This is a genomic window from Alcanivorax sp. 1008 (assembly GCF_020667895.1).
Lineage (GTDB): Bacteria > Pseudomonadota > Gammaproteobacteria > Pseudomonadales > Alcanivoracaceae > PGZG01.
In genome coordinates this window covers 1-57491 of record NZ_JAFMPS010000004.1, presented here as the reverse complement: position 1 = coordinate 57491, position 57491 = coordinate 1, and the positions used below count along the sequence as shown (strand labels likewise).

The 57491-nt window shown below is 55.5% G+C and carries 55 protein-coding genes (1 of these 55 running past the window's edge); 28 read left to right on the top strand and 27 right to left on the bottom strand.

The genetic code is table 11. The features are described 5' to 3' along the window. The 10 genes from J1C54_RS06825 to urtE form a co-directional block, all read left to right on the top strand. Positions 1-295: the 3' end of an SCO family protein gene (locus J1C54_RS06825; RefSeq protein WP_229146037.1), read on the top strand. 296 nt of this gene lie to the left of the window's left edge; the window shows 295 of its 591 coding nt (coding positions 297-591); its start codon lies beyond the left edge, outside the window; its stop codon occupies positions 293-295. Next, the gene (locus J1C54_RS06820; protein WP_229146036.1) at positions 273-734 is read left to right on the top strand and encodes a copper chaperone PCu(A)C; all 462 of its coding nucleotides are present in this window, start codon (positions 273-275) and stop codon (positions 732-734) included. Before J1C54_RS06825 ends, J1C54_RS06820 begins: the two co-directional genes overlap by 23 nt. An 8-nt stretch (positions 735-742) precedes the next feature. Further along, the gene (locus J1C54_RS06815; protein WP_229146035.1) at positions 743-1684 is read left to right on the top strand and encodes an endonuclease/exonuclease/phosphatase family protein; all 942 of its coding nucleotides are present in this window, start codon (positions 743-745) and stop codon (positions 1682-1684) included. Positions 1685-1904: 220 nt separating this feature from the next. Continuing rightward, a complete protein-coding gene (uca, locus tag J1C54_RS06810) occupies positions 1905-5531 on the top strand; it encodes an urea carboxylase (RefSeq protein WP_229146034.1) in 3627 nt (1208 codons plus the stop codon). A gap of 18 nt (positions 5532-5549) precedes the next feature. Beyond that, positions 5550-6278, top strand: a complete 729-nt coding sequence (locus tag J1C54_RS06805; protein ID WP_229146033.1) for a GntR family transcriptional regulator — start codon at positions 5550-5552, stop codon at positions 6276-6278. Between the two features lie 113 nt (positions 6279-6391). Continuing rightward, positions 6392-7666: an urea ABC transporter substrate-binding protein gene (urtA, locus tag J1C54_RS06800; protein WP_370635624.1), complete on the top strand. Its 1275-nt coding sequence runs from the start codon at positions 6392-6394 to the stop codon at positions 7664-7666. Between the two features lie 81 nt (positions 7667-7747). Further along, complete coding sequence (gene urtB / locus J1C54_RS06795; protein WP_229146031.1) at positions 7748-9454, top strand: urea ABC transporter permease subunit UrtB; 1707 nt, start codon at positions 7748-7750, stop codon at positions 9452-9454. Continuing rightward, the gene (urtC, locus tag J1C54_RS06790; RefSeq protein ID WP_229146030.1) at positions 9451-10566 is read left to right on the top strand and encodes an urea ABC transporter permease subunit UrtC; all 1116 of its coding nucleotides are present in this window, start codon (positions 9451-9453) and stop codon (positions 10564-10566) included. Before urtB ends, urtC begins: the two co-directional genes overlap by 4 nt. Then, complete coding sequence (urtD, locus tag J1C54_RS06785; protein ID WP_229146029.1) at positions 10563-11402, top strand: urea ABC transporter ATP-binding protein UrtD; 840 nt, start codon at positions 10563-10565, stop codon at positions 11400-11402. The genes urtC and urtD overlap by 4 nt, the downstream gene beginning before the upstream one ends. A 17-nt stretch (positions 11403-11419) precedes the next feature. Then, the gene (gene urtE, locus J1C54_RS06780; RefSeq protein WP_229146205.1) at positions 11420-12115 is read left to right on the top strand and encodes an urea ABC transporter ATP-binding subunit UrtE; all 696 of its coding nucleotides are present in this window, start codon (positions 11420-11422) and stop codon (positions 12113-12115) included. A 203-nt stretch (positions 12116-12318) separates the two neighbouring features. On the opposite strand, the gene J1C54_RS06775 is transcribed toward urtE, so the two are convergent. The 3 genes from J1C54_RS06775 to J1C54_RS06765 all read right to left on the bottom strand — a co-directional run bounded on the left by J1C54_RS06775 (position 12319) and on the right by J1C54_RS06765 (position 14853). Further along, entirely contained in the window at positions 12319-13020 is a 702-nt protein-coding gene (locus J1C54_RS06775; protein ID WP_229146028.1) for a TorF family putative porin, read from the bottom strand. Positions 13021-13253: 233 nt separating this feature from the next. Further along, on the bottom strand, positions 13254-13724 hold the full coding sequence (locus J1C54_RS06770; protein ID WP_229146027.1) for a hypothetical protein: 471 nt from the start codon (positions 13722-13724) through the stop codon (positions 13254-13256). Positions 13725-13791: 67 nt separating this feature from the next. Further along, positions 13792-14853 (bottom strand): DUF2817 domain-containing protein, encoded by a 1062-nt coding sequence (locus tag J1C54_RS06765; protein WP_229146026.1) that lies wholly within the window; start codon positions 14851-14853, stop codon positions 13792-13794. Between the two features lie 180 nt (positions 14854-15033). Here J1C54_RS06765 and J1C54_RS06760 point away from each other — a divergent pair, with 180 nt between their 5' ends. From J1C54_RS06760 to J1C54_RS06750, 3 genes are all read left to right on the top strand, one after another. After that, on the top strand, positions 15034-15678 hold the full coding sequence (locus J1C54_RS06760) for a hypothetical protein (protein WP_229146025.1): 645 nt from the start codon (positions 15034-15036) through the stop codon (positions 15676-15678). Between the two features lie 161 nt (positions 15679-15839). Continuing rightward, positions 15840-17336, top strand: coding sequence for a PhoH family protein (locus J1C54_RS06755; protein ID WP_229146024.1), 1497 nt, complete (start codon positions 15840-15842; stop codon positions 17334-17336). Positions 17337-17422: 86 nt separating this feature from the next. After that, on the top strand, positions 17423-18073 hold the full coding sequence (locus J1C54_RS06750) for an OmpW family protein (RefSeq protein ID WP_229146023.1): 651 nt from the start codon (positions 17423-17425) through the stop codon (positions 18071-18073). On the opposite strand, the gene rhlB is transcribed toward J1C54_RS06750, so the two are convergent. The 6 genes from rhlB to J1C54_RS16640 all read right to left on the bottom strand — a co-directional run bounded on the left by rhlB (position 18074) and on the right by J1C54_RS16640 (position 24522). Further along, positions 18074-19351, bottom strand: a complete 1278-nt coding sequence (gene rhlB / locus J1C54_RS06745) for an ATP-dependent RNA helicase RhlB (protein WP_229146022.1) — start codon at positions 19349-19351, stop codon at positions 18074-18076. 111 nt (positions 19352-19462) lie between these two features. Further along, on the bottom strand, positions 19463-20305 hold the full coding sequence (locus J1C54_RS06740) for an SDR family oxidoreductase (protein WP_229146021.1): 843 nt from the start codon (positions 20303-20305) through the stop codon (positions 19463-19465). 77 nt (positions 20306-20382) lie between these two features. Continuing rightward, positions 20383-21138, bottom strand: coding sequence for a 1-acyl-sn-glycerol-3-phosphate acyltransferase (locus J1C54_RS06735; protein WP_229146020.1), 756 nt, complete (start codon positions 21136-21138; stop codon positions 20383-20385). Between the two features lie 22 nt (positions 21139-21160). Further along, positions 21161-21949 carry an START domain-containing protein gene (locus J1C54_RS06730; RefSeq protein ID WP_229146019.1) on the bottom strand — a complete coding sequence of 263 codons (789 nt, stop codon included), beginning with the start codon at positions 21947-21949 and terminating at the stop codon, positions 21161-21163. A 123-nt stretch (positions 21950-22072) separates the two neighbouring features. Continuing rightward, positions 22073-23794 (bottom strand): bifunctional diguanylate cyclase/phosphodiesterase, encoded by a 1722-nt coding sequence (locus J1C54_RS06725; RefSeq protein ID WP_229146018.1) that lies wholly within the window; start codon positions 23792-23794, stop codon positions 22073-22075. A gap of 149 nt (positions 23795-23943) precedes the next feature. After that, the gene (locus J1C54_RS16640) at positions 23944-24522 is read right to left on the bottom strand and encodes a cold-shock protein (protein WP_304504402.1); all 579 of its coding nucleotides are present in this window, start codon (positions 24520-24522) and stop codon (positions 23944-23946) included. A gap of 155 nt (positions 24523-24677) precedes the next feature. Between J1C54_RS16640 and J1C54_RS06715 the strand changes: the two genes are divergently transcribed. After that, on the top strand, positions 24678-25733 hold the full coding sequence (locus J1C54_RS06715; protein ID WP_229146017.1) for a GNAT family N-acetyltransferase: 1056 nt from the start codon (positions 24678-24680) through the stop codon (positions 25731-25733). Positions 25734-25748: 15 nt separating this feature from the next. Here J1C54_RS06715 and J1C54_RS06710 read toward each other — a convergent pair whose 3' ends face one another. The 7 genes from J1C54_RS06710 to J1C54_RS06680 all read right to left on the bottom strand — a co-directional run bounded on the left by J1C54_RS06710 (position 25749) and on the right by J1C54_RS06680 (position 32219). After that, positions 25749-26117: a hypothetical protein gene (locus J1C54_RS06710; RefSeq protein WP_229146016.1), complete on the bottom strand. Its 369-nt coding sequence runs from the start codon at positions 26115-26117 to the stop codon at positions 25749-25751. Between the two features lie 123 nt (positions 26118-26240). Next, complete coding sequence (locus J1C54_RS06705) at positions 26241-28178, bottom strand: M48 family metallopeptidase (RefSeq protein ID WP_229146015.1); 1938 nt, start codon at positions 28176-28178, stop codon at positions 26241-26243. Positions 28179-28201: 23 nt separating this feature from the next. Beyond that, complete coding sequence (locus tag J1C54_RS06700) at positions 28202-28789, bottom strand: LemA family protein (RefSeq protein ID WP_229146014.1); 588 nt, start codon at positions 28787-28789, stop codon at positions 28202-28204. A gap of 122 nt (positions 28790-28911) precedes the next feature. Further along, complete coding sequence (gene cyoE, locus J1C54_RS06695) at positions 28912-29817, bottom strand: heme o synthase (protein ID WP_229146013.1); 906 nt, start codon at positions 29815-29817, stop codon at positions 28912-28914. Next, positions 29814-30854, bottom strand: coding sequence for a heme A synthase (locus J1C54_RS06690; RefSeq protein ID WP_229146012.1), 1041 nt, complete (start codon positions 30852-30854; stop codon positions 29814-29816). The genes cyoE and J1C54_RS06690 overlap by 4 nt, the downstream gene beginning before the upstream one ends. A gap of 7 nt (positions 30855-30861) precedes the next feature. Next, positions 30862-31473 (bottom strand): hypothetical protein, encoded by a 612-nt coding sequence (locus J1C54_RS06685; protein ID WP_229146011.1) that lies wholly within the window; start codon positions 31471-31473, stop codon positions 30862-30864. Continuing rightward, entirely contained in the window at positions 31470-32219 is a 750-nt protein-coding gene (locus tag J1C54_RS06680) for an SURF1 family protein (RefSeq protein WP_229146010.1), read from the bottom strand. The genes J1C54_RS06685 and J1C54_RS06680 overlap by 4 nt, the downstream gene beginning before the upstream one ends. 154 nt (positions 32220-32373) lie before the next feature. Here J1C54_RS06680 and J1C54_RS06675 point away from each other — a divergent pair, with 154 nt between their 5' ends. Next, positions 32374-32628, top strand: a complete 255-nt coding sequence (locus J1C54_RS06675; protein WP_229146009.1) for a twin transmembrane helix small protein — start codon at positions 32374-32376, stop codon at positions 32626-32628. Positions 32629-32643: 15 nt separating this feature from the next. Next, entirely contained in the window at positions 32644-33405 is a 762-nt protein-coding gene (locus J1C54_RS06670; RefSeq protein WP_229146008.1) for an ABC transporter substrate-binding protein, read from the top strand. A gap of 30 nt (positions 33406-33435) precedes the next feature. On the opposite strand, the gene J1C54_RS06665 is transcribed toward J1C54_RS06670, so the two are convergent. Next, positions 33436-33765 (bottom strand): DUF1820 family protein, encoded by a 330-nt coding sequence (locus J1C54_RS06665; RefSeq protein ID WP_229146007.1) that lies wholly within the window; start codon positions 33763-33765, stop codon positions 33436-33438. A gap of 404 nt (positions 33766-34169) precedes the next feature. On the opposite strand from J1C54_RS06665, the gene coxB reads away from it, so the two are divergent. The 4 genes from coxB to J1C54_RS06645 are packed head-to-tail and all read left to right on the top strand — an operon-like array spanning position 34170 to position 38521. Then, entirely contained in the window at positions 34170-35372 is a 1203-nt protein-coding gene (coxB, locus tag J1C54_RS06660; RefSeq protein ID WP_229146006.1) for a cytochrome c oxidase subunit II, read from the top strand. 14 nt (positions 35373-35386) lie between these two features. Beyond that, entirely contained in the window at positions 35387-36994 is a 1608-nt protein-coding gene (gene ctaD / locus J1C54_RS06655; RefSeq protein WP_229146005.1) for a cytochrome c oxidase subunit I, read from the top strand. A 27-nt stretch (positions 36995-37021) separates the two neighbouring features. Continuing rightward, a complete protein-coding gene (locus J1C54_RS06650; RefSeq protein WP_229146004.1) occupies positions 37022-37591 on the top strand; it encodes a cytochrome c oxidase assembly protein in 570 nt (189 codons plus the stop codon). A 30-nt stretch (positions 37592-37621) separates the two neighbouring features. Beyond that, complete coding sequence (locus J1C54_RS06645; RefSeq protein ID WP_229146003.1) at positions 37622-38521, top strand: cytochrome c oxidase subunit 3; 900 nt, start codon at positions 37622-37624, stop codon at positions 38519-38521. Between the two features lie 40 nt (positions 38522-38561). Here J1C54_RS06645 and J1C54_RS06640 read toward each other — a convergent pair whose 3' ends face one another. The 6 genes from J1C54_RS06640 to J1C54_RS06615 all read right to left on the bottom strand — a co-directional run bounded on the left by J1C54_RS06640 (position 38562) and on the right by J1C54_RS06615 (position 44319). Next, on the bottom strand, positions 38562-38756 hold the full coding sequence (locus tag J1C54_RS06640) for a hypothetical protein (protein WP_229146002.1): 195 nt from the start codon (positions 38754-38756) through the stop codon (positions 38562-38564). A gap of 86 nt (positions 38757-38842) precedes the next feature. Next, on the bottom strand, positions 38843-41695 hold the full coding sequence (rapA, locus tag J1C54_RS06635) for an RNA polymerase-associated protein RapA (RefSeq protein ID WP_229146001.1): 2853 nt from the start codon (positions 41693-41695) through the stop codon (positions 38843-38845). Between the two features lie 96 nt (positions 41696-41791). Next, complete coding sequence (locus tag J1C54_RS06630; RefSeq protein ID WP_229146000.1) at positions 41792-42559, bottom strand: dienelactone hydrolase family protein; 768 nt, start codon at positions 42557-42559, stop codon at positions 41792-41794. Beyond that, a complete protein-coding gene (locus tag J1C54_RS06625; protein ID WP_229145999.1) occupies positions 42556-42903 on the bottom strand; it encodes a hypothetical protein in 348 nt (115 codons plus the stop codon). The genes J1C54_RS06630 and J1C54_RS06625 overlap by 4 nt, the downstream gene beginning before the upstream one ends. A gap of 93 nt (positions 42904-42996) precedes the next feature. Beyond that, the gene (locus J1C54_RS06620) at positions 42997-43533 is read right to left on the bottom strand and encodes a glutathione peroxidase (RefSeq protein WP_229145998.1); all 537 of its coding nucleotides are present in this window, start codon (positions 43531-43533) and stop codon (positions 42997-42999) included. 129 nt (positions 43534-43662) lie between these two features. After that, entirely contained in the window at positions 43663-44319 is a 657-nt protein-coding gene (locus J1C54_RS06615; protein WP_229145997.1) for a peroxiredoxin, read from the bottom strand. A gap of 262 nt (positions 44320-44581) precedes the next feature. Between J1C54_RS06615 and J1C54_RS06610 the strand changes: the two genes are divergently transcribed. Next, entirely contained in the window at positions 44582-45763 is a 1182-nt protein-coding gene (locus J1C54_RS06610; protein ID WP_229145996.1) for a hypothetical protein, read from the top strand. A 126-nt stretch (positions 45764-45889) separates the two neighbouring features. After that, positions 45890-46579 carry a hypothetical protein gene (locus J1C54_RS06605; RefSeq protein WP_229145995.1) on the top strand — a complete coding sequence of 230 codons (690 nt, stop codon included), beginning with the start codon at positions 45890-45892 and terminating at the stop codon, positions 46577-46579. 19 nt (positions 46580-46598) lie between these two features. On the opposite strand, the gene J1C54_RS06600 is transcribed toward J1C54_RS06605, so the two are convergent. Both J1C54_RS06600 and J1C54_RS06595 read right to left on the bottom strand, forming a co-directional pair. Then, positions 46599-47330 (bottom strand): Crp/Fnr family transcriptional regulator, encoded by a 732-nt coding sequence (locus J1C54_RS06600; protein ID WP_229145994.1) that lies wholly within the window; start codon positions 47328-47330, stop codon positions 46599-46601. A 28-nt stretch (positions 47331-47358) separates the two neighbouring features. Beyond that, complete coding sequence (locus tag J1C54_RS06595) at positions 47359-48096, bottom strand: Crp/Fnr family transcriptional regulator (RefSeq protein WP_229145993.1); 738 nt, start codon at positions 48094-48096, stop codon at positions 47359-47361. A gap of 104 nt (positions 48097-48200) precedes the next feature. Here J1C54_RS06595 and J1C54_RS06590 point away from each other — a divergent pair, with 104 nt between their 5' ends. Then, positions 48201-49325 (top strand): glycosyl hydrolase, encoded by a 1125-nt coding sequence (locus J1C54_RS06590; protein WP_229145992.1) that lies wholly within the window; start codon positions 48201-48203, stop codon positions 49323-49325. A 19-nt stretch (positions 49326-49344) separates the two neighbouring features. On the opposite strand, the gene J1C54_RS06585 is transcribed toward J1C54_RS06590, so the two are convergent. Further along, positions 49345-50040 carry a TetR/AcrR family transcriptional regulator gene (locus J1C54_RS06585; protein ID WP_229145991.1) on the bottom strand — a complete coding sequence of 232 codons (696 nt, stop codon included), beginning with the start codon at positions 50038-50040 and terminating at the stop codon, positions 49345-49347. 76 nt (positions 50041-50116) lie between these two features. On the opposite strand from J1C54_RS06585, the gene J1C54_RS06580 reads away from it, so the two are divergent. Together J1C54_RS06580 and J1C54_RS06575 are read left to right on the top strand one after the other, a co-directional pair. Next, a complete protein-coding gene (locus J1C54_RS06580; protein WP_229145990.1) occupies positions 50117-51574 on the top strand; it encodes an NAD(P)/FAD-dependent oxidoreductase in 1458 nt (485 codons plus the stop codon). Between the two features lie 9 nt (positions 51575-51583). Continuing rightward, on the top strand, positions 51584-52405 hold the full coding sequence (locus J1C54_RS06575; protein ID WP_229145989.1) for an SDR family oxidoreductase: 822 nt from the start codon (positions 51584-51586) through the stop codon (positions 52403-52405). On the opposite strand, the gene J1C54_RS06570 is transcribed toward J1C54_RS06575, so the two are convergent. Further along, positions 52402-53577, bottom strand: a complete 1176-nt coding sequence (locus J1C54_RS06570) for a helix-turn-helix transcriptional regulator (RefSeq protein WP_229145988.1) — start codon at positions 53575-53577, stop codon at positions 52402-52404. The genes J1C54_RS06575 and J1C54_RS06570 overlap by 4 nt on opposite strands. Positions 53578-53691: 114 nt before the next feature. Between J1C54_RS06570 and J1C54_RS06565 the strand changes: the two genes are divergently transcribed. The 3 genes from J1C54_RS06565 (at position 53692) to J1C54_RS06555 (ending at position 57482) form a co-directional block, all read left to right on the top strand. Next, positions 53692-54462, top strand: a complete 771-nt coding sequence (locus J1C54_RS06565) for an alpha/beta fold hydrolase (RefSeq protein WP_229145987.1) — start codon at positions 53692-53694, stop codon at positions 54460-54462. A 145-nt stretch (positions 54463-54607) separates the two neighbouring features. Further along, the gene (locus J1C54_RS06560; RefSeq protein ID WP_229145986.1) at positions 54608-56785 is read left to right on the top strand and encodes a thrombospondin type 3 repeat-containing protein; all 2178 of its coding nucleotides are present in this window, start codon (positions 54608-54610) and stop codon (positions 56783-56785) included. 40 nt (positions 56786-56825) lie between these two features. Continuing rightward, complete coding sequence (locus tag J1C54_RS06555) at positions 56826-57482, top strand: hypothetical protein (protein ID WP_229145985.1); 657 nt, start codon at positions 56826-56828, stop codon at positions 57480-57482. Positions 57483-57491: the final 9 nt, after the last annotated feature.

Sequence of the window (57491 nt, the reverse complement as noted above, 5' to 3'; positions counted from 1 at the left end):
GTTTGTCAGCTTTGATCCTCAGCGCGATACCCCGGCCTATCTCAAGGAGTATCTGGCTTTTTTTGATCCGGGGGTGATTGGCCTGACCGGGTCTGCTGAGCAAGTGGCCAGCATGGCCCGTGGTTATGGGGTAGTCTATCTGCAGGAAGATACGCAGCCCGGGCGGGAGCAGGACTACCTGTTTTCACATAGCGATTTTGTCTACCTGCTCGACCAGCAGGGGCGGGTTCGCAAGTTGTTTAAATCTGATTTCGATGGTGAGGAGTTGATCAATGACGTTCGTAGCTTGCTTTAAAAGGACACTGGTTGCCGTTGCTCTGATTATTGCCCCTCAGGCCTATGCCGAGCTGGTTATTGAGGATGCCTGGGTGCGCGCGGTGCCACCTAATTCGCGTACCACTGCGGCCTATTTTACGGTGCGGAATACTGGCGCGGAGGAGCAGACTATTGCTGCTGTGCGATCTGACTCGGCCAGGGAGGCAGAAATCCATGACTGGGTTGAAGCCGGCGGCCGCAAACAGATGGTGCGTCAGGATCAGGTGGTAGTTCCGGCAGGCGGTCAGGTTGTGCTTCAGAGTGGTGGCTTGCATATGATGATGTTTCGCCTTGATCCGGTGCCGGCACCGGGCGACAAGGTGCTGCTATGCATAGACACGGAAGCAGCCGTAGAGGGACAGCCAGCGGGAGAGTCAGCGACTGAGGTTTGCGCTGAGGCAACGGTCCGTCACCCCTGAGTATTTGCATGATCTGGACAAGGGTGCTGGTACTGGCTATGGCCATGCTGGCACCCGCGCTTCCTGCGCAGTGTCCCGTTCCAGAGCACATCGTGGCCGTCAGCGCAGCGGCCGAAAGGGAAATCAGTATTGCCACTCAGAATATGTGGCGCTTTTCCAGCAAAGAAATGTCCCCAGTACAGAGCCAGCAGCGCATCAAGGCCTGGTCGAGACACATCCAGAGTGTGCTGCGCTATCCCCACGTCATCGCATTGCAGGAAGTTGACTCCCTGTCACTGCTGGAAGCATTGGCGCAGCGAATTGTGGATGATGGTGGTCCTGCCTATCAGTCACTGCTTGTGGAAGGCAATGATGTCTCCGGCATCGATGTTGCAGTGATGTATCGATCGCCGATGGAAGTGGCACAGGTGAAGCCATTTTTTTCCACGCAAAGGGACGGCAGCTCCTGGTTGTTCAGTCGGCCGCCGTTGCAGGTGGAGTTCAGTAAGCCTTTCCCCTTTGCTCTGCTGGCCTTGCACCTGCGTAGCGGCCACGGTCTTGATGATGTCCATCGGGGACCACGGGTCAGGCAGAAGCGTGAAGCTCAGGCGCGTATGGTGCGAGGCTGGGCACAGGCACGGGTGGCTGAGGGAAGGCCGTTGATGCTGATCGGGGATCTCAATAGTGCGCCCGGCAGTGATGACTATGCGGTGCCGCTGGGTATTCTGGATCAGCCACCACTCTGGTCGGTTTGGCAGGCAGTTACGCAGGAGCAGAGATTTTCCTATATCTACCGCTGTCAGCCCCAGGCTATCGATCATATTTTGCTGTCGCCCAAACTACGTAGTCGCTTGGTGCGTGCAGAAGTCAGTCGCGGCAATGCCGGCCGCTATGGGCTACTGAATGGCAGCCGGGGAACTGCTGAAGTGGTATCGGATCATGATGCTTTGCTGGTCTATCTAAGTTACTGAGCTTGCGTTGTGACGAAGCATCATTGCTGTGTTTTGCTTCCTGATGGTGCGAGCGGCCTCCCGGGCTGTGAGCGGAAGCTGGCCAATCCTGCCTGACTCAAATTAAGAAAACTCCTTGATAAACATGCCTTTTGGGTGCCCGGCCCATTGCTAGTGTCAGGTTGGCACGTCGCTTGCGTTCATTGTGCTCAGTCTTGTGTACAAGAAGGTGTGCAGCATCGTGCTAACTAAAGTCCTGATCGCCAATCGCGGCGAAATCGCCGTCCGTATCATTCGTACTCTGCGACGTCTCGGCATTGCCAGTGTGGCGGTGTACTCAGACGCCGATCGCAACAGCATGCACGTTCGTGAGGCGGATGAGTCCGTTCATATCGGAGGCTCTGCCGCTGCCGAAAGCTATCTGCAGGACGAGGCGATTATAGATGCGGCAAGGAAAACCGGCTCTCAGGCCATTATTCCGGGCTATGGCTTCCTGTCAGAGAATGCAGAATTTGCCGAGGCCTGCGCCCAAGCGGGAATCGTATTTGTGGGCCCGACAGCAACCCAGTTACGTCAGTTTGGCCTCAAGCATGAGGCACGAGCTCTGGCCGAACAGGCGGGGGTGCCCCTGACACCGGGTACCGGACTGTTGAAAGATATCAATGAGGCAGTGCAGGCGGCAGCGGAAATTGGCTACCCGGTGATGCTGAAGAGCACAGCTGGAGGTGGTGGAATTGGTTTGTCCCGCTGCGACGATGAGCCCGCCCTGCGCGCTGCATTTGAATCCGTGCAACGTCTTGGGCAGAACTTCTTTAGTGATGGTGGCGTTTTTATTGAGCGCTTTATTGATCACGCTCGGCACATTGAAGTGCAAATATTTGGAGATGGGAGTGGCAATGTAATTGCGCTTGGGGAGCGCGATTGTTCTATTCAGCGCCGCAACCAGAAAGTTGTTGAGGAGACACCCGCCCCCGGCCTGCCAGCTTCAACCCGTGAGCAGTTGATGGAAGCCGCCGTCAGTCTGGGTGCCTCTGTTAACTACCAGTCTGCCGGCACAGTCGAGTTTATCTATGATGGTGCACGCGATGAATTCTACTTCCTCGAAGTAAATACCAGACTACAGGTTGAGCACGGTATCACCGAAGCGGTGACCGGCGTTGATCTGGTGGAATGGATGCTTCTGACCGCAGCAGGCACGGCGCCGGATATCGCTGCAATGTCTATCATTCCGAAGGGGGCCTCCATTGAGGTGCGCCTTTATGCGGAGGACCCGGTTCGTAACTTCCAGCCATCACCTGGCACGCTGACTGAGGTGAGTTTTCCGGAAAATATTCGTGTTGATGGATGGGTGGATACCGGTACAGAGGTAAGTGCCTATTACGACCCTATGCTGGCCAAGCTTATTGTTTATGGGGCTGACCGTGACGCTGCTATCGCCGCAATGCGCGATGCATTAGACAGTACGCGCATCTGTGGTATCGCCAGCAATCTGGATTACCTGCGTTGCATCATTGCTTCGAAGGAATTTATCAGTGGTGATGTATCGACACGCTATCTGGATAGCTTCGCCTACGCGCCTCAGGCCATGGAGGTGCTAAGCCCTGGAACCTATACGACCATTCAGGACTATCCGGGCCGCACCGGCTACTGGCACATCGGTGTTCCGCCGTCCGGGCCGATGGATGATTATGCATTTCGTCTGGCGAATCGGATCGTAGGAAATGATGCGGCCGCCGCCGCCCTGGAATGCACAATTATTGGTCCGTCGTTACGCTTCCATAGCGATGCATTAATTGCACTGACTGGAGCGCAAAGTCAGGCCCTGCTGGATGGCGAGCCTGTGCCATTCTGGCAGCCGGTGACTGTGCTGGCGGGCCAAGTCCTGAATGTGGGCAAAGCTTCTTCAGGTTGTCGCACCTATCTTGCGGTACGAAACGGTATAGATGTCCCAGAGTATCTTGGTAGCAAAGCTACCTTCGCACTGGGACAGTTTGGCGGCCACGCCGGCCGGCCTTTGCGTAATGGCGATCTGCTTGAGATATGTCAGTTCCGTCCGGGCTGTCCGACGCCTGAACCCGCCTATGATCCGGCTCCCGCTCCACAGGCTTTGCTGCCGGAGTATTCATCTGATTGGGATATTGCTGTGCTCTATGGTCCGCACGGCGCACCGGATTTCTTTACCGCTGAATCAATCGATGAGTTCTTTGCTGCTTCCTGGGAAGTGCACTACAACTCAAACCGACTTGGTATTCGCTTGAGCGGGCCGAAGCCAACCTGGACACGCAGTGATGGTGGTGAGGCGGGTTTGCACCCATCCAATATCCATGATTGTGAATACGCTATTGGCAGTATCAATTTCACCGGCGATATGCCCGTCATCCTGACCAGAGATGGCCCAAGTCTCGGTGGCTTTGTCTGTCCGGTAACCATCTGTAAGGCAGAGTTATGGAAAGTTGGCCAGGTCAAGCCGGGGGACAGAATCCGGTTTAGACGTATTGGCTTTGATGAGGCCGCTGCTTTGGAGATTGCCCAGGACAGCGCAATCGAATCTTTGCAGGATATTGCCGCTGCGCCCCAAAGTGATGTGGCGGCAGTTCAGGAAAACACGGTCTCCGAAACCGTGCTTGCCGAGCTGCCAGCGAAGCCGGGATGCCCATCCGTAGCCTATCGTCAGGCCGGCGATCGCTATGTGCTGATCGAATATGGAGAGAATATTCTCGATCTGACCCTGCGCTTTCGGGTTCACGCCTTAATGCAAGCGCTTGAGGCAAATCCGGTTAATGGGATTATCGAGCTTTCCCCAGGGGTCCGTTCACTGCAGGTGAACTACGACAGCCGAGTAATTTCCCAGAAAGTCCTGATTGAAACCTTGCTCAATATCGAGCAAGCGCTGCCTCCGGTTGGTGACATGAAGGTGGCAACCCGGATTATTCGTCTGCCGCTGGCCTTTGAAGACAGTGCCACGTTGGAGGCAGTATCTCGTTATCGTCAGTCGGTTCGAGATAAGGCACCGTGGCTGCCCAATAATGTGGAGTTTATTCGTCGCATTAATGGTCTTGATAGCGTTCAACAGGTAAGCGACATCATCTATGACGCTAGCTATATGGTGCTCGGTTTAGGCGATGTATATCTAGGAGCCCCCTGTGCAGTTCCAGTGGATCCCCGTCATCGGTTACTGACTTCCAAATACAATCCTGCGCGCACCTTTACCGCTGAAGGAACAGTTGGCATCGGTGGAGTATATATGTGCATCTACGGGATGGACTCTCCCGGCGGCTATCAGCTTGTAGGCCGCACATTGCCCATCTGGAACAAGTTCCTGAAAAACGAAACCTTTGTTGATGGCAAGCCGTGGCTGCTGAGATTTTTTGATCAGGTCCGTTTCTATCCAGTTTCTGAAGAAGAGTTGACCGGAATGCGGGAAGCATTTCGTGAGGGAGCTCTGCAGATCGATATCGTCGAGGAGGAGTTTGATCTTGGCGCCTATCAGAAATTTCTCGATGACATTGCGCCTCAGCTGGAAGTCTTTAAGGAAAAGCAGAAGGCCGCCTTTGATGAGGAAGTCGCACTTTGGAACGAGACAGGTGCTCATGAGCAGAGCAGCCAGGAGGCATCTGTCGGTGTTGCCGAGGTTGCAGAAGGTTGTGAGTTGGTCTCCGCTGATATCAGCGGAAATATCTGGAAGCTCCTTGTTGAGCCAGGCGACAAAGTGGCTGCCGGTGATACGTTGGTCATTATTGAGGCAATGAAGATGGAGTTTGCCGTTTATGCACCAGCAGATGGCATCGTTCATGGCGTTCACTGTGCAGAAGGGCGAATTATCCAGGCCGGTGATGCGCTGGTAGTAATTGACGCCAGTTCGGTGTGAAGGCAGGGGCTCCGGACCATGGTTGAGATCTCGAGGAAACAGTCTGAGAGAAGATCCCGGTCCACCGGTCGAGCCGCGAATCTGGCTGAGCGTATTTACCTGCAGATCAAGAACGACATCTTCGATTTTCGCTTCCTGCCCGGAGATCGATTTACAGAAACGGAAGTGGCCGACCGAATGGGAGTAAGCAGAACGCCGGTCAGGGAAGCTCTTTTTAGGCTGCAGCGAGAGAACTACGTTGATGTCTTGTACCGAAACGGATGGCAGGTAAGGCCGTTTAATTTTGAATATTTTGAAGACCTTTATGACGTACGGACCGTTCTGGAGTGTGCAGCGGTCAAGCGAATTTGCGATAGAGATGAGGTTCCTGCTCAGCTAAATGTTCTGAAAGAAGTGTGGCTTGTCCCCGAGGATGAAATGACAACCGATGTCGGCACGCTTTCTGCATTGGATGAGCAGTTCCACGAAATGCTGGTTGAGGCTGCTGGCAATGGTGAGATGGTACGGATACATCGAAGTGTCAGCGAAAGAATACGGATCATTAGAAGGCTGGACTTTACCAGGAAGGCGCGCATTGATGCGACTTACTCGGAGCATGCAAAAATCCTCCGTGCAGTTATCCAGCGTCGTGCGGATCAGGCCCAGATGATGCTAAAGGCACATATCGAAGCAAGCAGGAATGAGGTGAGGAAGATCACGCTGCATATGTTGCATAGCGCAAGAATTGAAGCTGGCACCGATAAGTAGTTAAGGGTCAGCTCTACAGAGTTCGTCGGTCGGGCGGGCGGTTAGTGTCGGAAGGTATCAGGCATTGCAACTCATTAACTATCAGGAGATACATCATGAGTATTCGATCCAGGATGGCCAGGTTCGCAGCAGCATGTATTGCGGCTGGCTCAATTACGGGTATCACAGCAGCGCATGCTGCCGACACCATCAAAGTGGGTGTTCTTCATTCCCTGTCAGGCACCATGGCGATCAGTGAAACCACTCTGAAAGACACAGTGTTAATGATGGTTGAAGAGCAGAACAAGAAAGGTGGTTTGCTTGGCAAGAAGCTTGAGGCCGTGGTGGTCGATCCGGCCTCTAACTGGCCCTTGTTTGCTGAGAAGGCTCGTGAACTGCTTTCCGTCCATGACGTAGATGTGGTTTTCGGGTGCTGGACATCCGTTTCCCGTAAATCCGTTCTACCGGTCTTTGAGGAGCTCAACGGTCTGTTGTTCTACCCGGTTCAGTACGAGGGCGAGGAATCATCACGTAACGTATTTTATACCGGGGCGGCACCGAATCAGCAGGCAATTCCGGCCGTCGACTATCTGATGAATGAAGTGGGTGTTAAGCGCTGGGTGCTGGCGGGTACCGATTACGTCTATCCGCGTACCACCAACAAGATTCTTGAGGCCTATCTGAAGAGCAAGGGCGTTAAGGATGCGGACATCATGATCAATTACACCCCGTTTGGTCACTCTGACTGGCAGGGAATTGTTTCCGACATCAAGAAGTTTGGCTCCGCCGGTAAGAAGACTGCTGTTGTCTCAACCATTAACGGCGATGCGAACGTTCCATTCTACAAGGAGCTGGGCAACCAGAAGATCTCCGCAGAAGACATTCCTGTTGTTGCGTTCTCCGTCGGTGAGGAGGAGCTATCCGGTATTGATACCGCTCCCCTGGTTGGCCACCTGGCTGCATGGAACTACTTCCAGAGTGTAGATGTTCCAGTAAACAACGAGTTTATCGAAAGCTGGAAGACCTTCATCAAGAACCCTGATCGGGTGACTAATGACCCGATGGAAGCAACTGTAATCGGCTTTAACCTTTGGGCTCAGGCAGTAGAAAAATCCAAGACAACGGACGTAGACACCATCATCGACGCTCTGCCGGGTCTGGAGACACCGAACTTGACCGGTGGTACTGCAAAAATGCTGCCTAATCACCACCTGACCAAGCCTGTGCTTATTGGCGAGATCCGTGATGACGGTCAAGTCGATGTGGTATGGCAGACCGAGTCTGAAGTTCCGGGTGATGCATGGACTGACTTCCTGCCGGAAAGTGCGGTGCTGGAGGCGGACTGGGTAAACCTCAAGTGCGGTAACTACAACACCAAAACCAAGAAGTGTTCTGGTCAGAACTACTGATCTGTCCTGCTTATATGACAGCGGCCGCCCTTTTGCGGCCGCCTGTCAGTGCGGGGAAACCATGGCGTCAGGAGATTGAGTGTGCGGCAACTACTAGAGGAAGTTTCGGCTAAGGTGTGCCGATTACTGATGTTGCTCAGTATGCTGTTTGTCGGTGTTGTTGCCTGCCAATCCTTGCATGCCAGCACACAGGACTATGAATCCTCCAGTGACGCTGAAGAGGTGGCAATAGAGGCTTTAGCGCCTGCTGATGAAAATGAGAGCTTTAATAACGCTCTGTCTGAGTTGGCGACTGCCAGTTTTTCAAAGAAGCAGACCATCACTAGTGAGCTGGTGGCCAAACGATATCCGGGTAGTCGTAGTGTTCTTGTAGCGCTTCTGGAAAACCAGCTTTATGCCGACAAGCTATCAGGGAAGGTGCTAATTCTCGCCGAGAAGGATGGAGAGAAGGTCTATTACGATGCGATCTCCGGCGAACTGATTTCGGACAGTGTTTTAGACACTAAGCGCATTACTACCAATAACTCTCTGCGTAAGAAGTTGCGCGGAGATATAGCCATATTTGATTTGAATAGCGATGACCGCAATGTGCGCCTTGCGGCAGTTCAGCAGCTGCGTGAAGTGGTAGATCAGAATGTCGCGGTCATGCTGAGAGAACAGCGCTCTATCGAGCAGGATGATGATGTTGCTGAGGAAATCAGGGTCACGCTCGCCATATTCGATCTTGGCAGCGAGGACCCAGCGGTACGTCTGGCAGCGGTAGATGAGCTGGATGGTGAGCTTGGCAACGACGTATTTAATCAGATCTCCGCACTTCTGCAGAGTGAAGAGAACAGGGAGGTTATCAAGGCTGCGGAGGCGGCAATCAAGCGAATTGAGGGGAAGCGGGATTTCTATTCCCTGCTGGAGACTGCGTTCTTTGGGCTAAGTTTTGGCTCAGTGCTGGTTTTGGCCGCCATTGGTCTTGCCATTACCTTCGGGGTTATGGGTGTCATCAATATGGCTCATGGTGAGCTCATTATGTTGGGAGCCTATACGACTTTTGTTATGCAGCAGTTGCTGCCAAATCATATTGGTCTGTCCATTGTTCTTTCCATTCCCGCCGCTTTTCTGGTTTCCGGTTTGGTGGGAATTGCTATCGAGAGGGGTATTGTCCGCTTTCTTTACGGCCGTCCGCTGGAGACTTTGCTGGCCACATTTGGTGTCAGCCTGATTCTTCAGCAGCTCGTGCGCACCATCTTCTCGCCGCTTAATCGATCGGTTCAAACGCCGGAGATGATGAGTGGCCTGCTACGCTTTAACGAAGTGTTCGCGGTGACCTATAACCGCCTCTATATCCTGATTTTTACTTTTATTGTGTTTGCCGGTTTGTGGCTGATCCTCAACAAAACCTCACTGGGGCTGAAGGTCAGGGCGGTGTCCCAGAATCGTCAGATGGCCAGGGCCATGGGGGTGCGTACCGCACGTGTTGACGCACTGACCTTCGGTCTTGGTTCTGGTGTTGCCGGAATTGCCGGGGTTGCGCTGAGTCAGCTAACCAATGTGGGCCCAAATCTCGGTCAGGCCTACATTATTGATTCGTTCATGGTGGTGGTGTTTGGCGGCGTAGGAAACCTCTGGGGCACCTTGGTTGGCGGGATGACGCTGGGTGTGGCTACCAAGTTTCTGGAGCCCCATGTGGGTGCTGTTGTGGCGAAAATTATAATGCTTGTTTTCATCATTCTGTTTATACAGCGCCGTAAGCAGGGTTTGTTCCCGCAGAAAGGCCGGGCAGCATCAGGAGCATGACCATGACCTTGCAGGATCACAGCGCAATTTCTCGTGTGATGAGAAGTGATAGAGGCATTAAATGGTTCGTCGGCTTGTTGCTGGCGGCAGCGGTGCTACTGCCTCTTGGTCACCTGCTTTTTCCGCCGGAATCCTCCTTGCATGTCAGCACCTATACGCTGGGCTTGGTCGGAAAGTACATGACCTACGCCTTGTTAGCGGTGTCCATAGACTTGATCTGGGGCTATTGCGGTATTCTCAGTCTTGGCCATACCGCATTTTTCGCTCTGGGCGGATACGCCATGGGGATGTATTTAATGCGTCAGATCGGTACCAGGGGCGTTTACGGAGACCCTTTGCTACCAGACTTCATGGTTTTTCTGAACTGGGACAGTCTGCCGTGGTACTGGCACGGCTTTGATATGTTCTGGTTTGCCGCGGTAATGGTGGTTCTTGCTCCGGGCTTGCTGGCGCTGGTGTTTGGTTGGTTTGCATTCCAGTCCCGAGTCGTCGGTGTGTATTTTTCGATTATCACTCAAGCATTGACCTTCGCCCTGCTATTGGCTTTTTTCCGCAATGAGATGGGCTTCGGTGGCAACAATGGCTTGACGGACTTCAAGGAGTTGCTTGGCTTTGATTTGCAGGCATCTTCTACCCGTGTTGGCCTGTACGTGACCTCTGCTTTGGCGCTACTCGCCGGTGTTCTGGTGTGTCGCTGGATTGTTGCTTCCAGGTTCGGCCGCATTATTGCCGCGATCAGGGATAGTGAATCGCGCACTCGATTTATTGGCTACCGTGTCGAGCATTACAAGCTTTGGTTGTTTTGCTTTTCTGCCATGCTGGCTGGTATCGCCGGTGCGCTATATGTCCCGCAGGTCGGCATCATCAATCCCGGAGAGTTTGCTCCGATTAACTCCATCGAAGCAGTTGTCTGGGTAGCGGTGGGTGGTCGCGGTACGTTGTACGGAGCCGTGGTCGGCGCGATTCTGGTTAATTATGCCAAGAGCTATTTCACCATGGCCTGGCCTGAGGCATGGCTATACGCTCTGGGCGTATTGTTTGTTTTGGTGACGCTTTTCCTTCCCAAGGGCGTACTAGGTCTGGTGCAGCGCTTCAAGAGGGCGGAGTCATGAGCATGCTGAAGCCGTTGAGGGATTTTACCGAGAGGGATCGCGTGTTTGACATGGTCAACCCGGCGCTGCGATCACCCAAGCTGGATGTCAGTCACGGCACGGTACTTTATCTGGAAGATATCTCTGTCAGCTTTGATGGCTTCCGAGCCCTGAATGACCTGACCCTTTATATTCAGGCCGGGGAGCTGCGTTGCATTATTGGACCCAATGGCGCCGGTAAGACAACCATGATGGATGTGATTACCGGCAAGACAAGACCGGACAGCGGTTCTGCCTTCTTTGGCCAGACTATCGACTTGCTGCGTCTATCGGAGCCGGATATTGCTCAAGCCGGTATTGGTAGAAAGTTCCAGAGTCCTACAGTATTTGAGCAGCACACTGTGTTTGAGAACCTTGAGCTGTCCATGGCCGGCCCCCGCGGGGTTTGGGCCATGCTCTATGCCAAGCTCAATGCCGAGCAGCGGAAAAAGATCGATAGTGTCCTGGAGCTTACTGGTTTGCAGGATCTGCGCTTTTCCCTGGCAGGCAGCCTTTCTCATGGTCAGAAGCAGTGGCTGGAAATCGGCATGTTGTTGATGCAGGAGCCGGCTCTGCTATTGGTGGACGAACCGGTTGCCGGGATGACTCCTCAGGAGACAGAGCGTACCGCAGAACTGCTGGTGTCACTGGCCGGCGAGCGCTCTGTTGTCGTGGTCGAGCATGATATGGAGTTTGTTCGCTCGATCGCGCGCACCGTTACGGTTCTGCACGAGGGCAGTGTGTTGGCTGAGGGCACCATGGACCAGGTGCAAAGCAACCCGAAAGTCGTGGAAGTGTATCTTGGGGAGCAGGTATGAATCAGATAGCAGGATCGCTGCTTCAGGTCTCCGGGTTGAACCAGTTCTATGGCGGTAGTCATATTCTCTGGGATGTTAATCTTGATGTGCCGGAGGGCAGCTGTGTGTGCCTGATGGGCCGCAACGGTATGGGCAAAACTACCCTGCTGAAATGCGTTATGGGGTTGCTGCCGGCCAGCGACGGCGACGTTACTTTTGCGGACAAGCCCTTACTAACGCAGCCCGCCGAGGCTCGCGCAGGGCTAGGCATCGGCTATGTGCCACAGGGCCGGGAAATTTTCCCGCTACTCAGTGTGGAAGAAAATCTGCAACTTGCGGTGAGCTGTCGCCGGGACCGTTCCCCGGCGATTTTGCAGCGCGTTTATGAGATTTTTCCGGTGCTAAAGCAGATGGGGCGTCGCCGTGGCGGCGATCTGTCTGGGGGGCAGCAGCAACAGTTGGCTATTGGCAGGGCCTTGGTGCTCGAGCCGCGCCTGCTAATTCTTGATGAGCCAACCGAGGGTATTCAGCCGAATATTGTCCGCGAAATTGGCGACATTATTATTCGTCTCAACCGCGAACAGGGACTGACGGTATTGCTGGTGGAGCAGAAACTGCCATTTGCACGCCGTGTCGCCACTGATTTCCGCATCATCGAAAAGGGTCGCATCGTGGCGGCGGATAGCATCGACAATCTCACCGATGATCTGACCCGACGTCATTTGACCGTCTAATCTAACCTGCAAAGTTTTAAGCCAATCAGGCAACTGATCAAGCCGCGATAGATTATCGGCGATAGCAATGCCAGGTCAGGCAAGTATGGCGGCGGGAGATATTTAGCGGCAAAAAAAGACGGCACTAACCTGACGCTGAATTGTCTGGTCTGTGCCGGCAAAGCCCTCCGGGTGGAGGGCATGCGGGAGAATCAACTGCAGATTTAGAACGAGAACGCGTAGCCAACGTTGATCAGCAGGTCCTGCTCATCCGCTGGGCCAACACCACTGACCATGCTGGCTCCTGAGCCATCATCAGCCGCGACAATCTTAGATGCAGTGAAGGTCAGGTTCTCAACTGGCGAGTAGCTGATATCTACGTGGGTGTAGTCTCTGTCGTCGGTATCCAGCATCCAGGTGCCGACCAAGAAGCTCAGCTTGTCATAGGCATAGCTCAGGGTCAGGTAGCTGTCATCGCCAACTTCGAGATCGGTTCCGTTAAACTTATAAACCGAGGTGTAGTAAGTCAGGCCGAAGTCGCCCATGCCCAGACCGAGAATCAGTTCGCCTTGCTCACCCAATGCCTGATCAATGCCAGGATAGATATAGCTTACGTAGGACAGGTCATAGCTCAGGCCGCTTGCTTCACCAGCAAAGCCCAGATATACGTCATATTCACCACCGTTGCCGCCGCCAAAGCCGGTTTCCGATGAAGTCCAAACGCCTGCATAGGCGCCAGATTCGTGGGCATAGTCCAGGCTGCCAGAAACCACACCGCCTCCATTGGACAGATCCTGGCCACGCCACAGGTAGAAGTTGGAGATACCAAGGCTGCCGGTTACTTCTGCAGCAGCAGTGATCGGTGCGGCAGCAGCAGCGAAAGCAACGGCCAGTGCAGACATTTTCAGTACGGATTTCTTGCTCATGGGTACAGCCCTCTTCAGTGACAGTGTTGTGGTTGCCGCGCTGCGACCTGGGGCCGTGGCAGCTGATAAAAAAGAGGCATGTTCCGTGCCAACATCTCCAATAGTGTGATTTTTATGAACTATTTGTTAATTACGCGGTATACGGGGCATTTTTTGATGCCAGGGCAGTGCAGTACTGCCCTGACATGTGCCCTATAGTGGTGCGTCGCACCAATGGGGCGCCCAATTTAGGTTCACGGGCAGGAGGGAGCGCTATCAATAATGTCCTGCTCCACCCAGCTTTCACCCTCCAGTCTTGTTGCCGTAATGGTGCACATGGGCGACTTCTCCAGACGTAGCTGATAGGTCTGCCCTGCGCTAGCCTCAAAGCTAACCATCCTCTCGCAGCGCTTGCGTGGGGCAACGCTGCTGCGTTGGGTGTATCGGAAACCGGCAATAACCGGTGACTCCGGCATGATGGTGGCGCGGACTTCGGGGCTTTTCTTCATGGCCTCGTTCAAGTCCTCCAGTATCTTGTAACCACCGATGCCTACTGACAGCGGAGTTTCCCGAATGCCCTCGCCGGGGATGCAAATGATTGGCTGGGCCGCTATATCGTCGGCAGAAAAGATCAGGGTAATTGCATCCTCACCCGCATAGTCCGCATGACGGCTTGATTGGCAGGCGCTCAACATAAAGATGGCAGCAAGCAGGGCGAATCTCATTGGTGTTCTCCGGGTATGCAATGAATCGGCAAGATTCGCGGCTCCACCCGATTACGTCAAGCATGTTTCAGCTATCAAACCAAAGCTGCATGGCATCGCGGGTTCTTTGTGGCCTTTGTTTCGGTGTGGGAATCCAGCGATCCCGGTTGGCTGCGGCGGAGGCCATAAAGTCTATTAGAGGCATGTGTTGGCGCAGTACACGGTGATGACGGTGGCTGATGACGGGGTTGAAGTAGCCCAGAAAGTCGAGCATCTGTCGGGGGTTTTTGCGCACCCATAACCAGGAGCCCATCTCCAGCGTAAATGGCAGGAATATGCGCTCGCCGTGCTGTTGCTCTGTGGAGTTTTGCTGTTTGTCGTACAGGCTATCGTAGAGGTAGTCCCACAGGTCTCCGTGGGTGGTGTAGTTCACCGACTGCGGTTCAACCAGATAAGGATGCAGGTGGGGATAGGTATGCTGCATAAGCTGGCGCAGCGAGTAGACCTCGCCAATATGAGCGATAGGCCGATGACTGCGTGCATAACAACTCCATAGCCGGTCACGCCGGCCGAAGCCACTGTGGCAGTCCAGAGTCATGGAGAATGGTGCACACTGGATGCGTTCGCGGACTACCCGAACCAGTGCCTCCGACTCCGCTTCCATTGGTGCGCCACGTGGGCCCCGGTACCAGGGCAACCATGGGCCAATGCGGTGGCCGCCAACCAGAAACGGGACCTTGCCCATGGCATCAATCGGAGCGTTTCGCATCAGGTCAACGCCATTGGCGTTGCTGCGCCGGCGCAGCCACATGCCTGCGGGATTGACGATTGGCATGATTACCAGACGCACCTGCTCGAGTTTGCGGTGGAGTGCATCATCCCAGTGCATGCGTTCGGTCAGGCTGTGCAGCCAGGCCAGTAAAACCTGTGATCCGATCCGCTCCACCCCGTGCACGCCACCAAACAAGCCGAATACCGGTGCCTTTGGGTTGCGACTACCTGTTTCCAGCACCCACACAGGAAGCGTCTGCCCGGCGGCCTCCACCTGCAGCACCTTTTCACTGCGTAGCCAGCGGGCGCCCCGATCCATGATCGCTTCCAAGTGCACCATTTCGGGCAAGTGCCTTTGCATGTCAGGGCGCGTACTCATGATTTACAGGCTGCTGGGAAATGACCAGCATGGGTCAATCATGTGTCAGCCTGATGACGCGTGAGCAGGGCCTTGCAGGAGGGGTCTGTATGTCATCAAAACGTGGCTGGATTGTCACCCGCCAGTCATTCGCTATCCGCACCATAGCCCTCGACTTGATCAGTCATCAGGAGTGTGCCGGTGCTGTCTTCCACCAGTATTTCCTCTTTGCAAACCGGAGATGTGCTGCTGTTCTCCGGGAAAGGACTAAGCAGCGAAGTGATTCGCTGGTTCACTGGCAGCTACTGGACCCATGTGGGAGTTATTGTCAGGCTGGATGAGTTGGATGAGCCAATTCTTCTGGAATCCAATCTTGGCCCCGCGTCGGTGGATCTGATCAGCGGTGAGGCGCAGTCCGGTGTCTCTTTGGTGCAGGTCGAGCGCAAGCTGAGTGATTATCAAGGTGAAATTGCTATTCGCCGGCGTCAGGGAGAGCCGCTGACCTTGCGCCAGCGACGTCTGGTAAGAAGACTGGTGAAACGACTGTACCGGCGCCCATATCGGCATTACCTGTGGCGGCAAGTTATTGATCGCCTTCCCGGTGTGCGGCGTCGGGACTACTCCGCCATGTTTTGTAGTGAACTGGTTGCCGAGTTGTATCGTCGCCTGGGCTGGTTGCCAGAGGATGTGCGCTGCGGAGGATTTTTCCCTGGACACTTCGCTGCCGAGTCCTTTGTCTTACAGCAGGGTGTACTGCAGCCACCGGAGTGGCTCAAGCGTTGTGGCGAATATCACATATCTAGCGCCCGGCAAAAAAAATCTGATCTTGCTGTTGCCGGCTGCTGAAATTTCAGAGTATGTTAACCGGGAAGGGTGGCCACCCGATTATGCAAATTGCATCACTGCCAAAAACCTGAAGAGGAAATGGTGGTGGAGGGTGGCGTCACTGTTGAACTCTCTGCCGCTGTGAAAAAAAACGCACCATCACACCAGCGAGAGGAATCCGCATGGAAGAGCGCGCGGCACTGCTTCGGTCTGTTAATCAAGTTGAATCCACTCCTCCAAAAGCATCATCCTCATCATCGAAAAGCTCTACTGGTTCTAGCCCGGATACCCCCGCTGCAGAACGTCAAAAGGTTTACGTCCTTGACACCAATGTTCTGATTCATGATCCCAACTCCGTACTTAATTTTGATGAGCACCGCGTTGTTATTCCGATGACGGTTCTGGAGGAGCTCGATAAATTGAAATCGGGCAAATCCAATATCGCAGCGGATTGCCGCATGGCTATTCGCTTGATTGATCAGGTGCTGGGTAATGCATCTCCCGACGAGGTAGAAGCAGGTGTGCCAATTACTCGGCCGCAGAGACCTGATGGTAGCCTGTCGGTTCTGATGCCGCGTCAGCAATCCAGTGAGCGGCCGCTGCTGCCAGAGCATCTGAATGACAACCGGATTATTAATGATATTGCCGCACTGATTGAACGGGATCCGGGGCGTCACTATGTGCTGGTGACTAAAGATATCAACATGCGCTTGAAGTCACGGGCCTGTGGTATTGATGCGGAGGACTATCATACCGACCAGCTGCTTTCTGATATTGGTCAGATGACCCGTGGCTATTTTGAAGTTGCCGGTAGCCTGTGGGACCGGGTTGACCAAGTGGATACGGTTCAGGAGGGTTGCGACACCGTGCACCGGATTTCCCATGGCCTGCTGGTTAGCGAGATTCTGGGTGAAGAAGTTTTTCCCAACCAGTACCTCATTGATGAGCAGGGCTTTGTCGGTCGCATCCGCTCCGTTGAGCAGGGAGTGGTAACAATCTTGCACATCAACCGCAGCGCTCTGATGGATCAGCAGGCCTGGGGGTTGAAGCCGATAAATATTCATCAGGCCATTGCGTTGCATTTACTGCTGGATCCGGATATCCATCTGGTCACCCTGACCGGTGCAGCCGGTTCCGGAAAGACCATTTTGGCGCTGGCGGCAGCCATTGAGATGACGGTGGAGCAACGTCGTTTCAACAAAATTATCGCTACGCGCTCGACTCCGCCTCTGGCAGAGGAGCATGGTTTTCTGCCGGGCACAGAAGAGGAGAAGATGGACCCATGGCTCGGTGCGATTAACGACAATATCGAAGCCTTGCACTTGAATGATGAAAACCCTGGCGGCTCCATCGAGTACGTTAAGGAGCGAGCCAATATCCAGTTCAAGGCGCTGAACTACATCCGTGGGCGTAGCTTTCAGCGCAGCCTGATTCTTATCGATGAAAGTCAGAACCTGACCCCGCATCAGATGAAGGCCATCATTACCCGGGCGGGAGAAGGGTCCAAGGTGGTCTGTCTGGGAAATCTGGCGCAGATCGATACTCCCTATCTGACGGCCACCAGCTCGGGTCTTACGTATATGACCGAACGTTTCAAGGGTTTTGGCTACGGTGGCTCGATCCAGCTTAATGGAGTGCCGCGTTCTCTGCTGGCGGAGTACGCAGAACAGCATCTCTGACCTGTTGCGGCGGCGGCAGAGGCGTTACAGTACGCCCCTGTTGCCGTTTGCCCCCCGGGGCCAGTCAGAAATGAAGGAGTCTGCGCATGAAATGTCTCGCCACCTTGTTGGCCATCTGGCCCTTTCTGGCTGTGACATCTGCCTTAGCCTATGAGCAATCCGATCGGATCTGGCGATTTTCCCTGAATACCATTGAGCTGGACCCGGCCAGTGACCTCACTGCACTGCCGCCGATAGGTGGCGAATTTGATATGTCCTCCGACATTCGTCCGGGTGTCAGCTTTACCTATCTGCTGTTGGATCATATCGGCTTGTCTGTGGCCACAGCGTGGCCCTTTTCCCATGACCTCCACTTGCGGGACAGTACTGGGAGAAGTCGTGCCGGAAGTGCTCACTCCATGCCCGTGACGGCCTCGTTGCAGTATTACCTGCCCAAGATCGGCCGGCTTAAGCCATGGTTGGGCGGCGGATTGAGTTATATCCGCTTTTCTCGAGAAAGCGCCGGTGGCGCGCTGGCCGCTAGCGCGGACAGTATGAAACTACAGTCCTCAACGGATGTGTTGTTGGAGGCGGGGCTGGATTGGGACATTGATCGTCTGCTGTCGCTGAGTCTGTCAGTTCAGCAGTTGCAGGCAGATACCAGGGTGGTGCTCAAGCAGGCCGGCGTCAGGGTAGACGCCGTGGACATGAATCTTGATCCGCTGATCTGGAGTATTGGGGTCTCGCGGCGGTTCTGATCAGGCCGGCTCGTCGGCCGGCCCGTCACGCTGAACTTCGGTTTTCTGAGGCATGGGGTGTTCGGATAGCAACTCTTCCGGGGGATAAACGCAATCCAGTTTCATGCCGATGGCTTTTTCCAGCTGCGGTAGCAGGAAGGCATCATCTTCACAGGCAAAGCTGATTGACGTGCCGCTGGCGCCGGCTCGGCCGGTACGACCGATGCGGTGAACGTAATCCTCAGGGTCCTCCGGCAGGTTGAAATTCACCACATGGCTGACGCCGTCGATGTGTATGCCACGGCCAGCCACATCGGTAGCAATAAGAACCTGTACCTTGCCGCTACGGAATGCTTCGAGAGTGCGACTGCGCTGGGTCTGGGGGACGTCTCCGGAAATCATCGCCGCCTTGATGCCCTTGCGCTGCAGGCGTTCGAACAATTTGCGAGTAATATCTCGGCGGTTGGCAAAAACCATCACCTTGTCGAGGTTTTCTCGGCTGATCAGGTTATACAGCAGGGTAAACTTCTGGTCGGTTTCAGTAATGTAGACTTTCTGATCGACTCGCTCGGTGGTTACCTGTGCCGGTTCGATTTCGACAATCTCCGGATCCACCGTCCAGCGGCTTGCCAGATTCATCACGTCTTCGCTGAAGGTGGCGGAGAACAGCAGGGTTTGACGGAACTGGGAGCCCGGTGTCAGGCGTACAATGCGTTTAACGTCGGGAATAAACCCCATGTCCAGCATGCGGTCTGCTTCGTCGATCACCAGTACTTCGACGCGGTCGAGCCACAAATCGCGACGGTTAGCGAAATCGAGCAGTCGCCCCGGAGTGGCTACCAGAATATCCACTTCGGTTTTCTGCAGCTGATCCTGCTGGCGGTTGAAGTTCATTCCGCCAACCACGCTCATCACCGACAGGCCGGTGTATTTACCCAGTTGGTGAGCATCCTTCTCAATCTGCATGACCAGCTCACGAGTCGGCGCGATGATCAGGGCGCGGGGTTCGCCCGCATGGCGTTTGACGGTGATGGGGTTGCGCAGCAAGTCGTTGATCACGGTGACCAGAAAGGCAGCAGTTTTGCCAGTGCCGGTCTGAGCGCGGCCTATGGCGTCAGCGCCCGCCAGAGTGTGATGCAGGACCTCTGCCTGGATTGGCGTGCAGTATTGAAAGCCCGTTTCGGCAATGCTGCGCATCAGGCGCAGATCAAGGTCGAAATCGTGGAATCGGGTGGCGCCTTCTTTCTCGGGTACCTGAAATTGCTCCAGGGTCCAGCTATCAGTTTCCGCTTGCGTCATCGTTGCATCATCGCATCAGGTCGTCGTTTAGGCGGCCATTGTATGCAAAGCAGGCGAAGATGTCGTCAGGTTACCGACAAGAGCCCCCGGTCCGCAGACCGGGGGAATATGTTACGTGCGGCTGCGCAGCATTTTCTGTCCAGTCACCAGCAGCTTCTGGTAGCTGGTCGGTAGCAAACGCTGCATGGTATCGATGGCTACTGCGTCGGCACCGATCAATACCCGGCGCTTGTTGCCACGGATGCCGGCAATGATGGTGGCTGCCGCTTCTTCCGGTGTGGTACGGAACATTTTCTCGAAATCCTGAAGATTGCTAGCAGCATCTTTACCAGTAATTTCCTTGACGCTGTCATTCATGCGCGCGTTGCGAGCAATATTGGTTTTGATGCCACCTGGATGGACGGAGGTGCAGGAAACACTGCTGCCTTCCAGTTCCAGTTCCTGACGCAGGGACTCAGTGAAGCCTCGCACGGCGAACTTGGCTGCGTTGTAGGCTGACTGACTGGGTACACCGATCAGACCAAATACACTGGAGATGTTAACGATATGGCCTTCATCCGCATTCTTCAGATGGGGCAGGAATGCCTTGGTGCCGTACACCACACCCCAGAAGTTGATGCCCATTAACCACTCGAAGTCTTCGTAGCTGGTTTGCTCGACGGTGGAACCCAGCGCTACACCAGCATTATTGATCACCAGATTAACGCTGCCAAACTTGTTTATCACTTTGTCGGCGTAAGCATAGAAGGCTTCACGGTCAGCAACATCCAGACGGTCGGCGATTACATCGCGGCCATTGGCCTTGAGCTCTTTGGCAACCTGTTTGACGGCGGCTTCATTGATGTCGGAAAGCGCCAGTTTGCAGCCCGCTGCACCCAGTTCGACTGCTAATGCCCGGCCGATGCCTGAGCCGGCGCCGGTAATTACAGCGACGCGATCACGAAAGGACTTCATGGAGACTCCCAGTAGTAACTTGCAACAGAGTCGGCGAGTTTAGCGGCTTGATAGCGGCTTGTCGGGCCAATAGCAGCTCAGACGGTACGGCTCAGGGTGCGGGAACGCTCACCAGACAGGGCGGAGGCGATGGCATCACGGGTTTCGCCTGCCAGATCATCCAGATCGGCCTCGCTACGACCTTTCACTGCCACTGGGGCGTGCACGGTGATATGCACTTCGCCGGGAGTCAGCTGCAGGGAGCCGGGGGGCAGTACTTCCCATGTGCCCTGAAGGGTCACCGGCAGCACTGGAAGTTGCAGATCCAGCGCCATGTTGAAGGCGCCTTTCTTGAAGGGCTTGAGTGATCCATCACGACTGCGGGTGCCTTCCGGGAAAAACAGAATGCTGGTACCGGCGGTGATTTCTTCGCGGGCGGCATTTAGCGAAGCCAGTGCGGCGTCGCGGTTACTACGATCAATAAATACATGGCCAAGGGCCGCACAGCTGATGCCGATTACTGGCACATGACGTAACTCTTGCTTCATCACCCAGCGCAGATCCATGCCCAGCCAGCCATACAGTACCCATATATCGAAATGGCTCAGGTGGTTGGCGGTAATCACATAGCTTTGTCCGGGGCGAATATTCTCAAGGCCGTGCAGGTGCACTTTGATGCCGCTTAGAAATAGCCCAAGCCTGGCCCAGGGCACGGCAGTCAGGCGTGCGGTGCGGGCCGGGCCAAGGGCTGGCACGATGAGCAGGCAGAGCAAGCCGAAAAGCGCTGTGGCCAGCAGCATCACAGGCACCAGAAACAGCCAGACATAAACCATGTGCAGCATCCGGACCATCATTGAACTCCCTTTTCAATTCCTGTTAGCGAGCAGGGTTGGCCTGATCGACGGTCATTCCTTTAATCGGTGCGGCTGGCGGATTGGTGTAAAGGTAGCTGCGAGCGGGAAGAAGGTTGTCCGGTCGGCCTGGGCCCCGTAGCTCAATGTAGTCAAAAAATTGCCCCTGATATTCGGGGCGGCTGATGATGCGGCGCAGGCGTTCGAGGGTGAAGTAGGGGGCGTCACGCAGCAGCACGTTAGCCAGCCATGCAGGAATATAGCCACCCGGGTCCAGAACCAACTGGTAGACCACCTGTACTTCATCGTCGCCCAGACGGGTAAGTTGAAAGATGCCCTCCATCTCCGGGAAGCGAACATATTCTGAGTTTGCTGGCAGCAGGGTCGGGCGGTTATCCAGATAGACGGTAACGTTCTCCACGTCAGGCATGACGGTGGTCTCAACCCGGGCCTCAAGGATGGCTTCGCGATCGTTCAGGGGCCATGGTAGCTGGGTGGTAAAGCGCAGATAGCGCTTCAGCGGACCATCACGGTTAAATTCCGTAGCCCCATCAATGAAGTGCAGCCAGCGTGGGTAGCTTGCGTAGTCCTCCAGCAGGGATACCAGAGCGTACTCGTCGGCCAGCTGGATCTTGCTGACGCCACGAAAGGTCTTCAGGCGCGAGTCGTCCTTGTGGCGCATATACACTTGAATGCCATTACGGTCGGTAATCAGCTTCCAGGAAGGGTCCAGTCCCGCATCATCCGTAATATCAGCGCGGGCCAGAACGCTGGCTGCCAGCGCAAGCAGCAGGGCAATCAGGCGAATTGTCATTCCGTTCTCCGCATAAGGGCACGGGCAAGTATAGGCAACGCATCCAACTGTAACAATTGTCTGCCAGGAGGCTTTTGCTGCTGAATGGTTGCCGGGTGTTACACCGTGCTCTGAGCGTCTGCCTCACAGTATGGGAGTGTCTGGCCAGGTTTCGGCGAAGGAGCAGGGCTTGCTGATGTGGTAGCCCTGCGCGTAATTCACCCCTAGCGAGGAAAGTAGCTCCATGACCTCGGCATCTTCGACAAATTCGGCGATGGTTAGCAGGTTGAAAGCACGGGCAACATCTACCAGCGCCTTGATCAGTACCTGGTGCTCGCTGTCGCTGACCAGATTACGGACAAAGGAACCGTCAATTTTGATGTAATCCAGGGGCAGTTTTTTCAGATAATACAGAGAGGAAAACCCTACCCCGAAGTCATCCAGAGCAAAGCGACAGCCTTCGTGGCGCAGCGCATCCATCACCTGAATGGAGGCATCAATATCTGCCAGTGCTGCGGTTTCAGTGATTTCAAAAATCACCGATGCAGGCGGCACCGCAAACTCCTTCAGGCAGCGCCGGACGTGGGGCACCAGATTCGGGTTATTAAAAGAACGTCCGGACAGGTTTACTGCCAGCTGTACCGGGTGATTGGACTTGTGCAGCAGGGCCAGATGTTCGAATACCCGACGAATAACTTGCTCGTCCAGGCGATGGATCATGCCGTTCTGTTCCGCAGCCATAATCAGCTGGGCGGTATGCAGTGGCTTGTTGTCCTCGTCGTGACCGCGCAGCAGAGCCTCATAATGGGTAATGGCGCGGCTTTGCAGGTTTAGAATAGGCTGGTAGTGCATTTCTACGCGCCGCTCATCGAGCAGTTGGCGAATCTGTCGATCCCAGAACATGCGCTCGTGAATACGGGCGCGGTGGATATCATCACCGTCAAACAGGTGCCAGTCATTACGGCCGTGGGCCTTTGCTTGATATAGGGCGATATCCGCGTTGGCCAACAGTTCATCAATGTTCTTACCGTGTTCCGGGCACAGCACCACACCGATACTGGTGGTTACGGCGATATTGATTTCCGCTTCGAGTGGAGGCAACTGGTGTAGCGCTGCGCAGCAGCGTCGCGCGGCATGCTCGACACTGACCCGGTCACCACCATGCAGCAGGATACCGAATTCGTCGCCGCCCAGCCGCGCAATAATGTCGGACTGGCGCAGCTCACCGCGCAGCACTTTGCTTACTTGTTGTAGCAAGCGATCACCTTGATGGTGGCCACTGAGGTCATTAATGTCCTTGAATTGATCCAGATCCAGCAGCATCAGGGCAAAGCCACTGCCGCTGGCAACCATGGCCCGGGCGCGTTCCAGAAAGCCGCGTCGGTTGAGCAGGCCAGTAAGCGGGTCATGCAGGGCCAACCAGCTAAGGTGCTCCTCGGCCAGCCGCTGGTCAGAGATATCCAGGCCAATGCTGACCAGCCGAGCCTCGCCGCCATCATGCAGATGCCAGGGCACATGCCACCAGGCCAGTAGCAGAGGCTCCGCGCCGGGCCGGGTCATGGCACATTCGTGACGGTAGTGGTTGCGTCGGCCGCTGAATAGTTCATTCAACCGAAGCGGCAGATCGGCTGGCGCATCGTGCAGTAGCTCGAGAAAGCGTAATCCACTGGGTATGGCGTCAGGCACCCCGGATAGCCATCGGCCGTGTCGGTTGACTGATAGTAATTCGCCACTCTGATTTTGGGTGAAGACGACGATGTCCGCCGTGTCCTGCAGGAGGCGGCTCAGGTCCTGTTGCTCGGCCAGACTTTTGGCCAGCGAGTCAGCGATGCGTGCAGGTTTTCTGCGCCAATTAAGCAGAGCCATTAAATTTATCCGTCGGATAAGAGTCAGTGTTGACGGATAGTTGAAGCTAGCAGCTGTTATGCTACTGCACAAGCATGAGAAGGCCAGTCAGGATACTTTCCTTCCACAGGGTTGCTGGAGACCGCTGAACGGTCTCCAGCGCAGCTTGCTCAGTCGAGAATATGCACATCATCAGCCTGATCGCCGCGTTCGCTCTGGCGGATGCTGAAGCGTACCTTCTGGCCCTGACGAAGGGTACGGCGGTCACCATTATGCACCGCGCGGAAATGGACAAAAATTTCCTGACCGTCGTCTGACAGGATAAACCCGTAACCCTTGTTGGGGTTGAACCACTTCACCTGCCCCTGAAGCTGGCCGGCTTTCAATGGTCCTGCGGGCATGCGCAGCGGTAGCAGGCCAATCAACGGTAGTAGATACACCGCTAGCGGTATCCACAGCCACAGGGGGGCGGCACTATCAGCACTGATAAAGCTGATGCTCAGGCCGGCAAGATAAAGACATAGCAGCGGGTGGAGGATGGTGCGGCTGTCACTGCGAATAGTTACGTACAGACTGATACCCGCCGCCAGAAGCAGGCCGAATGCGGTCTGCTGAGCGGCTACCAAGGTGCCCGGCGGGTAGAACATCTGTTTGCCGATCAGGGTGATCGGGTCGATTAATAGCCAGATGCCTGCGACAGCAAAAAGCAGGGTAAAGACAAGATGGAATACAGTTAGTAAGCGTTGCATGGAATAAAAACCTCTCAGGTGAAACAAATGGCTGAATACTGCAAAAAGTCCCGTCGGCGCGTCGACCTATGCAAGGGACCATTAGTAGTGGCAATCTCGCGCCTTCACATTGTAGCCAATGTTGCCGTTGCCTGTCTGTGTATGGTGTCAGACCAATGAAGCTGGACTACCCATTTTTGCAGCCGGCCTTTTTTAATGCTCTGGAACAGTGCGGGGCTGCTTCCATGACAACTGGCTGGCAGCCAGTGCATCTGCAGCATGATGATGGCTGGATGCCGCTTTATCTGAAGCAGCACAATCGCGGTGAGTATGTGTTTGATCATGGCTGGGCGCAGGCCTATGCCCAGCATGGGCTGTCCTACTTCCCCCGCTTGGTAACGGCGGTGCCGTTTAGTCCCCTTAGTGGGCCCCGTTGGCGCGGCAATCCCGATGGTGAGTGGATCGTCGAGCAGGTTCGGGCTCTTGCGGAGCAACATGGGGCCTCATCATGGCATGTGCTATTCCCTGACAAGGAAGCGTTGAGTGCATTTCAGGCACTGCCGTTGCCCTTGGCCCAGCGTGAGGCCTGCCATTTTCGTTGGTTTAATCGGCAGTATTCCGACTTTGATGCTTTTCTGGCCGGCCTGACCTCGCGGCGACGCAAGTCGATTCGTCGCGAGCGCAAGCAGATTCAGGATTCGCCAGTGCATATTGAGCAGGCCTGTGGCGAGCAGATTCCGACACACTGGTGGTCCGCGTTTTATCAGTGCTATGCGGATACCTACTTCAAGCGCGGCCAGAGACCCTACCTGAGCGAGGACTTTTTCCAGCAATTGCGGGCCTCGCCCCTGGGTGGTCAGTTGATGCTGGTAATGGCGTTGATGGACGACAAGCCAGTCGCTGCTGCCTTCTACTTGTTTGATCAGCACACCTTGTATGGCCGCTACTGGGGTAGCTTGCTGGATATCGATGGGCTGCATTTTGAGCTGTGTTATTACCGTGGGATTGAGTTTTGCATTGAGCGTGGACTGCAGGAGTTTGATCCGGGGGTGCAAGGAGAGCACAAGATTTTGCGCGGCTTTGAGCCAGTGATCACTCACTCCCTTCACTGGATGCGGGAGCCAGCGTTTCAGCGGGCAGTAACGGACTTCTGCCAGCGTGAGGCACAGATGGTGCGGGCCTATCAGCGCGAAGCGCGCACGTTACTTCCCTATCGCCAGCAGGACGGCTGAGACTCTGTCAGGGGATCAGGCTGCTCGGCTTTGCTGGGCGTCAAAATAAACCAGGGCCATGGTGATCAGGTCTTTCAGGTCACGGGCCGGGTGGCTCGGGTCCTTCGGCCCCAGTTGTGCGGTGACGTCTTCGAAGTCGCCGTCTTCCGGACAGGACAAGTCGACGAAATATTCGATCACCTTGCGGTCCTGCGTGACCAGCGTGCCGGAGTAAACACCTTCGTCGAACACCCCAAGGCAGGGAAACACAGCCTCGCCAAGGGTGACTCCCTGTGCCTGAAACCAGTCCAGCAGGGCCTGCTCGGACTCGCCATGGCGAATCTGGTCAGTTGCAGTCGCGACTGCATCCCAAGCGTTCTGCTCGCTGATTTTGCTGAATTCCATAAAGCGCTCCGCGATCCTTGTGCTGATTGCCATTTTAGTTTGCCCGACCCGGTATCTGGCCAGTGTCCCGGCGACGTCCGGTATCTATCCGCTGACAGACAGAATTTATGCGTATTGGAGCCGTCAGGCAACCTTGCTAGATCCTTGCAGCAATGGTGGCATGGGGCAATCCATCAGGGTGGCAATACCGCGCAGCAGCTCTGCCTCCTGTACCTGAATCATGCCGTCCGCCCGGGCAACATCGGCAAGGCCGTCCAGTAGCGGCCCTTTCAGCAAGGGGGTCAGGTCGCGCAGGTCGGTAAGAGCCTGGTCAAGTAGCTCGATGCGGCACTTTTCTTTGCCCAGCAGTGTGCGGCCGGCGGGCAATAGTGCGCCGGAAGCGCCATGGAATAATTGTCTGGCCTGCTCGTCCTTGGCGCCGGAGGCATGCACCATCAGCGATAGCACCAGCTGGATCTGCGCAGCCACAGCCGAATATTGACGGAAACGGATGGCCGCAGAGCGGCCGGCATTGGTGCGCAGGTGATCAGCAAGGATCCGTGTTAAAACAAATTCAAACAGGGTCAAACGTTTGTCCGCTCGGACCAGGTTTTCCAATTCCTCTAAAAACGCATTGCGCTGGGCGTCTGGTAGCTGCTTCAGCGCCGGAATGGCCAGGTCGGTCAGTGGCAAGCGCAGGCGCGTGCCCAGTGCACTAATCTGAACAGCCAGCTGTTGAACAACCTGTTTTTCCAGATCAGTCAGCGACAGGCTCGCGGTGAGCTGTTCCGGGTTGGAGCGACTGGCGCCTATGGCCAGAGCCAGAACTACCCATCTGGCTGACTCCGGCTGGCGCAGGTTCTGCTTGATCTCTTCCGGGATAGATTGATGCAGGCTTTGGGCGTAGCCCATATGAGCTTGCGCCACGGTGCCAATGGAGCCGGAGATGCCCAGCGCTGCCACGGAGGTTGCCAGCTGGGCCGGTGAATTGCCGGCAAATCCCATAGCTTGCTCTGGCGCCGCCATGCCTGAGCTGTCAGCGGTGCCGCCGTTTTGTCTTTGCCGCACCCGGGCGCGTGCCAGCCAGTCACCGCCCAGCGCTTTCAGACGGTGATCCAGCGGCGGATGAGTGGCCAGAAGGTGCTGAAGATGAAATGGCACTGTGGCGCCGAAGCACATATGGCTCATGTCTTCGCCGTGACTGGAAAGCAGATGGCTGCCGTACTGGTTACGAATCTTGATTAGCGCATTGGCAATGCCGGCCGGATTGCGGGTGAATTGTACCGAGGACGCATCGGCAAGCAGTTCGCGCTGCCGGGAGATGGCAGCTTTGATCAGGCGGCCGAAAAACAGGCCGATGTAGCCGATGACCATCATTGCCAGGCCAAGAATAATCAGAAAGGCAATGCCGGCAGCTTCGTTACGTCCTGAGCGCCGGTTGAAGAATCGAGTCCGGGTGTTGGCATGCAGCAGCAGCTCACCAACCTTGCCAATGGCCAGAATGCCGGCGAGGAGGGCGATCAGGCGCATATTCAGGCGCATGTCAGCATTAAAAATGTGGCTGAATTCATGGGCAATCACGCCTTGCAGCTCTTCTCGGCTGAGCGCATCAAGGGTGCCGCGAGTAACGATCAGTACCGCCTCGGTGGGGCGGTAGCCGGCCACCAGAGCGTTGATGGCCTGCTCATGTTCCATAACAAAGGTGCGCGGCACGGGAATGCCGGAGGCAATCGACATCTCTTCGGTGACATTGCGTAGCTGGCGGTCTTCCCTGCTTGTCGCGTCGGGAAGCACTTCCCGGGCTCCCAGCAGCTCCGCCAGTGCTACCCCGCCGCCCCTTAGCTGCCAGGCCTTACGAGCACTGCCGACCAGAACGATCAGCAAGGTGATGATGACGCTCCACAGCATGGCGGGAGATTGCAGCCACTCACTGAGCGGATAGTGACCGCCACGCATCCACATGGCAGCCAGATACAGGCACAGGCTGACCGCGCTGACTATGGCGAGAATGGCCAGAACGAAGTAACTGGCCAGTAGCCAGGTACGTCGCCGGGCGCGCTCCTGATGCTGAAAGAAATTCATCTATCAACGTGCTCGCGGGCGCGTCAGAAGCTCACTTTTACTGCCTTGCGGGCTTCTGGGTCCTCCAGGTCAAGCTGTTGAGCCCCTTTGAAGTCGCCGAACAGTCCGCCAATAAAGTTGTTGGGGAATTGCTCGCGGTAGGTGTTGTAGTCCATCACCAGATCGTTGAAAGCCTGACGGGCAAAGCCAACCCGATTTTCCGTGCTGGACAGCTCTTCCATGAGTTGAGCGATGGTTTCGTTGGCCTTCAGCTCCGGGTATTGCTCGGATACCGCATAGAGATTGGCCAGCGAGCCTGATAACAGGCCCTCGGCGCGACCCAGCGTGGTCATGGCGCCGGCGTTGTCAGGATTGGCACGGGCACTCTTGCGGGCACTTTCCGCCTGATTGCGTGCTTCAATAACCTGAGTCAGGGTTTCTTTCTCGTGGCCAAGGTAGGCCTTGGCAGATTCCACCAGTGACGGGATCAGGTCGTGACGGCGTTGCAGCTGTACATCGATCTGGGCAAAGCCATTCTTGAAGCGGTTACGCAGCGCGATCAGCTTGTTGTAGACGGCGATCAAATAGATCAGCACCAACAGCAAAAAACCGAGAAATAGCCAGACGCCCATAATGTTTCCCCTTTACCTGATCGCTATGCCTGATGGCAGAAATTATTGTGATCTGCCCGAGCCGTGGGTTGCCGGGCTTTGACCAGACTATAACCAGCCTGACTGCCGCTGTCAGCGCCTCACTAACCGCTGGTCTGGCTGAGGACGCCAAATGGCAGGTAGTGATCCACTAGCAGGGCGGCAAACAACACAAACAGATAGGTAATGGAATAGCCAAAGGTCTTCATTGGCAGGCTTGGATCTTCACTAAAACGCAGACGGGTGGCGTGCAGCAGAAATATCCCGCCAAGCACCACGGCGGCAAACAGATAGATCAGCCCGCTCATGCCTGTCAGGTAGGGAAGCAGCGAAGTCACAGCCAGCAGGATGGTGTAATAGAGCACGGACTGGCGAGTGAACGGAATGCCGTGGGTTACTGGCAACATGGGAATGCCGGCCTTGGCGTATTCGTCCCGGCGGTGAATCGCCAGTGCCCAGAAGTGGGGTGGTGTCCAGACGAAAATAATCAGCACCAATAACCATGCATAGGCATGGGCTTCGCCGGTAACGGCGGTCCAGCCAAGCAACGGCGGTATGGCTCCGGCAAGACCGCCAATAACAATGTTCTGTGGTGTCGCCCGCTTTAGATAGAGGGTGTATATAAACGCGTAGCCAATAAAGCCGAACAGTGTCAGAAAGGCAGTCAGCGGATTAACCAGCCAATACAGCAGAGCCATGGATGCGGCCGCCAGAAAAATTGCAAAGGCCACTGCACGGCGCGTATCCAGCCGACCGGTGACAATGGGTCTGTTCTCGGTGCGTGCCATGATGCCGTCAATTTTCTGGTCCATGATCTGGTTGATCGCGGCAGAGGACATCATCGCCAGAGACATCCCTATAAAGGCGGGCACAAATATTTTAAGCGGCACCATGCCAGCGGGTTCGGTGGCCAGAAACATGCCGGCCACTGCGGTGACCATCAGCAGGGCAACAACGCCTGGTTTGGTCAGCGCCCAGTAGTCGCGCCAGCTAGTACTTTCTGCATTCATGCGTCACGTCCCACTGGAACGCGGATCGCTCGGCCAAATAGCACCAGGCTGACCAGTAGCACCAGAGCAAAGAAGTTATGTGCCACAGCCATCAATAGAGGCACTTTGAAAATAATGTTGCCAAGCCCCAGGCAGATTTGCCAGATCAGCAAGCCGCCAATGGTTAGGGCGAAGTTGCGATAAAAGTGGCAGCGTGCATTGCGCAGGATGCGAATTACCAGCGCTCCGACCACCAATAGCACCAACAGCGCGCCGAAGCGATGCATCACATGGATAGTTGTACGGGCATCGTTGGCCAGCACGCCAAATTCATAATCCGGTTTGTCGTGCTCATGCCCCCAGAAAATAAAGGCGTCACTGAAGTTAATGTGATCCTGCCAGCCCTCTTCGCAGATCGGCAGTTCGGTACAAACCACGGCGGCATAGTTGGCTGTGGTCCACCCTCCCAGAGCGATCTGCAGAACCACCACAGTGATGGCCGCCGCACTGAGGCCGCGCAGCGAGCGTACATCACAGTCGTTGAGAAACTTCGGCCAGTTGTACAGCTTTGCAGCCAGCCAGCAGAGCAGTGTCATGGTGGTAAAGCCGCCTAACAAATGCAGCATGACGATGGTGGGCTGTAGCCCCATGGTGACAGTTAATTTGCCCAGAATGCCCTGGCAAATAACGATTACCAGAAGCAGGTTAGGCAACCACAGAGGCTGGTCCGCAGCGCGACGGTTGCGCCAGGCCAGCACCGTGATAATCAGAATTAGCAGGCCCAGGGAGGAAGCGAAGTAGCGGTGCACCATCTCTGGCACTGTTTTGAATGCTTCCCGATAAGTGCCCGGCTCTGCAGCATTGCGTTCACTGACATAGGAAATTGCTTTGCGCACATCAAGATGGCCATAACAGCCCGGCCAGTCCGGACAGCCAAGCCCCGCATCGGCGAGTCGGGTCCAGGCGCCAAGCATAATAACCACTGCAGTCATTACAATGGTGACCAGGGTCAGGCGGCGTTGCCAGCGTAGAGCAGTATTGGGAGCAGAGTCTTGCATTTTTTGGTTACCCGATCAGTGAGCCTTTGAGGGTGCGTTTCAGGTCGTAAAGAATCTTGTCAGACTCGAGAAGCACGTCCTGTATGTCCTCGTGCGTGGGGTACCACATAAAAATCTGCCCATCCGGGGCAACCAGAAAAATATGATTCGTTGCCTCGCTGGCGCCACTCATGAAAGGCAGCAAGGCATGATTCACTGCATTGGCATCGGCCTGAATCTCAATCATTCCAGCAACATTATCGTCAAGAAAACTGCGCAGCTCTTCGCTTATTTCTGCGGTGTGGGCAATCAGCCTGCGTACTCGCGGTGCATCGGAGCCAAGACCCAGGCGTAGTTGTTTAACCAAATAGTAGAGGCCATTTTTACAGGCGGTGCCGCATTCGCCGGAGGCGATGTAGAGCAGTGTCCACTGGCCGCTTAATTCGCTTGCCTGAAAGCGACTACCGTCGGTATGCATGGGTTTTAAATCTTCGAACTGTACATGCGGCAGTATCAGCGTGCCCTTGTTAGTTCGATCCAGATCTTCCAGGTCAACAAACAGGTGCACAAACGCCATGGTCAGGGCGAAAGGAGCGATGATCAGCAGCATAATCAAAAGGTTTTTATTGCGCTGGGTCATGAGCTTTTGTCCTGTATGTCACTTGTCTGTCGGCGGCGAAAACTGGCGAAGACAAAGAAAATAAATGCAGCAGCTGCCATGGCAAACCACTGCACCGCATAGCCCTGATGGCGCTCCGGTCCCATAACCGGGTCGTGCCAAACCCGGGGTAGTTCGGCGCCGCTCTCAATGTCGCTCTGTTCGGCGACACGTATTTCAAAGGGCGCCAATTCTACTCCAAGAATTCCCGCCAGTGCGTCGATTTCGATTTTCTGCACTCGCAGGGGCCAGGAAGGCGCTGACAGGTCGTCTTCGGCCAGAGTAAAAGTGCGTTCGCTGTATTGATAGGTGAACCCTTCGACGGTGACAGCGCCGTCAATGGGGGGGATGTCTGGTAGCACATTGCGGTCGTCACCACGGGCAATCCAGCCCCGATTGACCAGTACCCAATGCCCGGACTCGCTGTGCAGGGGGGTCAGCACATGGTAGCCAGCCACCCGCTCAAGCACCCGGTTATCGAGCAGCACAACCCGGCTGTTATCAAAGTGACCGCGTACCCTAACGGGGTAGTTGGCTGGAGAGTCCAGTCCCAGCACCTGTGGCAAGGACATTGGTTCGCCGCTGCTGCGCTCTACCTGTTCCTGGGTCCAGCGAGCCTTGGTGTCGGCTCGCTCCAGTTGCCAGAACGCCAGTCGCAGGCAAACAGCCACCACCAAAGCGGTAGCCAGGGTAGCTGCAATCGATGGCTTGAACGGGGGCAGGGCCATTTTTTACCTCTGTCGGCATTGTTTCCGGCGGATACAATCACCCGCTCGACACAGTGCCGGGCTAGAATGGGGCGGCATTCTAGCGGACTCGTCGGCAGAGTGCCTGCTGGACTGGCATTTTGTCGGACGGTTAATCGACGCGGCGGAGGTAGTTATGTTGTGGGTGAAGGTGCTGGCCCTGTTGTTGCTGGCAGCGGCCGTGGTAGCGCTGTTCAGTGGCTTGAACTCAATGGTCCGCGGACAAAGTGCTGATGGGCGCACGGTGCGGGCACTGGCCTGGCGTGTGGGGCTATCCTTGCTGGTGTTCCTGTTTTTGATTCTATCCATGTATATGGGCTGGGTAGAGCCACACGATGTGCGTTATAACGAGCGTTATGGAGTGCCGATTGAGGATGGAGGCACGCAATGAACAGGGAGTTCCTATATGGCTATGGCTGCAGTTCGCTGGTTTGTACTGGGGTTGGCGCTAACCGGTAATGTGCTGGCGGACACTATCCGGGTGCGAGCAGATGTCTGGTATCCGGTTAATGGTGATCCGGCGGCTGTCAGGCCCGGGTTCGGCATTGAGGCCCTCAGGCTTATTTGGGGTGACGCTGGCCACCAGCTTGATTATCAGCTGATGTCCTGGGGGCGAAGCCTGAGTGCCGTTCGCAGCGGCGCTGCAGACTGCGTTATCGGTGCCTACAAGCAAGATGCGCCAGACCTGCGCTTCCCGGCGCAAATGTTGGGGCAGGATGGCGTTGGGGTCTACGTTCGAGCGTCGGATGATTGGGGTTATACCGGTACCGCCTCTCTGGCAGATCGCACAGTTGGTGTGATCGCAGACTACAGCTATGGCAAAAGTCTGGATGATTGGCTGGCAGATACGGCCAATGCTGATCGCATTGAAATCGCCTACGGTGTCGACGCGCTTGAGGGCAATATCCGCAAGCTGCTGGCCGGTCGTGTGGACGTTCTGTTCGAATCGCCAATGGTAATGGCCAGCTCTCTAAGCACGCTTGATCTGGAGCCGTTTGTTCGCCTCGCTGGCGAGGGCAAGCCAGAGACTCCCTTCTATATTGCCTGTTCGGCGAGCAGCTCCGAGGTGCCGCAGTGGCTGGAGCAGTTTGATAGCGGGATGCAGAGGCTGCGCGATAGCGGCCAGTGGCGCAGGCTTTTGGCGGACTATGGCTTGAACGAAGATTGACCGCCTGCGGACCGGGCAGGCTTGGCCAGGTCAGCTCTTGGACGGTGGGTTGAAGGACATGGGGAAGGCGGTGACATTGCTGCCGCTGGCGTCGGTCACCTTGGCAATGCCTTCCTTCTCTACCTCGTCAATGCGAATGATGGCCTGCATGGGGATGAAGGATCGCTGCACACCGGCGAATTCGCCTTTCAGGCGCTCCTCGGATGGGTCCACCACCACTTGGGCGCGCTCGCCAAACAAAAACTCCTCAACCTCAATAAAGCCGTACAGGTCGCTTTGATAAATGCTGGATACGTAGATCTCGTAGATCTTTCCTTGATTGAGAAAGATAACGCGGTATATCTGGCGATTGGCTGACATGATCTGAATGACCTTTATATCCGGTTTAGGCTAAGGGCGCGGAAGAATAGCACAAACCGTTTACGCTGCATCCGGACCAATGCAGTGACCGAAATAGGCAGGAAAGACACCATCAATCGTCTGGACTTTGCCGGGTTGAGTCACTAAAGTTAGCGCCCGATGTGCAGGGTGGGGCGAAATGCCGCACCCGGAAAGGGAAACTTTTGAAATTTCGATCGCAACTGATTGATTATTCAACCTTTCCGGTCACCGAAGACAAGGGTCATCCCCTGACTCGTTCTCGGTGTGTAAAGGACCGGGCAACAGCCGTCCTGCGCCAATCCTGAAACCGCTTTCCATGGCCTTGCGGCCGTAAACATCGTGCGTCCCTAACCGGCGCCGGGGAAAACAGGGAGCCTAAAAGCATGCAGTCAACACTGTTCCGTCGCGTGACCGCCGCGCTGACATTGCTGCTGGTCAGTGGTGTAAGTGTCGCCAGCGACTGGACCGAACGGTCCAACGTCAACCTCCGTCCCGGTGTCACCGACATCAGTCAGGACGTCTTCGGTCTGCACGTTGCAATCCTCTGGGTTGTCTCGGTGATTGGCCTTGCCGTATTCGGTCTGATTATGTACTCCGCCGTGGCCCATCGCCGCAGCAAACGCCCACAGGCCGCGACTTTCCACGAGCACGTCGGTGTGGAAATCGCCTGGACCGTGATCCCGTTCATCATCCTGATCTTTATGGCAGTGCCGGCCACCCGGGTACTGATTGCCATGGATGACAGTGCCGAGTCTGAGCTGACCGTAAAGGTCACCGGCTATCGCTGGAACTGGAGCTATGAGTACCTGACCTATCAGGACGATAACGACGTAGGCGTGTTCTTTTTCTCCAATCTGAAGACCCCGGCAGAGCAGTATCACACGCCCGTGTTAAAGAACGGCCTGTTCCCCTATGGCACTGCAGCGGACCGTTTTGGTGTGGAGCCCGAGGAGAAAGATCACAACTACATGCTGGCCGTAGACAAGCCCCTGATTCTGCCAGCTGGCGTGAAGGTGCGTTTTTTGGTTACCGCTGACGACGTGATTCACTCCTTCTTTATGCCTGACTTTGCTATTAAGAAGGACGCCATTCCTGGTTTCGTTAACGAAGCCTGGACCGTGGTGCCGGAAGATGCCACCGGCATTTACTACGGTCAGTGCGCCGAGCTGTGTGGCAAAAACCACGCCTTCATGCCTATCGAAGTGCATGTTGTAGCCAAGGAAGAGTTCGACACCTGGATTGCGGAAGAGAAAGAAAAAGCTGCCAGCGGTCCAGACCTGACCCCGTTCGCCAATCTGGAAGCGGCCATGGCGCTGGGTAAAGAGAAATACAACGCTGCCTGTGTCCTGTGTCACGGTGCAGAGGGTCAGGGCGGTATCGGTCTGCCGTTCGCTGGCACTGAGCTAATGAACGATTCAGCGCGCATCCAGGAAAACATTGATGTGCTGATTAAAGGTCGGAACGCCATGCCGTCGTTTGCTGCCCAGCTGACGCCGCGTGACATTGCCGCCGTGATCACTTACCAGCGCAATGCGTTTGGTAACGAAACCGGCGATCTGATTCAACCCGCCGACGTCGCGAAGTAAGGGAGGGGAGCCTAATGACTGCCGTAGCAGCACATCACGATCATCATGATGATCACCACCACGCCCCGCATGGCCTGAAGCGTTGGCTGTTCTCCACCAACCATAAGGACATCGGTACTCTGTACCTGTGGTTCAGCTTTGCCATGTTTATGGTGGGCGGCTTTATGGCGCTGGTGATTCGCGCCGAGCTGATGTACCCGGGGATGCAGGTTGTAGATCCTGAGTTCTTCAACCAGATGACCACCGTGCATGGTTTGATAATGGTATTCGGTGCAGTAATGCCGGCTACCGTTGGCCTTGCCAACTGGATGATTCCGCTAATGATCGGCGCGCCGGATATGGCGTTGCCGCGGATGAATAACTGGTCTTTCTGGATTCTGCCGTTTGCTTTCACCATCCTGATCGGCGCCGTGCTGATGAGTGCCTTTGGTGATGGCAACCCCAGCGCGCCGAACTTCGGCTGGACTTTCTATGCCCCACTGTCCACCAAGTATGGCCCGGCATCCACCGATCTGTTTATTCTGTCAGTCCACATGATGGGTATTTCCTCCATCATGGGCGCCATCAACGTCATTGTTACCGTGCTCAACATGCGGGCGCCGGGCATGACCATGATGAAGATGCCGCTGTTCGTCTGGACCTGGCTGATTACTGCGTTCCTGCTGGTTGCTGTTATGCCGGTGCTGGCCGGTGCAGTCACCATGATGCTGACTGATCGTCACTTCGGCACAAGCTTCTTCGATGCCGCTGGTGGTGGTGATCCGGTACTGTTCCAGCACATCTTCTGGTTCTTCGGACACCCCGAGGTGTACATCATGATTCTGCCGAGCTTTGGTATTGTTTCGGCGATCATTCCGACATTCGCTCGCAAGCATCTGTTCGGTTATGCCTCGATGGTATACGCCACCGCCTCGATTGCGCTGCTGTCGTTCGTGGTGTGGGCTCACCATATGTTTACCGTGGGCATGCCGCTGGCCGGCACCCTGTTCTTTATGTACATGACCATGCTGATCTCGGTTCCCACCGGCGTGAAGGTATTTAACTGGGTGGCCACCATGTGGCGCGGCTCGTTGACCTTTGAGCTGCCGATGAAGTGGGCGCTGGCCTTTGTGGTGCTGTTTACTTGTGGCGGTCTGTCCGGTCTGATGCTGGCGCTGACTCCAGTGGACTTCCAGTACCACGATACCTACTTCGTAGTGGCGCACTTCCACTATGTACTGGTATCCGGTGCGATCTTCTCGATCTTTGCAGCGGCCTACTACTGGTTGCCCAAGTGGTCAGGGGTGATGCCGAACACCTTCCTTGGTGAGCTGCATTTCTGGAACAGTCTGCTGTCTGTGAACCTGCTGTTCTTCCCGATGCACTTCGTCGGTCTGGCTGGTATGCCGCGTCGTTATGCGGACTACGCGCTGCAGTTTGCTGATTACAACTGGTGGATTTCCGTCGGTGCATTCTGGTTCGGTATTTCCCAGCTGCTGTTCGTTGCCGTGTGCGTACTGTGCGCGATGAAGAAGGGCAAGAAAGCGGAAGCTGCACCTTGGGAAGGCGCTGAAGGTCTGGAGTGGACTGTGCCTTCGCCTGCACCGTTCCACACCTTTGATACTCCGCCGGTTATCAAATAATCGTCAGGCATCAGATAGGAGCGCACCATGAGCGAACTGAATGATCTGGAACAACGTAACAACCGTGTCCTGCGCAAGCTGGTCATTGGTAGCGTGCTGATGTTCGGTTTTGCTTTCGCTATGGTGCCGCTCTATGACGTGTTGTGCGATATCACCGGGTTGAACGGCAAGACCAGCGACACTGCTGCCAGTGGTGAAGTGCAAATGGACGAGGACCGTCTGGTGACGGTGCAGTTCGTGACCACTTCCAGTGGTGGGATGGTTTGGGATTTTACTCCGCAAGTGCGCAGCGTTAAGGTTCATCCGGGCGAAATTACTCAGGTGAATTTTCAGGTAAAAAACCCTGCCGATCACACCATTATTGGTCAGGCGATTCCTTCCGTATCGCCGGGCTTGGCAGCGCCCCATCTGCTCAAAACCCAGTGCTTCTGTTTTGATAATCAGACCCTGCTGGCCGGTGGCGAAGCAGATATGCCGATGATTTTTTATCTTGATCCGGCTTTGCCGAAACACATCAACACCATCACGCTGTCCTACGCCATGTTCGACGTGACCGAGCGCGTGACGGGGAATAAAGACAAGCTGGCGGCCCGATAAGGTCGTTAGTCAGACAGGAGAAACAAGCTCATGGCGGAAAACAGCAGCAAATACTATGTGCCAGAAAGTAGCCCTTGGCCGCTATTCGGTTCCATTGGTCTGTTTCTGATCGCGATCGGTGCGGCCAACTTTATTCAGCAGAGCACCCAGTTCGGTCAGAACACGCTGCGCGCTGACGGTACCTGGGGCCAGTACGTGCTGATGGCCGGTGTGCTGTGGATGATTGCGACCATGTTTTTCTGGTGGCGAGACACCATCAAGGAATCCTTGACCGGCTTGCATAACGAGCAGCTCAGCGGCTCCTACCGTCAAGGCATGATCTGGTTCATCTTCTCAGAAGTCATGTTCTTTGGCGCCCTGTTTGGCGCGTTGTTCTATGCGCGTTGGCTGATTATTCCGTGGCTTGGCGGTGCGGGTAACAACGCTATGACCCACGAGCTGCTTTGGCCCGGATTTCAGGCCATGTGGCCGCTGACCACCACTCCGGATGGTCGCACCACGCAGGTAATGGGCGCTTGGGGCTTGCCGGCGATCAACACTGCTATCCTGATTGTCAGCTCAATTACCTTGACCATTGCTCACCACGCACTGATTGTCGGTGAGCGCGGCAGACTGATCCTTTTTCAAGGCATCACCATTCTGCTTGGCCTTTTCTTCCTGAGCCTGCAGGTTTACGAGTATTACCATGCTTATCACGAGCTGGGCCTTACTCTGGAAGCAGGCATCTACGGTAGCTTGTTCTTCTTCCTCACCGGTTTCCACGGTATCCACGTCACCATGGGTACTCTGATGCTGATAGTGTGCTTCTTCCGTATTCTGAAAGGGCACTTCACCAAGGAAAACCACTTTGTTTATGAGGCGTCAGCCTGGTACTGGCACTTTGTGGATGTGGTTTGGCTATTCCTTTTCGTGGTGGTCTACTGGCTGTAAAACGCCGGATAAAAAAAGGGGCGATTTATCGCCCCTTTTTTTATTGCTCATTTTCCGAATCGTCTGATAACGGGCTGACTGCCAAAGGGGTGACCTGACTGTTGGCAGGGCTTGTTGCCGGGCTTCTGACAGATTCCGTGCGGCGCTCCTCTGTGGCCAGAGACTGGGCGCTCCAGGCCATGGCGGTAATGGCCAGGAAACTGTTTATAGCGAGCTTGCGGGTCTTGTTCTTCATTGCTGCATCCTCTCATGACCAAGCATGAATGGAGTCTGTGACAGCAATATCAAGCCCGCAGTTTCCTTTACAAGGAAAAATGCCCGTCAGTCGTGGCCAACCACAATCAATCTGATGGCGGCGAGCTGGCAGTGCGCCTGCTGCAGCGATCCCTGCAGGATTTCGCCCAGCTGAATCAAAAACGCCAGCTCCTCCTCGGGAATCGCCGGGTTACGGCGCATCAGATCACGCAGCCGGAGCAGCTCCTGCTGCTGTTCATTCTGCTGGTTAGTGAGCGCTTCCTGTATCAAAGCCTCAACCCGTGACTGGACGATGTCCTCCCCATCGCGCAGTAACTTGTCGAGCACGTCCTTCTGGCTGGCAACGATCTTCCGCGCCAGCGCTTTATCCAGTTTGTGGCACTGCTTGCCAAGAGCCTCATGAGCGATGGTGGCTGACAGATCCTTGCCTCGGGCATCCAGAAGCACACGCATCATGGAGACGGGCAGGAAGCGTTCTGCCTGCAGACTTTTCGGTGCCTGTACTTCAATCCGGTAAAGCCCTTCCAGCAGCAAAGTACCAGCAGGAATACGTTTGTTCTTCAGCAGCGTCACGCAGGCCTTGCCGTGATCATCGCCGAGCACCAGATCAATGGCACCTTCCACCAGCGGATGTTCCCAGGACAGGAAATGCATATCGTCGCGCGCCAGGGCGATGCTGCGCTGATCGGTTACGGTAATGCCGTCATCGGGAAGCCCCGGGAAGCCGGCAATCATCTGCGGGCTGGGCTGCAGAATCCATGCATCACTGGAGTGGTCCTCCTGTTCTACCCCGTAGCGTTCGAACACTTGCTCCATAAAGGTAATCGGTGAGTGCTGGTCTGCCTCTGCCAGCTGGCTTACCAGCGTGGCGGCGCGATCAGGATCAAAAGAGGACAGCTCCAGCAAACGATCACGACCGCTTTCCAGTAGTTCGCGGGCCCGACTACTGGCTTCCCGGGTTTGCTGAATCAGACGTTCGCTCAGTGCGACATCCGCCGGTGCCATTAGCGCCTGCTCCAGCAGCTGCCCGGTTTCCGTACTGATTATTGAGCCGGCGGCATTGGGCTGACTGAATGCATCCATGCCCTCGTGATACCAGCGCAGCAGCACTTGCTGAGCTTGATCGGAAAAGTGGGGAAGGTGAATCTGGATATCCTGTTGCTGACCAATACGATCAAGGCGACCAATCCGTTGCTCAAGTAAATCCGGGTTACGCGGCAGATCGAACAGCACCAGATGGTGGGCGAACTGGAAGTTGCGGCCTTCGCTGCCGATTTCCGAGCACACCAGTGCCTGTGCGCCGTCTTCGCTCTCGGCGAACCATGCTGCGGCACGGTCGCGGGCAATCAGATCCATGTGCTCATGGAACACGCCAACATTAAATCCATGTTTGTAGTTCAGCCAGGCTTGCAGATCGCTGGCGGTTTCACTGCGGGCGCAGATCACCAGTACCTTTTCGCGACGCTGCTGCCGCAAAAACTCCACCAGCCAGCTGGCCCGGCTATCAATCTCGCACCAGCGGTCATCGCTGAACAGGCGCTCGGGGAATAACCGGTCTTCCAGAGTATCGTCCGGTTGCGCGACATAGTCGGACGGGCAGGGCAATGGCACCAGGTTGGCAACACGGGCGGGAAAGCCCTGCACATGCTTGCGGGTATTGCGGAACATCACCCGGCCGGTGCCGCTACGATCAATCAGCTCACGCAGAATCAGCTCGCGATTTTTCTCATCGATGGCCACATCGCTGACATACTCAGCCGCCTGCTCCTTCAGTGATGCAGGCCAGACCGGTTGATCGTGCAGTGCGGCGGCCAGTTCGGCCACCACCCGATAGTGATCCTGCTCTTCGATGAATTGCTCCAGCGACGGGTAGCGATCCGGGTCGAGCAGGCGCAGTCTGGCGTAGTGGCTTTCGCGGCCGAGCTGCTCCGGTGTGGCGGTGAGCAACAGCACGCCGCGCGACGCAAGGGCCAACTGCTCCGCCCGCCGATAGGCCTCGCTGACATGATCTGGCGACCATTCCAGATGGTGTGCTTCATCAATCACCAGTAAATCCCAGCCTGCGGAAACCAGTTCTTCGCTGTTGCACTGCAGCAGGAAGTCGCTGCTGATCAGGACCAACTGCTCGCTCTGGAACGGGTTGGGCATTACCGTTTCGAGCAGCTCATCTTCCTCAGCGCGGGCCGGCATATATTCGTGACGCAGGGACTCCAGGCGGGAGGCATCGAAAATGCTGAAATGCAGGTTGAAGCGCCGCACCATCTCCACAAACCACTGATGTACCAGCGCCGGCGGCACCACGATCAGCACTCGCTCGGCGCGATGGCTGCGTAGCTGCTGATGCAGAATCATGCCGGCTTCGATGGTCTTGCCCAGGCCCACTTCATCGGCCAGTAATACCCGTGGGGCAAAGCGATGACCCACCTCATGGGCAATATGCAGCTGGTGGCCAATCAGATCGACCCGTGGCCCCATCAGGCCACGCACAGGCGAGCGGATCAGTTGGTCCTGCGCCTGCATGGCGGCATAGCGCAGATTGAACCACCCGGAGGTATCCAGCTGCCCGGCGAACAGGCGATCGCTGGCGGTGCGCAAGTCCAGCTGATGGCCGAGCTGGCTTTCCGGCACCAACTGCATGGCAGAGGGATCGTCTTCCGGGCAGGCTTGATAGATCAGTATGCCTTCCACATTGCGCACCCCGGCGACAACAAAACTATCGCCTTTGGCGGTGGTGATAGTGTCGCCGACGGAAAAGGACATGCGCGCCAAAGGCGCATTGTCACGGGCATAGGTGCGTTCTTCTTCACATGCCGGGAAGTAAACCGTAACGAGGCGGTAAGCGAGGTCTTGAATGATACCGAGGCCAAGCTCGGTCTCGGTTTCGCTGAGCCAGCGCTGGCCGAGGGCAAAATCTGTCATGAAAGGCTGCCGGTCTGCCGGTTGGGGCGCGCATTATAGGCGTCCCAACCGATGGGTGCGCCATGACTGGCGCAAAATTCCTGAAAAAACTGCGGATTAACGAATAAATTCCATTAAAGCCTGCCAGCTGGTGCGATCTGCGGCCTCGTCGTAGGCCAGCGGCATGTCGAATTGCTTGCCAACTTCGGTGGCGTCCGGGTTGGTAAAGCCATGCAGCACATTGGGGAAGCTGAACAGCTGCAAATCCACCCCGGCGCTGGACATTTCGGTGACAAACTGACCCACCTGCTGGGCCGGTACCATGGGGTCCGCGCCGCCAGTGGCCACCAGTACACGGGCTTTGACGCTGCCCTCGGTGGCTGGCTTTTTGCTGCCCAGACTACCGTGGAAGCTGGCTACACCGGCCAGATCCGCACCCATGCGTGCCTGATTCAGCACCACCGCACCGCCAAAGCAATAACCGACAGCGTAGATTCGCCCGCTGTCCACATTCTTCTCGGCGGCCAGCACCGCACGGGCCGCATCAAACCGGGCGTTCATTTTTTCCGGCTCGGCGAAGGCGGCTTCCATAAAAGCATTGGCATCCTTGGGGTGGTTTGCCACCTTGCCATGGCCATACATATCCACCGCAATGGCGCTGTAGCCTGCCTCTGCCAACTGACGGGCGCGGTCACGGGCGTAGTCATTCAGGCCCCACCATTCATGCACCACAATTACCCCCGGGCCAGCCTTCTTGCCCTTTGCGGAATACAGCACCGCAGTGCCCAGATTATCCGGCAGGGCCACTTGGCGCTCCTTGACGGCGGCCAGTGAGGGTGCCGATATCAGAAGACACAGCGCAGCGATCCAGTGAGCTAACTTCATGGTGATTTCTCCGGTTGATTGCTATCGACCCATTCCCAACGTAATGGCTCGCCAAAATCGTCATAAATCAGTTGTCGGCGAGGCTTATTATTTCGGCCAGCGGCCTTGCGTTTGATGCTTTTCTGCTGCTTGCGCAGTTCAATCGCTGCCACCACCTCCGGCACGGGTGTGCGTTCTTGCCGCGGCCCGGAACTGAAGTGTGTCGCCGGCGGCGGGCGCAGTGTATCTGCCCGGCCGGACACCCCGGGATTAACGCGATCGATGTGCCCGCCGCGGGCTATAAAGTCCTCGGTCTGGCGGCGCAGTCGTGCGCGTAACTGATCCTTATATACAGAGTGGCTCAAGGCGGCATCCTGCAAAACGGGGTAGTGGCTTTAAAAGCAATCTTGAAAGGTAACCTTAACAAGCCGGCGCCAGAGCGGCCAGCCAGCCCCCGGTCATTCCGACAGGGCAGCTTTCACGGCCGCTTCCAGCGGGCCACCCAGAGGCTCAACCCGCGAGGCAAAGGACTGCCTGACGGTGCCGTCGCGGCCGACCAGATACTTATGAAAATTCCACGCCGGCTCGCCCTGCGCAGCTGCCAATGCCTTAAACAAGGCGTTGGCCTGTTTGCCGCGTACTTCGCTGGTAGCAAACATGGGGAAGGTCACGCCGTAATTGATATAGCAGACCTTGGCGGTCTGATCTTCATTGTCATGTTCCTGGCGAAATGCGTCTGAGGGAAAACCCAGCACTACCAGACCGGCCTCGCGGTACTTCTGATAGAGCGCTTCCAGATCGCTGAACTGACCGGTGTAGCCACACTGGCTGGCGGTGTTAACTACCAGTAGCACCTTGCCCTGGTAGGCATCACAAAGATTGATGTTGTCCTCGGTGGCAAGACTGCGGTGGCTGTAATCCAGCAAGTTGCCGCACTGGGCAAAGGCAGGGCCGGCCAGTAGCAGGGTGCCGGTCAGAATAAGGCTTCGTAGCATCGGAATCTCCCGGTTAGTGGATGAACCATGCATCGGCTGGCGTCAAGGCGGGGCGAAAACCGGCGGGCTACAGGCCGGGCCTGGGCATAAACTGCCACCGGCCCGGACTGCAGTGTTGCGATAGAGCTGTTACTTGCTCGGTGCCTTGGTGTAACGCAGGTAGGGCAGTTTGATGTCGATGCTGCCGAACTTTTCCTTGGCCTGCTCGTCGTTCAGGCTCAGGGCGACAATCACATCTTCGCCCGGCACCCAGTTTGCCGGAGTCGCAATCGGCACACCGTCGGTGGCCTGAATGGCGTCCAGCGCGCGCAGGATCTCGGCAAAGTTACGCCCTACGGACATCGGGTAGGACATAGTCAGGCGCACCTTTTTGTCCGGACCGATTATAAACACGGTACGCACGGTGGCACTGTTGGCTGGCGTACGCCCCTCTGGCAGGTAAGCATCCGCCGGCAGCATGTCGTACAACTTGGAAACTGCTAGCGAAGTGTCATCAATGATCGGGAAGTCAGCCGGAGCACCGGAGAACGCTTCGATATCGCGCTTCCATTTAACGTGCTCTTCGACGTTGTCTACCGATACGCCCATCACCTTGGTCTTGCGCTTGGCAAACTCGGGAGCGAGCTGCGCCACGGCACCAAACTCGGTGGTGCATACCGGGGTGAAATCCTTCGGGTGAGAAAAAAGGATGGCATAGCTATCGCCAATCCACTCATGCAGGTTCAGCTTGCCGGCAGTGGAATCAGCGGTGAAATCCGGAGCAAGGTCATTAATACGCAGGCCCATGATCAAAATCCTCCTTTCTGTCAGTTGGCTTGGTATATCAGGGGTGTCCAGATTAACCCAAATCCCGCCTCAAAGGAGGGGGGGTATCAATGACCCCCATATTTTATGGCCACAACTGCTACTTTTTGACTCTTTTCCATTTTTTGATGTGTAAGGCTACCGCTCGCCACGCTAAGCAGGGTAGCAAAAATGGCCATCCAGACATTCATGCTACCTCTAGTAATTCGCCAGCTGACATCTGGCCAATAGGGGAGATATAAAAATGCGCCGTGCCTCAAGCTCGTCACCGATTCTTGCCGCCCTTTCAGTATTGCTATTGGCTGTTGCGCCCAATAGTGCTTTGGCTGATTGCAACGCTAGCTATAACAAAGACAAAACCCACGCTGAAAAGGGAAAGCTGGATATTTGCCGCATTACCCTGCCGGATCTTATTGAAGTCCAAACGAACTGGGGGATGCGCCCATCGTGGATTGATAATGAGCGCATCGCATTCCTCGACAATATCGTTGGCAATGTCTGGATGCTGAATGTTCGAACCAACCAACTTGTGGAATTGACAGGAAGATTCAGTCATTCGGGATTTTCCCGTGTACACCCAATGCCTAATGGTGATTTGCTGTTGGTAGGTCCTACTAATAGAGGCGCACCACCCCGCGATCCACTGCAGTTTAATGATGAGGGGAGATTTGAGGGGCAAATGTTTGTGTTGCGCAAAGGGCCGAAAGGGGACTACAGCGTAGGTGAGCTTGTTGGCTTGGGTGTGCGGGCATGGGAGGGTGTCGCTGTATCAAGAAGGAGCAACAAGATTGCATGGTCAGATACGAACAAGCCCTTCGAGGGCGGGAACGTTCTGGAAACCTTATACAACTACACCTTTGGGCGCTCCAATCTTTGGGTGGGTAATATTGATTACGTCAATGGGGTGCCACGGCTGTCTAATAAAAGGATAGTCAAGCGGAAGTTTGGACTGGTTTTCTATGAGCCTCAGGATTTTCGCGGTTCCTCCGATCAGGAGCTCCTGTTTTCCGTCTACGGGCCCGGAGCAGAGGGGACGGCGGACACAGAGGTGCTGAGCTTTTTCTGGCGTCTATCCAAAAAAGTGCCATGGTACTCATGGGGTTATAACGAGTGGGAAGGCATATCACCAGATTACAAGCGGGCATTTATCGAGCGGGATGCGGATGCTTGGGCTCTGGCTGGCGCGGATTTTGAGAACCTTTGGCTATGGGATTTCGCAAGTTATAAAGCCGTGCCTTTTGCTGAGTTTGACAGGGCAGACAACTTCAGTATCGGTAATGCAGTGTTTTCACCGAATGGAAAGATGATTGTGATGTCCGCGGATGGCTCACTTAGCGGCGAATCAAATCCGCCTGGGTATGCGCTGGGTATCGTGGTTGTTAACTATGAAGAGTGGATCCGGCGAGGACAGCCAGTGCTGCGCTAGAAGGCTATAAGAAGTTGAAGGAAGAACCGTGCATGGGTGGCTTGGAACTACTCTTCATGAGTAAGATGAGCGCACGGTTTCTTCCTGATTTCCCGCTATTCTGCACAATCCTTAAAAGGAGGCGGTGTGGCTTACTACCCTAAATACCTGCCTTTCATTCTGGTAGTAATTCTATCTGGCATGGTTTTTATGCTGCTTTCCTCCACCAAGGAGAGGCAGGGCCTTCAGCCAGCGACGTTGCCGTCAGGCGTATCGCAGACCAATGACCGCGTGCCCGCTTTGGATGTTCCGATTCAGCGCGAACTATTTCCCGGAGATATTGATGACTCCTCTGATGCCGGAGGACTTGTGGACGAGGGCGAGCCATACGGCGATCGCGGCGACGAGGATGGTATTAATGAGGTTGAGTATGCCAGCGGGTGGTATCTGGAGAATGCGCGGGTCTCAGGTGGTGGGCTCGTTGTGGACCATGATGCCATGCTGGATTTGACCGCTCTGGTAAGGGAGGTTGATTACTCTCAACGCGAAAGGGTTAAAAGGAGCATACAAGAAAAGCTAAAGAAAAATTTCGGCGATAACGTATCTGACCAGTTCTCTCATTTATTTGAGGCAATGGTGGTCTATGTGTCATCAGTCGATGAGTTGCACTCTACTTTGCCAAATCAGGGGGTGGAGACGCATCAGTATTTGCAGAACGCGTCGTATATATTGACCAGTCAAGAAGATGAAATTTTTGGCGCGGAGTTAGCAGGCAAGCTCTTTGCAGTCCAGAGGCAGACCAGAGGTGAAATTATAGACGGTGCTGCTGCAGACTAGGGCTGAGGTTGTTGCGCTATTAAAATCGGGAGAACCAGGAGTCTGCTTTTCCATTCCCTGTAAACCAGTTTTCATAATTCCATCCGGCAATGTGGCAAAGCTTCCCCGGGCTGATAATTTCTATGCTCTTGTAGCGCATGTCTATCAGGTTTTCCTCTCTCCAGTTTTTAAGAATTTTTGCCACGCTCTGCCGAGTGCAGGCTACCGTGTCCGCCAGTGATGCCTGAGAGAATTCATATCCGATATATGGATTTTCCATGTCCCCAAATATTTTGTAGAACGTGAGAATAATCTTTGCCAGACGCACATCTGGTGTAACAGAAACTGTGGATGAAAGTACTCTGGATATATAGCGCATAGACGTATCGCGCAGAGACAGAAACGATTCGAGGAATGCCGGATTCTCCCGCATTAGTGCTTTCATCTTGGGGCGGGGCATCAGATATATGACAGCGCCTTTCATGGCGGTGGCTGTTACCGGATGAATTGAGTTCTCCGCAATCTCGCCATCAGTCATCATCCCTGCCTTCAAGGGAGTAAGCATGAACCGAGTGCCATTTGGATGGCTGACGTCCAGCCGGATCACGCCATCGGTGACCAGATACATCCAGTTGCTTGGGGTGCCTTCTCGGAAAAGAACCTCTTTATCTTTAAGGGTTTTTCTTACGCAGCTGGCGGCGAGTTCGGCTCGCTGATGATTGGAAAGCGGCAAAAACGGTTGGCGGTTGCTGAGGTATTCATCCAGTGTCATAGCTTTCCCCTTGTTATGGCCGCCGGGTTTACTTCAGCCTGGAGAACATTGAGTTGTCATCACGCGTCTTGCCACTGTGCCAGCGTTCATGGCTCCAACCTGCGATATCACATAATTTCTGGGCATCAAGTATTTCTATGCTGGCGTATCGCATGCCTATGATGCCGGCCTGCTTCCATCGCTTGATCATTTTACTGGTGTTTTGTCTCGAGCTGGCCACCATATCTGCCAGAGCTTCCTGAGAAAAATCATAGCCCAGCTTATTGCTGCCAGGCTCAGAGAAAAGCTTATAAAACGTGAGCAAAATACGCGCCAGACGAACTTCAGGGGTTAACGAAACCGCGTGGGCGAAAAGGCTAAGCAGGTAGCGTCTGGAAGCGTCCTGAGTACGGAAGCAGGACTCCATGAACGCCGGGTTTTTCAGCATCATCGACTTCAGTTCTTTCTTTGGCATCACATAGGCCACTGCCTTCTTCATGGCATAGGCTGATGTGGGGTGGGGGGCATCCGCAGCGATCTCGTGGTCCGTCATGTTGCCCTCCTGAACCAGAGAAACCATGAACTGTGTGCCGTTTGGGTGGTTCAGGTCCAGCCGTAAGGTTCCCTTGGTGACAAGGTAGATTCCCTGGCCACACTCACCCTCATGAAACAGGGCCTCGCGGTCCTCAAAGGTTCGTCTTACGCAGCTCGCTGACAGCTGGGCACGCTCCGCATCTGACAGGGAGGTAAATGGCGCCCGGGTCTGGAGAAACTCTTCAAGGGTCATATTAAATCGCTGGATACAGGCAAAATGTCAAAAAGTGTCAGATTGCTACGGCGTTGTTGTGTAGTTTTCCGCCATTCATGGCTCATGGTAGGGGACCAGACACAATGAAAACAATAGGACGTTTGCTCCAGATTGGCGCATTGCTCGGCCTTGCTCTGTCGTCCACGGCGATGGCTGTTTCCGGGAAGTTCATGCCGCCGGATGGCAAGGTATTGCCAATTATCGGTCAGGACTGTGAAGCCCTTGGTGGGGTGGAGAGTTATCACTCTTCTGGTAACGACTACTTCAACGGGATCGTCAAGGATAATCCGCAGCTCAAGCCAGGTGCTTTCTCTGCTTATGCCTTTCTCAGGGAGAATGTCACTACTGTCACCAAGTGGTTTTTCTTTATCCCCTATCAGGAAAATAGATATGACTACCGCGTGACATCCATATCGTCTGGCTCATGCCTTGATCGCTTCGCTGCCAGTGAGCGCTATAGCAATACGGCGCTGCATTTGTCACTGGGCATACAGAACGTGAACAGGCAGGTTGCGGAAGGCAAGTTCGACGCAGCCATTGATAAGTTGGCGGATTACATCAAGAGGCTGGATCGTCCGGTATATCTGCGAATCGGGTATGAGTTCGATAATCTTGGTCACGGCAACCTGAGCCCGTACTGGTTCAGGAAAGCATGGCAGCGCATTGTTAGTCGCCTGTGGGCCAACGGCGCAACTAACTTCGCCACCGTTTATGCATCCATGTTCAATGAGAAGACCGTTCTGGCAACCCCCTGGTCATACCGAGACTATTATCCAGGGGACATTTACGTAGACTGGGTCGGCTTTTCCTGGTGGGGTGGAAGTACGCCTGACCCGCAAAAAGGCATGATGGAGTTTGCCCGGAATCTGGGTAAGCCGGTGATGATTGCGGAGTCCACCCCTATGTTCGCCAAGCTCGACAACCCTAACCTTAATGCCCAGTACTGGTTGAAGAACTGGTATCAGCCGTACTTTAAGTTCATCAATGACAACAGCGATATGGTCAAGTCGTTTCACTACATCTCGGCGGACTGGACCTTGGATAGGGATACATTCTGTGATCCGCTGATGCCCGTTTATTGGCCGTTCTGCGATAAAAACAGTCAGGTCCATAAGAACGAATCCATAAGGGAGAGCTGGACTGCAGAACTTGGTCGTGGCAACTACCTGCATGCTGACGACCAGCTTTTTTACAGGCTCGGGTATTAAGTGATCGGTTGCTTGTCGGTTAGTTGGACAGGTCAGTTCCGGGAAAAGGTGCTGTGTGGTTTTCAATCAGGCCAAATCCCTCCATGGCGCCGTTAATCAGCAGACTATTGGCAGCGACTAAATCCGCCTTGGGAGTACGGTAACCATCCAGTAGCCAGTGCAGGGCGGTTTGGCTGATGGCGCCCACCAGGGCGAGGGAGATGATGCGTGGCTGGCTATCGCTGAGTGGTGCATCCGGTTTCAGCGACTGGGCAAACACCAGCAGCAACTGAGCAAACAGCTTCACACGCTGGTTATACAGCGTATCAATATCAGCGCTGACGCCGAGTACCTCAAGCCAGCAGACCCGCGCCACAGCTTGATCTTCGATGGCGGTAAAAAATGCGTCCAGCCCGGCATGGATAGCGGCGCGCGGATCTTTGGCTATGCCGGTGCGCTGGACGGCATCGCCGATTGTACCGGTGATGCCGTCCATGGCTTCGGTATACACCGCTGCCAGTAGCGCCTCCTTGTCTTTGAAGTTCCGGTAAAAGTAGCGGTCGGTCAGGCCAGCCACCTGACACAGCTGTTTCACCGTGCTGTGGCGATAGCCCTCAGAGCCAAACACCTGCAGCCCGGCCTGCAGAAACTGGCGTCTCTGGCGTGCCGTGCGCTGGGTGGCTGTCTCGCCGCCATAGACCCGAAGGGGGTGGCCGGAATGATCAATTTTCGACATGCTTTGTATTTGACGACAGAGATCGTCAAAAGTAAAGTGACGACACCTATCTTCAGATAACAATGGCGTCGGCACCATGCAAACATTCAAGGTCATCATCATCGGTAGCGGTTTTGGCGGGCAGTGCGCAGCAATGCGACTGCTGGAGCAGGGCATTACGGACTTTCGTATTCTTGAGCGCCGCCCGTTTATGGGTGGAACCTGGTGCCAGAACAGCTATCCCGGCGCAGCGGTGGACGTGCAGTCGCCGCTATATTCCATTTCCTCTGAGCCCTATCGCTGGTCACAGATGTTCGCCGAGCAGGACGAGTTGCAGCACTACACGGAAATGGTGATCGAAAAGCATGGCCTGCGTGAAAAGACCCAGACCAATGCCAACGTCAAACAGGTGCGCTGGGATGAACAGCATCATCGATGGCATATCGAAACCGACGCGGCGGGTACCTTCGAAGCGCAAATACTGATCAATGCATCCGGCCCCCTGAGCACGCCGGTGATCCCCAACTTCCCCGGTCGCGATACTTTCAAGGGCAAGGCATTTCACACCAACGATTGGGATCACAGCTATGACTACCACGGCAAGCGCGTGGCCATTATCGGCAGTGGTGCCAGTGCTGCCCAGGTGATCCCGGCCATTGCCGACAAGGTGGGGCAGCTGCATGTGTTCCAGCGCTCGCCGCATTGGGTGCTGCCACGGCCAGACCGCGAGTTTTCCAGCCTTGAGCAGGGGCTGTTGGGCTTCAAGCCACTCTACAAAGCGCTGCGCTGGAGTATCTACTGGGCACTGGAAGCACGGGTGGTGGGCTTCAAGTACTCGGCCAAAGGGTTGGAGTTGTTTGCCCAGCGCAAGGCAGAAAAGTTTCTAGAGCAACAGGTTAAGGATCCGGTGTTGCGCAACAAGCTCACCCCGGACTTCACTATTGGCTGCAAGCGCATCATTTTGTCGAGCACGCTTTACCCCGCACTGTGCCGGGATAACGTCACCCTGCATGACAAGCACGATGGTATTGCCTCAATAAATGAAAGCGGCATCGTTACCCAAAGCGGCGAGCAGCTGGATGTGGATCTGATTATCTGGTCCACCGGCTACGATGCCACCGACGGCGTTATTTCCTATCCGGTAATTGGTCGCGACGGGCGCACCATTGCCGATGCCTGGTCGGAGTTCCCCCGCGCCTATCTGGGTACGGCCCTGCCTGGCTTTCCTAACCTGTTTATTGTCACCGGGCCGAACACTGGCATCGGCCACACCTCCGCTATCTTCATTATCGAAGCGCAAATGAACTACATCATGGAAAACATCAAGCGGCTCAATAAGTCCGGCCATGAGGTGGTGGAAGTTCGTCCTGAGGCCGAGCAGGCCTATACCACCATGATTCATCGTGAGATGGAAAAAACAGTGTGGAAGACCGGTGGTTGTAATAGCTGGTACCAAAGCAAGAGCGGTCACGTTATTGCCATGTTTCCCGGTTTCAGCTTTACCTACCGGCAGATGGCACGCCACTTCAAACCCCAGGACCATGTTTTTTCTTGAGAATACTTTATGAAAAACTTCAAAGATAAAGTTGTGGTGATTACCGGTGCGGGCTCCGGTATGGGGCGGGCCTATGCACTGGCTTTTGCGGCACTTGGTTCCAGGTTGGCATTGAATGACTACGACAATCAGGGGCTGGCTGAAACCGTCAAGCAGGTAAGCCAGCAATCGCCAGCCACGCGAGTGCATGCGCAAACCTTCGATGTGTCAAAGCGTGCCGATATGGAGCTGTTTGCCGCAGACGTGAAGGAAGCCATCGGCCCCGCCCATGTGATTATCAACAACGCCGGCATAGAAGGTGCCGGCAAACCGGTATGGGCGATACCGCCGCAGGCCTATGAACGCATCTTCCAGATCAACTTTTTTGGTGTGCTGCATGGCACCCAGGTTTTTCTGCCACAACTACTGGAAAACGGCGAGGGTGCGATCGTCAATGTGTCCAGCATATTCGGCTTGATCGGCACTCCTAACAGCACCGATTACAGTGCCACCAAGTTTGCCGTACGCGGCTTTAGCGAATCACTCATGGTGGAGCTAATGGATAGCCCCATTAGTGTGCATCTGGTACACCCGGGTGGTATTGCCACAAACATTGCCCGCGCAGCACATACCAAAGCGTTTTCCGATAATTACCTGACCACTTCACCGGAAGATATCGTTCGCCATGTTATTAAGTCTATTGGCAAAGGGCGTCGCCGTATCGTTTATGGCAACGGTGCGTTGAAAGCGCACCTTGGCGCTTTGTTTGTGCCACTGAAACTGCTCAACCGGATCATTTGGCAGGATATGAAATCCGTGATTAATGTTAGTGACTACCCGCCTGGAGGCTAGCTGTCTTTCCTGGCCTGATTAAATCCGCAAACGGGCTGCCCAAGAGTACGCTGTGTGGCAGGGGAGCTGAGTACCAGATTGCCCAGCTGTGCCTGGGATGAGGTCCCTGTCTTCCTGAAAACACTTTTTAACTGGCTGCGCACAGTATGCACAGAAAGGTTATAGCAGCGTGCCATTTCTGCGGGGCTCATGCCGCGCGCCACCGCCGCAGCCGTGCGTGTCTCCGCATTGGTAAGCCCCAGCAGCTCTGCCAGCAACGGCTGGTTGATCTTCACTTCGGATTCAGTATCAACAATAAAAATGGCAGCGAACGCACTCACCGGAAACAGCGAGTTGTCTGTTGCATCCGGATGAACCGGCATGACCAGCAGACGAAGATCCGGTTGGCCGGGGCGTTCCACTGATACGATATTTCCGGCACTGCCACGGCGGCTGTTCAGTACTTCCTGCAAAGTGGCAAGCAATGTCTGTTGGGCTCTTTGCGGTCGCAGCTGAATCTGCTCCGCGCGTATGGCCATTGCCCCGGTATCGCTCAGATAATCCTCGGCTTCCTTGCTGGTATACACCACACGTCCCTGAGCATTAATCAGTATCATCGGCGCGCAATTATGTTGCTGATATCTGGCGGCTTGTTGATAGCGCTGTTGCCACTGCAAGGACTCGATATGTAGCGCACGGCGGATATGAGGAACTAACTCATTCAGAGTGCGCATGGAGTCATGACAGAAATGGCCCTGCCCACCTGTGCGCTGCACCAATAGCTGAACATTCAGCTCGTCATGGCTCCAGACTGTACCGCAGGCACCGTGGTGGATATCCAGAGGTTTGGCCCAATCATTGAAAAATTCGGATCGGTAGTAGTCTTTCTGGCCACAGGAAAAGTCCAGAAATGTGGAATACAGCTTGCCCGGAGTTTTTTGCTTCAGCTCCGGGCGCCATGGGCAAAGATTGACGTAATGATCAACATAGGCACGGTGCGCGCTTTGATCTGTGTTGGCTTGGATGCTGCTGTGTACCTGATCAGCTTCACGGTTGAGAATCAGCATGCGGGCGGAGCGGACATCCATAAGCCCGACCAGCTCATTCAGGAACTGCTGCCATCCGGCATCATTGAAAGGCGCCAGATAAAGACTGTCGAGTAACGCCTGACGCTGGCGCTCTGATAACTGCACTGTCGAACCTCCCGCTAGATATTCTTGAGCGTCGGCAGATCATGTTAACGTATTTCGAATAGGAAGTAGGACCAGTTGTCCTGTTATGTCTGGATTTTGTCGAGGGTAACCACTGTGAAGTTTGAGAAAATCTTGTCTGCATCCGGTGAGCTTGCCGCAACCCGCGTGGGTGCTGGCGATCCACTGATTGTTCTGGTTCATGGGTGGACCTGCCGGCGTAGTCACTGGGCCGGTGTGTTGTCGATGTTGGCGGCCTATGGAGAGGTGTTGGCTCTGGATCTGCCTGGTCATGGTGATAGCGCATGCAGTCCGCCAGTGACGGCGACGGTGCCCGGGCTTGCTCAGGAGTTGGCCAGGATCATCGACCAGCAGGGCCCGCGCTCCGTGGTTCTGGTCGGCCATTCCATGGGTGGCGCCGTGGCGCTGGAGGCGGCACGCCTGCTGGATCAGGCGCATGCTGTGATACTGGTGGATACCTTTGTTATTCCCTATGGCGATTTGCCGGAGGAGCAGGCACAGGAAATCGAGCAAGCCTTTGCGGCGGACTTCGTTGGCGCCATGCAGGGACTGGTGGACAGCAATACCAATGAGGATATGCCGGCTTCATTGAAGGCGCAGTTGCACCACGATATGGCCAGTGCGGATCCCGCTTGGGCACTGCCCCTGTGGGGGGATCTGCTGCGCTGGCAGCCGGATGCAGCCTTGTCACAGTCAGGGGTGGCAATTCATGCAATTAACGGCGGTCTGATTCCCGAACCAGCGCGTCAACGTTGCGCGGGCCATGTGGTTGAGCAGGTGATCGCTGAGGCAAAGCACTTCCCCCAGTTGGAAACGCCTGAGAAGTTCGAGCAACTGCTCAAGCAGGTTCTCAAGGAAGTGCTGTAACAAGCTGAAAGCACATCTTCACAGCGCAATAACAGCGCCTATACCCCATTTGGGGGATGACCAGCCCCGGCGGGTTGGTCAGCATCAGTGTGATTTTACGGGGTTAAGCCCTTAAGGAGTAATCACACATGAAGCTGAAACCACTTTGCCTGGCGGCGGCGGTGGCTCGTCCTCTGCGCCGGCTACCACGGCGGTCTCGGGGGGCGGCGTAAAGGGGCCGCTCGCCAATGCAGAGGTCAATGCCTATGCACTGGATACCGCTGCTGCGGATCTCAAGGGGGCTCTGCTTGGCAGCGGCTCCACCAATGCTGCTGCGGCCATTATCGGCCTTTCCATTCCAGCAGACACTGTCGGACCGGTGCTGATCGAAGTGACCGCGGACGCCGACACAGTTGATCTGACCACCGGCGGCGCGCCGGTCATTACCCGGCTGACAACAGTGCGGAATGCCGCGGATATTACCGCCAACACCTATGCCACGCCGCTTACCACCATGGTAGTTGAACTGGCGCGCCTGAATGCCGACAAGAGCACGCTTGGCTACAGCGGCAACAACAACGCCGAGATTAGCAATGGCGAGTACCTCGCCGCATTGGTTGTCGCCCAGGCTCAGGTGAAAAGCAGTTTCGGCTTCGGTCTGCTGGACGGCATTGATATCTTTGCCCAGCCGCCGGTGATAACCAGCGACACGGCAGACGCGTCTTCACAGCAGGCGGTACTGGCTTACCGCACCGCCGTCGAAGCGGTTGCTGCGGTGGCAAAGAAGCTTGAAGACGATGCCAAAACCAACAATGCAGGCTCCACCGCCACCACAGAAGATATGTTCAAGGCACTGGCCGATGACCTCAGTGACGGTGCGGTGGACGGCAACGGTAGCGCCGGCTCGATCACAACCTTCGCGGATGTGACCAACGTGGCCACCAGCGTCACAGTGGACCCATCCATCCTGACGGTGCCGGGTACAACTATCTCTGTGACCTCGATGGGTGCCGAACTGGTCGCGGAGCAGTCCAGTACCGGCGTGACCACAGTCGTGGATGCCAGTGTGGAAACTGCCACCACCACACCCGCCCCGGTGGAACCCATTCCTGACTCTGATGATGACGGCACGCCGGATAGCGACGATGCTTTCCCGCTAGACCCGAGCGAAGATACTGACACGGATCAGGACGGTGTCGGTGATAACGCCGATGCGTTCCCGAGTGACCCTACTGAAACGGCGGATACAGACGAGGACGGCGTCGGTGATAACGCGGATGCGTTTCCGAACGACCCATCTGAAACGCAGGACTCGGATCAGGACGGCGTCGGTGATAACGCGGATGCCTTCCCGAACGACCCGACGGAAACCGCCGATACCGACGGTGACGGCGTGGGCAATAACGCTGATGCCTTCCCGGATGATCCCACCGAAACCGTCGATACCGACAGCGACGGTGTCGGTGATAACAGCGATGCCTTCCCGGAGAATCCCAACGAATCCGCCGACACAGATGGTGACGGCGTGGGTGATAACTCGGACGCGTTTCCAAGTGATCCCAGCGAAACCACCGACAGCGACGCTGATGGCGTGGGTGATAACGCAGACGCCTTCCCCAATGATCCCACCGAAAGCGCCGATGCAGACGGTGATGGAGTGGGCGACAACGCGGATGCCTTCCCCAACGATCCGACGGAAACCGCCGACAGCGACGCTGATGGTGTAGGTGATAACGCGGATGCCTTCCCCAATGATCCGACTGAAACCGCCGATGCAGACGGTGATGGAGTGGGCGATAACGCGGACGCCTTCCCGAACGATCCGACGGAAACCGCCGACAGCGACGCTGATGGTGTAGGTGATAACGCGGATGCCTTCCCCAGTGATCCGACGGAGTCGTCCGATCTGGATGGCGATGGCACCGGCGACAACGCGGACCCTTCTGATCTGGACCCCTGTGATCCGAGCGATACAGTGGCTGCCTGCGATTCCGACAGTGACGGCACCCCTGATGGTCTGGATGCATTCCCGAATGACCCGGCGGAAGACACAGATGCCGACCTCGATGGTGTCGGCGCCAACGCCGATCCGAATGACGCGAATGCTTGTACGCCAGACAACACCGTGACGGCTTGTGATAGCGATTCTGATGGCGTGCCGGATGGTCTGGATGCGTTCCCGAACGATCCGACCGAAACCGCCGACGCAGATAACGACGGTATCGGCGATAACGCTGACACCAATGACGCTGACCCCTGTATCCCCAACGATCAGGCAGCAGCCTGCACGGCGGCTGGTGCGGTATGGGACGAATTTAACTGGGACGAAGCCAACTGGCAGTGAGGCCGTTGGTTAACAGGAAAAACCTCAAGAGGTGATTGAAATGAAAAAAGTAATCCTGACTGGCCTCACGGCTGCCATGCTTTCCACTGGGGCATTCGCAAGTGAAGTGACTGCGGGTGTTGATACCACCACCTTTACCTCAAGCACGCCGGCGCTGGCGGCCGAGGTAAATGCAAACTTTGCCGCGCTGATTGACGCAATCAACGACAACTCCCAGCGACTCGATGTGCTTGAGGGTATTGTTGGTGATGGCAGTGTGGCGGGCACCTACACGTTTATTGAAATGGCGGTTGAGCTGGCTGCTGATAGCGGCACCGCTTCGAGCGCAGATGGGTATTCCGAAATTTCTACTTTCAGCTCTTCGGGATCCTTTACCTTCGATATTGCTGGCACTTTTACCGGCACCATCAATGAAAATCGGTCCTCGCTCGTGGATTCCCAGAATGGCGACTGTGGCTCCCCGGAAGGGTGCCGTCTCGCGTTTGATCCGGACTTTGGTAACACCGGATCAGAGCCGCTCAGCGGCACCTGGGTCGATGATGGTTCTACCGTGACCTTGACGCTTGGGCCCGGCGATACGGTGGTGCTGAACAAGGCTGGCCCGAACATGCTGGTGTTCAGTGATAAAGATACGGTCACCGATGAGGGTGAGCCGATCTATGACTTCACTAACATTGTGATGCTGATCAAGCAGTAAGTTGGTAAA

Bases quoted from the DNA above. Each gene is read 5' to 3' on its own strand.
- J1C54_RS06820 (WP_229146036.1), top strand. From the start codon at position 273: ATGACGTTCGTAGCTTGCTTTAAAAGGACACTGGTTGCCGTTGCTCTG.
- J1C54_RS06815 (WP_229146035.1), top strand. From the start codon at position 743: ATGATCTGGACAAGGGTGCTGGTACTGGCTATGGCCATGCTGGCACCC.
- J1C54_RS06805 (WP_229146033.1), top strand. From the start codon at position 5,550: ATGGTTGAGATCTCGAGGAAACAGTCTGAGAGAAGATCCCGGTCCACC.
- urtA (WP_370635624.1), top strand. From the start codon at position 6,392: ATGGCCAGGTTCGCAGCAGCATGTATTGCGGCTGGCTCAATTACGGGT.
- urtC (WP_229146030.1), top strand. From the start codon at position 9,451: ATGACCATGACCTTGCAGGATCACAGCGCAATTTCTCGTGTGATGAGA.
- urtD (WP_229146029.1), top strand. From the start codon at position 10,563: ATGAGCATGCTGAAGCCGTTGAGGGATTTTACCGAGAGGGATCGCGTG.
- J1C54_RS06775 (WP_229146028.1), bottom strand. From the start codon at position 13,020: ATGAGCAAGAAATCCGTACTGAAAATGTCTGCACTGGCCGTTGCTTTC.
- J1C54_RS06770 (WP_229146027.1), bottom strand. From the start codon at position 13,724: ATGAGATTCGCCCTGCTTGCTGCCATCTTTATGTTGAGCGCCTGCCAA.
- J1C54_RS06765 (WP_229146026.1), bottom strand. From the start codon at position 14,853: ATGAGTACGCGCCCTGACATGCAAAGGCACTTGCCCGAAATGGTGCAC.
- J1C54_RS06755 (WP_229146024.1), top strand. From the start codon at position 15,840: ATGGAAGAGCGCGCGGCACTGCTTCGGTCTGTTAATCAAGTTGAATCC.
- J1C54_RS06750 (WP_229146023.1), top strand. From the start codon at position 17,423: ATGAAATGTCTCGCCACCTTGTTGGCCATCTGGCCCTTTCTGGCTGTG.
- rhlB (WP_229146022.1), bottom strand. From the start codon at position 19,351: ATGACGCAAGCGGAAACTGATAGCTGGACCCTGGAGCAATTTCAGGTA.
- J1C54_RS06740 (WP_229146021.1), bottom strand. From the start codon at position 20,305: ATGAAGTCCTTTCGTGATCGCGTCGCTGTAATTACCGGCGCCGGCTCA.
- J1C54_RS06735 (WP_229146020.1), bottom strand. From the start codon at position 21,138: ATGATGGTCCGGATGCTGCACATGGTTTATGTCTGGCTGTTTCTGGTG.
- J1C54_RS06730 (WP_229146019.1), bottom strand. From the start codon at position 21,949: ATGACAATTCGCCTGATTGCCCTGCTGCTTGCGCTGGCAGCCAGCGTT.
- J1C54_RS06725 (WP_229146018.1), bottom strand. From the start codon at position 23,794: ATGGCTCTGCTTAATTGGCGCAGAAAACCTGCACGCATCGCTGACTCG.
- J1C54_RS16640 (WP_304504402.1), bottom strand. From the start codon at position 24,522: ATGCAACGCTTACTAACTGTATTCCATCTTGTCTTTACCCTGCTTTTT.
- J1C54_RS06715 (WP_229146017.1), top strand. From the start codon at position 24,678: ATGAAGCTGGACTACCCATTTTTGCAGCCGGCCTTTTTTAATGCTCTG.
- J1C54_RS06710 (WP_229146016.1), bottom strand. From the start codon at position 26,117: ATGGAATTCAGCAAAATCAGCGAGCAGAACGCTTGGGATGCAGTCGCG.
- J1C54_RS06705 (WP_229146015.1), bottom strand. From the start codon at position 28,178: ATGAATTTCTTTCAGCATCAGGAGCGCGCCCGGCGACGTACCTGGCTA.
- J1C54_RS06700 (WP_229146014.1), bottom strand. From the start codon at position 28,789: ATGGGCGTCTGGCTATTTCTCGGTTTTTTGCTGTTGGTGCTGATCTAT.
- cyoE (WP_229146013.1), bottom strand. From the start codon at position 29,817: ATGAATGCAGAAAGTACTAGCTGGCGCGACTACTGGGCGCTGACCAAA.
- J1C54_RS06690 (WP_229146012.1), bottom strand. From the start codon at position 30,854: ATGCAAGACTCTGCTCCCAATACTGCTCTACGCTGGCAACGCCGCCTG.
- J1C54_RS06685 (WP_229146011.1), bottom strand. From the start codon at position 31,473: ATGACCCAGCGCAATAAAAACCTTTTGATTATGCTGCTGATCATCGCT.
- J1C54_RS06680 (WP_229146010.1), bottom strand. From the start codon at position 32,219: ATGGCCCTGCCCCCGTTCAAGCCATCGATTGCAGCTACCCTGGCTACC.
- J1C54_RS06675 (WP_229146009.1), top strand. From the start codon at position 32,374: ATGTTGTGGGTGAAGGTGCTGGCCCTGTTGTTGCTGGCAGCGGCCGTG.
- J1C54_RS06670 (WP_229146008.1), top strand. From the start codon at position 32,644: ATGGCTATGGCTGCAGTTCGCTGGTTTGTACTGGGGTTGGCGCTAACC.
- J1C54_RS06665 (WP_229146007.1), bottom strand. From the start codon at position 33,765: ATGTCAGCCAATCGCCAGATATACCGCGTTATCTTTCTCAATCAAGGA.
- coxB (WP_229146006.1), top strand. From the start codon at position 34,170: ATGCAGTCAACACTGTTCCGTCGCGTGACCGCCGCGCTGACATTGCTG.
- ctaD (WP_229146005.1), top strand. From the start codon at position 35,387: ATGACTGCCGTAGCAGCACATCACGATCATCATGATGATCACCACCAC.
- J1C54_RS06650 (WP_229146004.1), top strand. From the start codon at position 37,022: ATGAGCGAACTGAATGATCTGGAACAACGTAACAACCGTGTCCTGCGC.
- J1C54_RS06645 (WP_229146003.1), top strand. From the start codon at position 37,622: ATGGCGGAAAACAGCAGCAAATACTATGTGCCAGAAAGTAGCCCTTGG.
- J1C54_RS06640 (WP_229146002.1), bottom strand. From the start codon at position 38,756: ATGAAGAACAAGACCCGCAAGCTCGCTATAAACAGTTTCCTGGCCATT.
- rapA (WP_229146001.1), bottom strand. From the start codon at position 41,695: ATGACAGATTTTGCCCTCGGCCAGCGCTGGCTCAGCGAAACCGAGACC.
- J1C54_RS06630 (WP_229146000.1), bottom strand. From the start codon at position 42,559: ATGAAGTTAGCTCACTGGATCGCTGCGCTGTGTCTTCTGATATCGGCA.
- J1C54_RS06620 (WP_229145998.1), bottom strand. From the start codon at position 43,533: ATGCTACGAAGCCTTATTCTGACCGGCACCCTGCTACTGGCCGGCCCT.
- J1C54_RS06615 (WP_229145997.1), bottom strand. From the start codon at position 44,319: ATGGGCCTGCGTATTAATGACCTTGCTCCGGATTTCACCGCTGATTCC.
- J1C54_RS06610 (WP_229145996.1), top strand. From the start codon at position 44,582: ATGCGCCGTGCCTCAAGCTCGTCACCGATTCTTGCCGCCCTTTCAGTA.
- J1C54_RS06600 (WP_229145994.1), bottom strand. From the start codon at position 47,330: ATGACACTGGATGAATACCTCAGCAACCGCCAACCGTTTTTGCCGCTT.
- J1C54_RS06595 (WP_229145993.1), bottom strand. From the start codon at position 48,096: ATGACCCTTGAAGAGTTTCTCCAGACCCGGGCGCCATTTACCTCCCTG.
- J1C54_RS06590 (WP_229145992.1), top strand. From the start codon at position 48,201: ATGAAAACAATAGGACGTTTGCTCCAGATTGGCGCATTGCTCGGCCTT.
- J1C54_RS06585 (WP_229145991.1), bottom strand. From the start codon at position 50,040: ATGTCGAAAATTGATCATTCCGGCCACCCCCTTCGGGTCTATGGCGGC.
- J1C54_RS06580 (WP_229145990.1), top strand. From the start codon at position 50,117: ATGCAAACATTCAAGGTCATCATCATCGGTAGCGGTTTTGGCGGGCAG.
- J1C54_RS06575 (WP_229145989.1), top strand. From the start codon at position 51,584: ATGAAAAACTTCAAAGATAAAGTTGTGGTGATTACCGGTGCGGGCTCC.
- J1C54_RS06555 (WP_229145985.1), top strand. From the start codon at position 56,826: ATGAAAAAAGTAATCCTGACTGGCCTCACGGCTGCCATGCTTTCCACT.